General features: G+C 63.2%; 53 protein-coding genes, 2 tRNA genes and 1 pseudogene (1 of these 56 running past the window's edge). 44 read left to right on the top strand and 12 right to left on the bottom strand.

Translation table 11 applies throughout. The annotated features are described in order from the left end of the window. Positions 1–186, bottom strand: a pseudogene (locus ABX74_RS29885) (dihydroxy-acid dehydratase); the annotation flags it as partial. A gap of 72 nt (positions 187–258) precedes the next feature. Next, entirely contained in the window at positions 259–780 is a 522-nt protein-coding gene (locus ABX74_RS10515) for a PH domain-containing protein (RefSeq protein ID WP_021333074.1), read from the bottom strand. 266 nt (positions 781–1,046) lie between these two features. On the opposite strand from ABX74_RS10515, the gene ABX74_RS10520 reads away from it, so the two are divergent. The 10 genes from ABX74_RS10520 (at position 1,047) to ABX74_RS10565 (ending at position 11,826) form a co-directional block, all read left to right on the top strand. After that, positions 1,047–2,987 carry an acetolactate synthase large subunit gene (locus ABX74_RS10520; RefSeq protein WP_019747929.1) on the top strand — a complete coding sequence of 647 codons (1,941 nt, stop codon included), beginning with the start codon at positions 1,047–1,049 and terminating at the stop codon, positions 2,985–2,987. After that, positions 2,984–3,487 carry an acetolactate synthase small subunit gene (gene ilvN, locus ABX74_RS10525; protein WP_003944718.1) on the top strand — a complete coding sequence of 168 codons (504 nt, stop codon included), beginning with the start codon at positions 2,984–2,986 and terminating at the stop codon, positions 3,485–3,487. Before ABX74_RS10520 ends, ilvN begins: the two co-directional genes overlap by 4 nt. A gap of 53 nt (positions 3,488–3,540) precedes the next feature. Next, positions 3,541–4,542: a ketol-acid reductoisomerase gene (gene ilvC / locus ABX74_RS10530; RefSeq protein ID WP_172436500.1), complete on the top strand. Its 1,002-nt coding sequence runs from the start codon at positions 3,541–3,543 to the stop codon at positions 4,540–4,542. Between the two features lie 250 nt (positions 4,543–4,792). Then, positions 4,793–6,385, top strand: a complete 1,593-nt coding sequence (serA, locus tag ABX74_RS10535) for a phosphoglycerate dehydrogenase (RefSeq protein WP_003944758.1) — start codon at positions 4,793–4,795, stop codon at positions 6,383–6,385. Between the two features lie 74 nt (positions 6,386–6,459). After that, positions 6,460–7,473 carry a 3-isopropylmalate dehydrogenase gene (locus tag ABX74_RS10540; RefSeq protein WP_019747931.1) on the top strand — a complete coding sequence of 338 codons (1,014 nt, stop codon included), beginning with the start codon at positions 6,460–6,462 and terminating at the stop codon, positions 7,471–7,473. 84 nt (positions 7,474–7,557) lie between these two features. After that, a complete protein-coding gene (locus tag ABX74_RS10545) occupies positions 7,558–8,331 on the top strand; it encodes a fumarylacetoacetate hydrolase family protein (protein ID WP_020969311.1) in 774 nt (257 codons plus the stop codon). A gap of 389 nt (positions 8,332–8,720) precedes the next feature. Further along, positions 8,721–9,881 carry an alkane 1-monooxygenase gene (locus ABX74_RS10550; RefSeq protein WP_021333072.1) on the top strand — a complete coding sequence of 387 codons (1,161 nt, stop codon included), beginning with the start codon at positions 8,721–8,723 and terminating at the stop codon, positions 9,879–9,881. Between the two features lie 73 nt (positions 9,882–9,954). Then, entirely contained in the window at positions 9,955–11,430 is a 1,476-nt protein-coding gene (gltX, locus tag ABX74_RS10555) for a glutamate--tRNA ligase (protein ID WP_019747934.1), read from the top strand. Positions 11,431–11,586: 156 nt separating this feature from the next. Beyond that, positions 11,587–11,658, top strand: a tRNA-Gln gene (locus tag ABX74_RS10560). A gap of 95 nt (positions 11,659–11,753) precedes the next feature. Then, positions 11,754–11,826 (top strand) — tRNA-Glu (locus ABX74_RS10565). Positions 11,827–11,965: 139 nt separating this feature from the next. Here ABX74_RS10565 and ABX74_RS10570 read toward each other — a convergent pair. The 3 genes from ABX74_RS10570 to ABX74_RS10580 form a co-directional block, all read right to left on the bottom strand. After that, complete coding sequence (locus ABX74_RS10570) at positions 11,966–12,163, bottom strand: DUF5302 domain-containing protein (RefSeq protein ID WP_007729345.1); 198 nt, start codon at positions 12,161–12,163, stop codon at positions 11,966–11,968. A gap of 89 nt (positions 12,164–12,252) precedes the next feature. Beyond that, complete coding sequence (locus ABX74_RS10575) at positions 12,253–12,750, bottom strand: pyridoxamine 5'-phosphate oxidase family protein (RefSeq protein WP_021333071.1); 498 nt, start codon at positions 12,748–12,750, stop codon at positions 12,253–12,255. Between the two features lie 55 nt (positions 12,751–12,805). Further along, positions 12,806–13,507 carry an IclR family transcriptional regulator gene (locus tag ABX74_RS10580; RefSeq protein WP_007729342.1) on the bottom strand — a complete coding sequence of 234 codons (702 nt, stop codon included), beginning with the start codon at positions 13,505–13,507 and terminating at the stop codon, positions 12,806–12,808. Between the two features lie 178 nt (positions 13,508–13,685). Between ABX74_RS10580 and leuC the strand changes: the two genes are divergently transcribed. The 3 genes from leuC to ABX74_RS10595 all read left to right on the top strand — a co-directional run bounded on the left by leuC (position 13,686) and on the right by ABX74_RS10595 (position 16,588). Next, a complete protein-coding gene (leuC, locus tag ABX74_RS10585) occupies positions 13,686–15,107 on the top strand; it encodes a 3-isopropylmalate dehydratase large subunit (RefSeq protein ID WP_019747936.1) in 1,422 nt (473 codons plus the stop codon). A 28-nt stretch (positions 15,108–15,135) separates the two neighbouring features. After that, positions 15,136–15,744, top strand: a complete 609-nt coding sequence (gene leuD, locus ABX74_RS10590; RefSeq protein WP_019747937.1) for a 3-isopropylmalate dehydratase small subunit — start codon at positions 15,136–15,138, stop codon at positions 15,742–15,744. Between the two features lie 157 nt (positions 15,745–15,901). Beyond that, positions 15,902–16,588: an HU family DNA-binding protein gene (locus tag ABX74_RS10595; RefSeq protein ID WP_020907264.1), complete on the top strand. Its 687-nt coding sequence runs from the start codon at positions 15,902–15,904 to the stop codon at positions 16,586–16,588. 165 nt (positions 16,589–16,753) lie between these two features. Here the strand turns inward: ABX74_RS10595 and ABX74_RS10600 are convergent, their stop codons facing one another. From ABX74_RS10600 to cofC, 3 genes are read right to left on the bottom strand one after another with little or no spacing between them, the layout of a single operon-like run. Then, the gene (locus tag ABX74_RS10600; protein ID WP_019747939.1) at positions 16,754–17,680 is read right to left on the bottom strand and encodes a bifunctional NUDIX hydrolase/histidine phosphatase family protein; all 927 of its coding nucleotides are present in this window, start codon (positions 17,678–17,680) and stop codon (positions 16,754–16,756) included. Positions 17,681–17,697: 17 nt separating this feature from the next. Beyond that, positions 17,698–19,941, bottom strand: a complete 2,244-nt coding sequence (locus ABX74_RS10605) for an RNA degradosome polyphosphate kinase (protein WP_047888812.1) — start codon at positions 19,939–19,941, stop codon at positions 17,698–17,700. Positions 19,942–19,992: 51 nt separating this feature from the next. After that, positions 19,993–20,742, bottom strand: a complete 750-nt coding sequence (gene cofC / locus ABX74_RS10610) for a 2-phospho-L-lactate guanylyltransferase (RefSeq protein WP_081051173.1) — start codon at positions 20,740–20,742, stop codon at positions 19,993–19,995. A 126-nt stretch (positions 20,743–20,868) separates the two neighbouring features. On the opposite strand from cofC, the gene ABX74_RS10615 reads away from it, so the two are divergent. The 3 genes from ABX74_RS10615 to ABX74_RS10625 all read left to right on the top strand — a co-directional run bounded on the left by ABX74_RS10615 (position 20,869) and on the right by ABX74_RS10625 (position 24,194). After that, on the top strand, positions 20,869–21,867 hold the full coding sequence (locus ABX74_RS10615; protein ID WP_047888813.1) for an NAD(P)H-dependent glycerol-3-phosphate dehydrogenase: 999 nt from the start codon (positions 20,869–20,871) through the stop codon (positions 21,865–21,867). Then, entirely contained in the window at positions 21,864–23,015 is a 1,152-nt protein-coding gene (locus ABX74_RS10620; RefSeq protein ID WP_047888814.1) for a cystathionine gamma-lyase, read from the top strand. Before ABX74_RS10615 ends, ABX74_RS10620 begins: the two co-directional genes overlap by 4 nt. 72 nt (positions 23,016–23,087) lie before the next feature. After that, positions 23,088–24,194 carry a D-alanine--D-alanine ligase family protein gene (locus tag ABX74_RS10625; RefSeq protein ID WP_024487352.1) on the top strand — a complete coding sequence of 369 codons (1,107 nt, stop codon included), beginning with the start codon at positions 23,088–23,090 and terminating at the stop codon, positions 24,192–24,194. Here the strand turns inward: ABX74_RS10625 and ABX74_RS10630 are convergent, their stop codons facing one another. After that, positions 24,195–24,887 carry a DUF3515 domain-containing protein gene (locus tag ABX74_RS10630; protein ID WP_020907269.1) on the bottom strand — a complete coding sequence of 231 codons (693 nt, stop codon included), beginning with the start codon at positions 24,885–24,887 and terminating at the stop codon, positions 24,195–24,197. It abuts the gene before it with no gap. A gap of 89 nt (positions 24,888–24,976) precedes the next feature. Between ABX74_RS10630 and ABX74_RS10635 the strand changes: the two genes are divergently transcribed. The 3 genes from ABX74_RS10635 to ABX74_RS10645 are packed head-to-tail and all read left to right on the top strand — an operon-like array spanning position 24,977 to position 27,180. Further along, positions 24,977–25,978, top strand: a complete 1,002-nt coding sequence (locus tag ABX74_RS10635) for a thiamine-phosphate kinase (RefSeq protein ID WP_081328976.1) — start codon at positions 24,977–24,979, stop codon at positions 25,976–25,978. A 9-nt stretch (positions 25,979–25,987) separates the two neighbouring features. Beyond that, the gene (locus tag ABX74_RS10640) at positions 25,988–26,509 is read left to right on the top strand and encodes a gamma carbonic anhydrase family protein (protein ID WP_020969320.1); all 522 of its coding nucleotides are present in this window, start codon (positions 25,988–25,990) and stop codon (positions 26,507–26,509) included. After that, on the top strand, positions 26,509–27,180 hold the full coding sequence (locus tag ABX74_RS10645) for a uracil-DNA glycosylase (protein ID WP_020907272.1): 672 nt from the start codon (positions 26,509–26,511) through the stop codon (positions 27,178–27,180). Before ABX74_RS10640 ends, ABX74_RS10645 begins: the two co-directional genes overlap by 1 nt. A gap of 17 nt (positions 27,181–27,197) precedes the next feature. Here the strand turns inward: ABX74_RS10645 and ABX74_RS10650 are convergent, their stop codons facing one another. Together ABX74_RS10650 and rpmB are read right to left on the bottom strand one after the other, a co-directional pair. Then, a complete protein-coding gene (locus tag ABX74_RS10650; protein ID WP_047888815.1) occupies positions 27,198–27,995 on the bottom strand; it encodes an enoyl-CoA hydratase-related protein in 798 nt (265 codons plus the stop codon). Positions 27,996–28,126: 131 nt separating this feature from the next. Continuing rightward, a complete protein-coding gene (rpmB, locus tag ABX74_RS29890; RefSeq protein ID WP_003942669.1) occupies positions 28,127–28,318 on the bottom strand; it encodes a 50S ribosomal protein L28 in 192 nt (63 codons plus the stop codon). 348 nt (positions 28,319–28,666) lie between these two features. Between rpmB and ABX74_RS10655 the strand changes: the two genes are divergently transcribed. The 24 genes from ABX74_RS10655 (at position 28,667) to trmD (ending at position 56,999) form a co-directional block, all read left to right on the top strand. Further along, on the top strand, positions 28,667–30,376 hold the full coding sequence (locus tag ABX74_RS10655) for a DAK2 domain-containing protein (RefSeq protein WP_020907273.1): 1,710 nt from the start codon (positions 28,667–28,669) through the stop codon (positions 30,374–30,376). Positions 30,377–30,449: 73 nt separating this feature from the next. Further along, entirely contained in the window at positions 30,450–32,711 is a 2,262-nt protein-coding gene (gene recG, locus ABX74_RS10660; RefSeq protein WP_047888853.1) for an ATP-dependent DNA helicase RecG, read from the top strand. A 120-nt stretch (positions 32,712–32,831) separates the two neighbouring features. After that, positions 32,832–36,236 (top strand): pyruvate carboxylase, encoded by a 3,405-nt coding sequence (locus ABX74_RS10665; RefSeq protein ID WP_047888816.1) that lies wholly within the window; start codon positions 32,832–32,834, stop codon positions 36,234–36,236. Next, entirely contained in the window at positions 36,233–36,799 is a 567-nt protein-coding gene (gene rsmD, locus ABX74_RS10670) for a 16S rRNA (guanine(966)-N(2))-methyltransferase RsmD (protein WP_003942746.1), read from the top strand. The genes ABX74_RS10665 and rsmD overlap by 4 nt, the downstream gene beginning before the upstream one ends. Continuing rightward, the gene (coaD, locus tag ABX74_RS10675; RefSeq protein ID WP_003942776.1) at positions 36,796–37,290 is read left to right on the top strand and encodes a pantetheine-phosphate adenylyltransferase; all 495 of its coding nucleotides are present in this window, start codon (positions 36,796–36,798) and stop codon (positions 37,288–37,290) included. Before rsmD ends, coaD begins: the two co-directional genes overlap by 4 nt. A 131-nt stretch (positions 37,291–37,421) precedes the next feature. Next, positions 37,422–38,183, top strand: a complete 762-nt coding sequence (locus ABX74_RS10680) for a DivIVA domain-containing protein (RefSeq protein ID WP_003942696.1) — start codon at positions 37,422–37,424, stop codon at positions 38,181–38,183. Between the two features lie 189 nt (positions 38,184–38,372). Further along, positions 38,373–38,933 carry a YceD family protein gene (locus tag ABX74_RS10685; RefSeq protein WP_007729319.1) on the top strand — a complete coding sequence of 187 codons (561 nt, stop codon included), beginning with the start codon at positions 38,373–38,375 and terminating at the stop codon, positions 38,931–38,933. A gap of 2 nt (positions 38,934–38,935) precedes the next feature. Continuing rightward, positions 38,936–39,118, top strand: a complete 183-nt coding sequence (rpmF, locus tag ABX74_RS29895) for a 50S ribosomal protein L32 (protein WP_007729318.1) — start codon at positions 38,936–38,938, stop codon at positions 39,116–39,118. A gap of 19 nt (positions 39,119–39,137) precedes the next feature. Further along, positions 39,138–39,911, top strand: coding sequence for a ribonuclease III (gene rnc / locus ABX74_RS10690; protein WP_019747952.1), 774 nt, complete (start codon positions 39,138–39,140; stop codon positions 39,909–39,911). A gap of 8 nt (positions 39,912–39,919) precedes the next feature. Continuing rightward, the gene (gene mutM / locus ABX74_RS10695; protein ID WP_019747953.1) at positions 39,920–40,789 is read left to right on the top strand and encodes a bifunctional DNA-formamidopyrimidine glycosylase/DNA-(apurinic or apyrimidinic site) lyase; all 870 of its coding nucleotides are present in this window, start codon (positions 39,920–39,922) and stop codon (positions 40,787–40,789) included. A gap of 41 nt (positions 40,790–40,830) precedes the next feature. Next, positions 40,831–41,283, top strand: coding sequence for an OsmC family protein (locus tag ABX74_RS10700; RefSeq protein ID WP_020907278.1), 453 nt, complete (start codon positions 40,831–40,833; stop codon positions 41,281–41,283). Further along, on the top strand, positions 41,283–42,206 hold the full coding sequence (locus tag ABX74_RS10705) for an SMP-30/gluconolactonase/LRE family protein (RefSeq protein WP_047888817.1): 924 nt from the start codon (positions 41,283–41,285) through the stop codon (positions 42,204–42,206). Before ABX74_RS10700 ends, ABX74_RS10705 begins: the two co-directional genes overlap by 1 nt. Before the next feature lie 5 nt (positions 42,207–42,211). Continuing rightward, complete coding sequence (locus tag ABX74_RS10710) at positions 42,212–42,496, top strand: acylphosphatase (RefSeq protein WP_019747956.1); 285 nt, start codon at positions 42,212–42,214, stop codon at positions 42,494–42,496. Positions 42,497–42,522: 26 nt separating this feature from the next. After that, complete coding sequence (smc, locus tag ABX74_RS10715; RefSeq protein WP_047888818.1) at positions 42,523–46,110, top strand: chromosome segregation protein SMC; 3,588 nt, start codon at positions 42,523–42,525, stop codon at positions 46,108–46,110. Between the two features lie 42 nt (positions 46,111–46,152). After that, positions 46,153–47,601, top strand: coding sequence for a signal recognition particle-docking protein FtsY (ftsY, locus tag ABX74_RS10720; protein ID WP_047888819.1), 1,449 nt, complete (start codon positions 46,153–46,155; stop codon positions 47,599–47,601). A gap of 247 nt (positions 47,602–47,848) precedes the next feature. Next, positions 47,849–49,108: an ammonium transporter gene (locus ABX74_RS10725; protein WP_042450902.1), complete on the top strand. Its 1,260-nt coding sequence runs from the start codon at positions 47,849–47,851 to the stop codon at positions 49,106–49,108. A 56-nt stretch (positions 49,109–49,164) separates the two neighbouring features. Beyond that, a complete protein-coding gene (locus ABX74_RS10730; RefSeq protein ID WP_003942772.1) occupies positions 49,165–49,503 on the top strand; it encodes a P-II family nitrogen regulator in 339 nt (112 codons plus the stop codon). After that, complete coding sequence (locus ABX74_RS10735; protein WP_020907284.1) at positions 49,493–52,000, top strand: [protein-PII] uridylyltransferase; 2,508 nt, start codon at positions 49,493–49,495, stop codon at positions 51,998–52,000. Before ABX74_RS10730 ends, ABX74_RS10735 begins: the two co-directional genes overlap by 11 nt. 115 nt (positions 52,001–52,115) lie before the next feature. Then, complete coding sequence (gene ffh, locus ABX74_RS10740; protein WP_003942713.1) at positions 52,116–53,693, top strand: signal recognition particle protein; 1,578 nt, start codon at positions 52,116–52,118, stop codon at positions 53,691–53,693. 3 nt (positions 53,694–53,696) lie between these two features. Next, complete coding sequence (locus ABX74_RS10745) at positions 53,697–54,779, top strand: amidohydrolase family protein (protein WP_047888820.1); 1,083 nt, start codon at positions 53,697–53,699, stop codon at positions 54,777–54,779. A 209-nt stretch (positions 54,780–54,988) separates the two neighbouring features. After that, positions 54,989–55,459, top strand: a complete 471-nt coding sequence (gene rpsP, locus ABX74_RS10750; protein WP_003942818.1) for a 30S ribosomal protein S16 — start codon at positions 54,989–54,991, stop codon at positions 55,457–55,459. Next, entirely contained in the window at positions 55,456–55,698 is a 243-nt protein-coding gene (locus ABX74_RS10755; protein ID WP_003939023.1) for an RNA-binding protein, read from the top strand. The genes rpsP and ABX74_RS10755 overlap by 4 nt, the downstream gene beginning before the upstream one ends. A gap of 14 nt (positions 55,699–55,712) precedes the next feature. Continuing rightward, complete coding sequence (rimM, locus tag ABX74_RS10760) at positions 55,713–56,285, top strand: ribosome maturation factor RimM (protein ID WP_020969330.1); 573 nt, start codon at positions 55,713–55,715, stop codon at positions 56,283–56,285. 9 nt (positions 56,286–56,294) lie between these two features. Continuing rightward, entirely contained in the window at positions 56,295–56,999 is a 705-nt protein-coding gene (trmD, locus tag ABX74_RS10765; RefSeq protein WP_019747962.1) for a tRNA (guanosine(37)-N1)-methyltransferase TrmD, read from the top strand. Here the strand turns inward: trmD and ABX74_RS10770 are convergent. Next, entirely contained in the window at positions 56,996–57,571 is a 576-nt protein-coding gene (locus ABX74_RS10770) for a dihydrofolate reductase family protein (protein ID WP_047888821.1), read from the bottom strand. The two genes, trmD and ABX74_RS10770, sit on opposite strands and share 4 nt — an antisense overlap. A 68-nt stretch (positions 57,572–57,639) precedes the next feature. Here ABX74_RS10770 and ABX74_RS10775 point away from each other — a divergent pair, with 68 nt between their 5' ends. After that, a protein-coding gene (locus tag ABX74_RS10775; protein WP_020969331.1) for a TetR/AcrR family transcriptional regulator crosses the window boundary here: on the top strand, positions 57,640–57,671 show its 5' portion. The gene runs 547 nt beyond the window's last position; the window shows 32 of its 579 coding nt (coding positions 1–32); its start codon is at positions 57,640–57,642; its stop codon lies beyond the right edge, outside the window.

A 57,671-nucleotide genomic window follows, 5' to 3' on the forward strand; every position in this document is an offset into this window, starting at 1 on the left:
CTCGGCAACGATCTCGCCCACGTTCTTGAGATGCACGTGGCCGGGTACGAACTGGGTGTACGAGTTCGCTACGGCGACGATCGGCTTTCCGAAGTCGGAATCCGTCATTCCTGTGGCGCGCCACAGGGATCGGGCTCCGGCAGCATTACGTCCGATGGTGGTGGTGCGTGACCTCAACGGGGGCATGGGCGTGTTCCTTATGTGATCGTTGCTGGTCCACTCAAATAGAAGCGAGGGCCTTCCAACGCTACTCGCGTGTTACGGGCGCTTCTCTTCGGGCTGGTCCTGTGAGTTCTCGGCGACCTCGGATTCTGCTTCTGCTTCTGCAGCTGCTTCTTCCTCTTCGGCTTCCTTGGCGGCGAAGGCTTCTGCCGCCGATGCATAGGGATCAGTGATGCGGCCGCCGCTGGCGATCGCGATCTCGGGAAGCCTGACGAAGCTGACCGCAGGCAGGGTCACCTCGGTTCCGTCGGTGAGTTCCGCGCGCGCCCAGCTGCGCTTCGGGAAGCGGAAACCCTTGACGTCGTCCCAGGCGAGGGTGCGCTTGGAGAACGTCGAGCGGACCTCGAGGCCGTCAGGGCTGACGGTGGTGCGCAGTCGCGCGACGAGATAGACGGCGATGATCGGAAGGATCAGCAACCAGCTGAAGGCGACGGGCCACCCGAAGATCGGGAAGCTGACCGCGAACAGGAGGAACGCGCACGCCATGTAAGCGAGCTGCGAAATGCGGATGACGTGCCGAAGTGGTTTCGGCGTGTGGGATGATTGAGCCGGTGGCACGGGCTGCTGCGAAGTTGACACCTCTACATCTTCGCATTGCAGCCGATGTATCTCAGATTCTGGGACGGTCGACTCACCAAGTTTGCCGTTCGCGACTAGCGCCTCTACTGTCGAGTGCGTGAAACAGAATGAGTTGCTCGTAATCGGCCGGCGCGTCGTCGCCTGAGTCGATTTTTCAACTCACCAGATAACGACGCGCCACCCTCGCTCAGCAGATGCTGACGGGGGTTTTTTGTTGCCCGGAGCCAGAATCAGAGGATTTCCCAGTGAGCGCACCAACAGCACGGCCTCAACCCACGCCGCGCAAGTCAGGGACACCGAGCCCGACAACCGCGGCTGCCGCAACCCAGACGGCCAACCGTCGCCAGCTCCCGCCTGAGCGGGTAACCGGCGCGCAGTCTGTGGTTCGAGCCCTCGAAGAGCTCGAGGTCGACACGGTATTCGGCATTCCCGGCGGTGCCGTGCTCCCGGTTTACGACCCACTCTTCGATTCGGTCAAGGTCCGCCACGTGCTCGTGCGCCACGAGCAGGGTGCAGGCCACGCTGCCACCGGTTACGCCCAGGCGACCGGCAAGGTCGGCGTCTGCATGGCTACCTCGGGTCCCGGTGCGACCAACCTGGTCACGCCACTGGCCGACGCGCAGATGGACTCCGTTCCGATCGTCGCGATCACCGGACAGGTGGCGCGCTCGCTGATCGGTACCGACGGCTTCCAGGAAGCCGACATCTCAGGCATCACGATGCCGGTCACCAAGCACAACTTCCTGATCACCGACGCGATCGACATCCCGCGCATCATGGCCGAAGCCTTCTACCTCGCGGCCAGCGGTCGCCCCGGCGCCGTCCTGGTCGATATCCCCAAGGACATCCTGCAGTCGCAGACCACGTTCTCGTGGCCGCCGGAGATGCGTCTGCCGGGCTACCGCCCGGTCACCAAGCCGCACGGCAAGCAGGTTCGTGAAGCTGCACGTCTGATCGCCGACGCCAAGTCGCCGGTTCTGTACGTCGGTGGCGGCGTCATCAAGTCGGACTCCTCGCCGGAGCTGCTCGAATTGGCAGAGCTGACCGGTATCCCCGTCGTCACCACGCTGATGGCCCGCGGCGCGTTCCCGGACAGCCACGACCTCAACTGCGGTATGCCGGGAATGCACGGCACCGTTGCCGCAGTCGCCGCTCTGCAGCGCAGCGATCTCCTGATCACCCTCGGCGCGCGTTTCGACGACCGCGTCACCGGTCAGCTGAATTCCTTCGCGCCCGATGCCAAGGTCATCCACGCCGACATCGATCCGGCCGAGATCGGCAAGAACCGGTACGCGGACGTCCCGATCGTGGGTGACTGCAAAGAGGTCATCACCGAACTCATCGAGGCTATCCGTGCCGACATGGCCACGGGCACCACGTTCGAACTTTCGGAATGGTGGGCGTACCTGAACGACATCCGTCGTACCTACCCGCTGAGCTACGACCGTCCCACCGACGGTCAGCTGAGCCCGGAGTACGTCATCCAGACCGTCGGCAAGCTCGCCGGACCGGATGCCATCTACTGTGCCGGCGTCGGCCAGCACCAGATGTGGGCCGCGCAGTTCGTCGGTTACGAGAAGCCGCGCACGTGGCTCAACTCGGGCGGGCTCGGCACCATGGGGTACGCGGTTCCCGCAGCCATGGGCGCCAAGATGGGCATGCCCGACACCGAGGTGTGGGCGATCGACGGCGACGGCTGCTTCCAGATGACCAATCAGGAACTCGCAACCTGCGCACTCGAAGGTATCCCGATCAAGGTTGCCCTCATCAACAACGGCAACCTCGGCATGGTGCGTCAGTGGCAGACACTCTTCTACGAAGAGCGCTACTCCAACACCAACCTCGGAACGCACGGTGCCATCCGCATCCCGGACTTCGTCAAGCTCGCAGAAGCATTGGGCTGCCACGGAATTCGTGTCGAGCGCGAAGAAGATGTCGAAGCTGCGATCCGTGAGGCGCAGTCCATCAACGACAAGCCTGTCGTGATCGACTTCATCGTCACCGCCGACGCACAGGTGTGGCCGATGGTCGCTGCCGGAACGAGCAACGACGAAATCATGGCGGCCCGGGGCATCCGGCCGCTGTTCGACGACGACGAGGCAGTTGCCGAGCCCGCCGTCATCCACGAAGCCATGTCACGCGAGCAAGCCGGACCCGCCGCGGGCACAGGGGAGGATCAGAAGTGAGCACCAGTCACACCCTCAGTGTTCTCGTCGAGGACAAGCCAGGCGTGCTGGCCCGCGTCTCCGCACTTTTCTCCCGCCGCGGATTCAACATCGAATCCCTTGCGGTGGGCGGAACCGAGATCCCCGAGATCTCACGTATGACCATCGTCGTCACGGTCGACGAGTTCCCTCTCGAGCAGGTGACGAAGCAGCTCAACAAGCTGATCAACGTCATCAAGATCGTCGAGCAGGACGGTGAAGCATCCGTCGCTCGCGAGCTCGTGCTCATCAAGGTGCGCGCAGATGCAAGCGTGCGCACGCAGGTCATCGAAACGGTGAACCTGTTCCGCGCCAAGGTGATCGACGTCTCCCCGGAGTCCGTCACCATCGAGGCGACCGGTACTCGGTCCAAGCTGGATGCACTGCTGCGGATGCTTGATCCGTACGGTATCCGGGAGATCGTTCAGTCCGGGGTCGTGGCAGTCGGTCGAGGGCCGAAGTCGATCACGGCCACCCGCTAGTACTTTTAGACACGTAAAAATCCAAGGAGAGGTTGAGAACTGTGGCAGTCGAGATGTTCTACGACGACGATGCCGATCTGTCGATCATTCAGGGCCGCAAGGTTGCTGTGATCGGCTACGGAAGCCAGGGCCACGCCCATTCGCTGAGCCTGCGTGACTCGGGCGTCGATGTGCGCATCGGCCTCAAGGAGGGCTCCAAGTCCCGCGAAAAGGCGCAGGAGCAGGGCCTGACAGTCGGTACGCCGGCCGAGGTTTCCGAATGGGCCGACGTCATCATGGTGCTCGCACCTGACACCGCTCAGGCCAGCATTTTCACCAACGACATCGAGCCGAACCTCAAGGACGGCGACGCGCTGTTCTTCGGTCACGGCCTGAACATTCACTTCGACCTGATCAAGGCTCCGGAGTTCGTCACCGTCGGCATGGTTGCCCCCAAGGGACCGGGCCACCTGGTGCGTCGTCAGTTTGTCGACGGCAAGGGCGTTCCCGCGCTCATCGCCATCGACCAGGATCCCAAGGGTGAAGGCCAGGCTCTCGCTCTGTCCTACGCCAAGGGCATCGGCGGAACCCGCGCAGGCGTCATCAAGACCACGTTCAAGGAAGAGACCGAGACGGACCTCTTCGGCGAGCAGGCTGTGCTCTGCGGCGGCACCGAGGAACTGGTCAAGACCGGTTTCGAGGTCATGGTCGAGGCCGGCTACGCACCCGAGATGGCGTACTTCGAGGTTCTGCACGAGCTCAAGCTCATCGTCGACCTCATGTACGAGGGTGGCATCGCCCGCATGAACTACTCGGTGTCCGACACCGCTGAGTTCGGTGGATACCTCTCCGGCCCGCGCGTCATCGACGCCGACACCAAGGAGCGCATGAAGGCGATCCTGGCCGACATCCAGTCCGGCGAGTTCACCCGTCGTCTGGTTGCCAACGTCGAGAACGGCAACACCGAGCTCGAAGGCCTGCGCAAGGCCAACGCCGAGCACCCCATCGAGGTCACCGGCAAGAAGCTGCGCGACCTGATGAGCTGGGTCGATCGTCCGATCACCGAAACCGCGTAATTCGTAGTTTCACGCTCCACGTCTCCACTGGCCTGATGTCGCGCCGGTTCAATTACGTTGAACCAGCGCGGCATTGGGCCGGAGTCGTTTTCCGGGCCGGCTGAGTCCGGATTCATATTCCATCGAGAATTCGCCCGCGAAAGTGTCCACTATGTGGTATCGCCTACCGCGTTGTGGATTCGAAGTGAGCGCGCACTAAACTATCGGTGGTTAAACCACCTTCACACCCACCTAATCAGGGAGTTTGCACGTGAGCCAGCCTGGCCGTCCCGTTGTTCTGATCGCCGACAAGCTCGCGCCGTCCACAGTCGAGGCGCTCGGTGACGGTGTGGAGGTGCGTTGGGTCGACGGACCCGACCGCCCGGCGCTGCTCGCCGCGGTACCCGAGGCCGACGCGATTCTCGTCCGTTCCGCCACCACCGTCGACGCCGAGGTTCTGGCCGCAGGCACCAAGCTGAAGATCATCGGCCGCGCCGGTGTCGGCCTGGACAACGTCGAGATCCCCGCAGCCACCGAGCGCGGCGTGATGGTCGTCAATGCACCGACCTCCAACATCCACTCGGCAGCCGAGCACGCAGTTGCTCTGCTCATGTCGACCGCTCGCCAGATTCCCGCAGCAGACAAGACACTGCGTGAGAACACCTGGAAGCGAAGCAAGTTCAACGGCGTCGAGATCCTCGGCAAGACCGTCGGCGTTGTCGGACTCGGCCGCATCGGCCAGCTGTTCGCGCAGCGTCTCGCCGCGTTCGAAACCACCATCATCGCGTACGACCCCTACTTGCCCGCAGCTCGCGCCGCGCAGCTCGGCATCGAACTGGTCACCATCGACGAGCTCGTCGAGCGCGCCGACTTCATCTCCGTGCACCTGCCCAAGACCAAGGAAACGGCCGGCCTGATCAACGCCGAGCGTCTCGCCAAGGCCAAGGACGGCGTCATCATCGTCAACGCCGCCCGCGGTGGTCTGATCGACGAAGACGCGCTCTACGACGCACTGGTCTCCGGCAAGGTCCGCGGCGCCGGTCTCGACGTGTTCAGCACCGAGCCGTGCACCGATTCCAAGCTCTTCGAGCTCGACAACGTCGTCGTCACCCCGCACCTCGGAGCATCGACGTCCGAGGCTCAGGACCGCGCAGGCATCGACGTGGCGAAGAGTGTTCTCCTCGCTCTGGCGGGCGAATTCGTTCCCGAGGCTGTCAACGTCTCCGGCGGCCCCGTCGGAGAAGAAGTTGCTCCGTGGCTCGAGCTGGTCCGCAAGCTCGGTCTCCTCGCTGCGACGTTGTCGCCCGAAGCTGTGCAGACCGTGCAGGTTGTCGCCACCGGCGAGCTGTCTGCCGAAACCGTCGACATCCTCGGCCTGGCCGCACTGCGCGGCGTGTTCTCCGCCAGCAGCGACGAGGCCGTCACGTTCGTCAACGCTCCGGCACTGGCCGAGCAGCGCGGCGTCACCGTATCGGTCGAGAAGCACTCCGAGGCTCTTGCTCACCGCAGCGCGGTCGAGGTTCGCGCAGTTGCCGCGGACGGCACGGTCACGTCGGTCACGGGCGCACTCACCGGTCTGCAGCAGGTCGAGAAGATCGTCAACATCAACGGACGCAGCTTCGACCTGCGCGCCGAGGGTCACAACATCGTCGTTCACTACAGCGATCGCCCGGGCGTTCTCGGTGTCCTCGGCACCGTTCTCGGTAACGCGGGCGTGGACATCCTCGCCGCAGCACTGAGCCAGGATGCCGAAGGCGAAGGCGCAACGGTCATCTTGCGCGTCGATCGCGTCGTCGGAGACGCCGAGGTCGAGGCAATCGTCTCGCAGCTCGACGCTCGCGTCGCCCAGGTCGACCTTTCCTGATTGTTTTTGCTGTGCGCCTTTATTAACCGCCCGCGGTTAATAAAGGCGCACAGTTCTACTGAGATGAGGACTCCATGAAGCTTGCGGTCATTCCGGGCGACGGAATCGGTGTCGAGGTCACAGCCGAAGCACTCAAGGTGCTCGGCAAGTTGGTTCCGGATCTGGAAACCACCGAATACGATCTCGGTGCCCGTCGCTACAACGCCACCGGCGAGTTGCTCCCGGCGGAAGAGCTGGACCAGATCCGTCAGCACGACGCAATCCTGTTGGGCGCCATCGGTGATCCGCGGATCGTCGCACCCGGCATCCTCGAGCGTGGTCTGCTGCTGAACATGCGTTTCCAGCTCGATCATCACGTGAATCTTCGCCCCGCACAGCTGTACCCGGGTGCGCTGTCGCCGTTGGCGGCCCAGCCGGAGATCGACTTCGTCGTGGTTCGTGAAGGCACCGAAGGCCCGTACACCGGAAACGGTGGCGCCATCCGCGTCGGCACCGATCACGAGATCGCGACCGAGGTGTCGATCAACACCTGGTTCGGCGCCGAGCGTGTCGTTCGTTATGCATTCGCGTTGGCGCAGACACGTTCCAAGCACCTCACACTGATCCACAAGACCAATGTGCTCTCCAATGCGGGAGCAATCTGGACGCGTGCGATCGAGACCGTCGGGGCCGAGTACCCGGACGTCGAGACCGCGTACTGCCACATCGACGCTGCCACCATCTACATGGTGACCGACCCGTCGCGGTTCGACGTCATCGTCACGGACAACCTGTTCGGTGACATCATCACCGACCTGGCCGGTGCGGTGACCGGTGGAATCGGTTTGGCCGCAAGCGGAAACATCGACGCTTCCGGTACCAACCCGTCGATGTTCGAGCCCGTGCACGGCAGTGCTCCGGACATCGCCGGCAAGGGAATCGCAGATCCCACCGCCGCGATCCTCTCGGCCGCACTGCTTCTTCGCCATCTCGGACGCGAGGACGACGCCGCTCGCGTCGAGGCTGTGGTCGCTGCCGACCTGGCAACGCGCGGCGAAGGCCCCATCTCCACGACCGAGATCGGCGACCGGATCACCGCAGCGCTGTAAGGATTTCTTTCACGAGACTGACGCGCGTAAGCCTTACGGCTTGCGCGCGTCAGTCGTTTCCGACACCCCGATAGACTGGCCAGTATGCGTCTTGGTCGAATTGCCAGTCCCGATGGTGTTGCGTTCGTCAGTATCGAAGGTGAAGAGGATGCCCTCGTCGCCAAGGAAATTGCGGAGCACCCGTTCGGGAACCCCACCTTTACCGGCCGTAGTTGGCCGCTTGCCGATGTTCGTCTGCTGGCTCCGATTCTCGCCAGCAAGGTGATCTGTATCGGCAAGAATTATGCAGATCACATCGCGGAGATGGGCGGCGAGGCGCCGGCTGATCCGGTGATCTTCCTCAAGCCCAATACGTCCATCGTCGGCCCGGGCGCCCCGATCGTCTTGCCTCCGACGTCCAACGAGGTGCATTTCGAGGGTGAACTCGCGGTGGTCATCGGTCAGCCTTGCAAAGACGTACCCGCGGCGAAGGCGTTGAGCGTGGTCCTTGGCTACACGATCGCCAACGACGTATCGGCGCGAGATCATCAGCGTCACGACGGGCAATGGACGCGCGCGAAGGGCCACGACACCTTCTGCCCGCTCGGTCCGTGGATCGAAACCAGCCTCGATGCGTCCGACGTCGACATCAAGACCGAGGTGAACGGTCAGGTCAAGCAGGACAGCAGCACCGCCTTCCTGCTTCACGACATTCCGAAGATCATCGAGTGGATCTCGGCGGTGATGACCCTCCTGCCCGGCGACGTCATCCTCACCGGCACCCCCGCCGGAGTCGGCCCGATCGTCGACGGCGATTCCGTGTCGGTCACGGTCTCGGGGATCGGCACGCTCACGAACCCGGTGACCGCCAAGAACTGATCTGACCCGGTTCGTCCGTCATGTGACTACGGAGGCCCCATCCCCACCGGATGGGGCCTCTGTCGTGGTGTGAGTCGAGAGGTGTCTGTCAAAGAAAAGTTGCAAGATGGTAACTAACGCCGGATGCCCGATTGGGATTGCCTTCCGGTTCGAGGTAATCAGGCCCTGGGACTGACCTGCGGGTTTCATGAGCCAGGCGAAGCTTCACTCATGATCCTCCTGGCGTTATGTCTGATTTGGTGAGGTTGGGAGGGTTCGCCCCGCGGTTTGCTGCCGCGGCTCGTAACAGACCAAATTCCCTGAAATGTAACGCTGAGCAGTAGGGTGGCCGATAACTGGATAGAAGCCGATGGGGCAATCGAGTGGATTGCGCAGAAACGTGGTGATACATGACGACCTTCGCGGAAGCATCCCGGACAGCGGCAGCGCACGCGCGGAACGGGCAGCGGCCGGTGTGGCGAGACAAGAAGCGCTACCTGTGGCCACTGGGTTTGCTGGTTCCTCTCAGTCCGTTCGCTGCGTGGTTCCTGGTCGACAAATTCAGTCTCGGGCTCTTCTGGGCCATCGGGGCCTGGCTCATCGTGATCGTCATTCCCCTGATCGATCTACTGGCGGGCGAGGACGGTAACAGCCCGCCGGACGAAGCGATCCCTGAATTGCAAGAGGATCGTTTCTACCGCTGGTGCACGTATCTGTTCCTGCCCCTCCAATACGTCGGTCTCGTGTTCGTCGCCTGGTGCTGGGTTAACGCGCCGATGGCGGCGGGGGAGAAGTTCGCGCTCGCGATGACTGCCGGCGTGGTTGCCGGTGTTGGGATCAACGCGGCGCATGAATTGGGGCACAAGAGCGAAAAGCTCGAGAAGTGGCTCGCGAAAGTAGCGCTGGCACAGTCCTTTTACGGCCATTTCTACGTCGAGCACAACCATGGTCACCACGTCCGTGTCGCGACGCCGGAGGATCCGGCCAGTTCGCGATACAAGGAAAACTTCTGGTTCTTCTTGCCGCGCAGTGTCATCGGCGGCTTGCGCTCGGGATGGCGGATCGAAAGCGCTCGCCTTCAGCGTCAAGGCAGACGGACGTGGAGCTATCGGAACAACATCCTGAACGCGTGGGCGATGAGTGTTGTCCTGTTCGGCAGCCTGATCGCGGTGTTCGGGTGGGAAATCGCACCGTGGCTGGCCGTTCAGGCGATCGCCGGATTCACGTTCCTCGAGACCGCCAACTATCTCGAGCACTACGGCTTGCTACGTGCGAAGCGGCCTGACGGCTCGTACGTTCGCTGCTCGCCCGAGGACAGCTGGAACAGCGACCACGTCGTCAGCAATCTGTTCCTCTATCAACTTCAGCGTCACAGTGACCATCACGCGAATCCGCGTCTGCGGTACCAGAGCCTGCGCAGTGCGGCCGAAGCGCCGCAACTTCCAGCGGGTTACGCGGTCATGATCGTGTGCGCGTGGGTGCCGCCGCTGTGGCGAAAGGTCATGGACAAGCGACTGCTCGCCTACTACGACGGTGACATGACACGTATCAACGTCCTGCCGGGTAAGTGATCGGCGGGATGGAGGAAGCGCTGCGGGACTAACCTGTAGTACGACCATCCATCATCGCCGAGCCAAGTGAGCCATGACCAACAGCGAAGTACGCGTCCGTTTCTGTCCGTCACCCACCGGAACCCCGCACGTAGGTTTGGTGCGCACCGCCTTGTTCAACTGGGCATTCGCACGACACCACGGCGGCACGTTCGTGTTCCGTATCGAAGACACCGATGCGCAGCGCGACAGTGAAGAGTCCTACCAGGCCATCCTCGACGCCCTCCGCTGGTTGGGGCTCAATTGGGACGAGGGCCCGGAGGTCGGTGGGCCGCACGCACCGTATCGCCAGTCCGAGCGTCGCGACCTGCATCTCGACGTCGTTGCCAAGTTGCTGGCCGCGGGCGAGGCCTACGAGTCCTACTCGACCAATGAAGAGGTCGAAGCGCGACACAAGGCGGCCGGACGCGACCCGAAGCTCGGATACGACAACTTCGATCGCGACCTCAGCGACGAGCAGCGCGCTGCCTACGTCGCCGAGGGTCGCAAGCCGGTCGTCCGCCTCCGGATGCCCGACCACGACCTGACGTGGAACGACCTGGTTCGCGGCGAGACCACGTTCAAGGCAGGCACCGTTCCGGACTTCGCGTTGACTCGCGGGAACGGTATTCCGCTGTACACGCTGGTCAACCCCGTCGACGACGCGTTGATGAAGATCACTCACGTACTGCGCGGTGAGGACCTGCTGTCCTCGACCCCGCGTCAGCTCGCGTTGTACGAGGCTTTGATCCGCATCGGTGTCGCCGATTTCACACCGTCGTTCGGGCACCTGCCTTTCGTGATGGGTCAGGGCAACAAGAAGCTTTCCAAGCGCGATCCCGAGTCCAACCTCTTCATTCACCGCGATCGGGGCTTCATTCCCGAGGGACTGCTGAACTACTTGGCGCTGCTCGGGTGGAGCATCGCCGACGATCACGACGTCTTCTCTCTCGACGAGATGGTTGCGGCCTTCGACGTCTCCAAGGTCAACTCCAACCCCGCGCGCTTCGACCAGAAAAAGGCCGACGCGATCAATGCCGAGCACATTCGCTTGCTCCAGCCGGCCGACTTCGCGGCCCGCCTGAAGTCGTTCCTGGTGGAGCACGGCCACATCAGCGCCGACGTCGATGAAGCCACGTTCACTGTTGCGGCGGACCTCGTGCAGACGCGCATCGTCGTCCTGTCCGACGCGTGGGATCTGCTGAAGTTCCTGTTCGTCGACGAGGCGTCGTTTGCTCTCGATCCGGCCGCGGCGGCAAAGAACCTGAAGGAAGACGCTGGTCCGGTCCTGGACGCGTCTCTTGCGGCGCTCGAGGCAACCTCGGAGTGGACTGCGGCCAGTATCGAGGAAGCACTCAAGAAGGCCCTCATCGAGGATCTGGAGCTCAAACCGCGTAAGGCCTTCGCTCCGGTTCGGGTCGCGATCACCGGCTCTCACATCAGCCCTCCGCTGTACGAGTCGATGGAATTGCTCGGTCGTGAGGTCTCGATTGCTCGGTTGCGCGCCGGTAGGGCAGCGGTAACTGCCTAGATCGGACTGTCTTCCGGCCGAAAATGAAGCAAAAACCTTCCGTGACCATACGATTTGGTATTTGGGGCAGGGGTACTGGTAATCTTCTTTTCGGCCGGAGACGAGCCGCCGAGCACAACAGCGAAGCGGATCGGGCAAGGCTGGTGAGCAAGACCTTGGGGTATGGTGTAATTGGCAACACAGCGGTTTCTGGTACCGCCATTCTAGGTTCGAGTCCTGGTACCCCAGCGGAAATCCGGTCGATTTTGTGGCCGGACTCAGACAAGCTAAGCTTGCTGAGCATCCAAGAGCAAGAATGAATACCACGTTTAAAAGCGTGTCCTGGCCCCGTCGTCTAGCGGCCTAGGACGCCGCCCTCTCAAGGCGGTAGCGCGGGTTCGAATCCCGTCGGGGCTACAAAGGAAAGACCCTCCGATCATTGATCGGAGGGTCTTTTCGTATGTATGGGAAATGTTTCCGGCGATGCGAAAAACGATCACCCCCAGTCGAATTCGACTGGGGGTGATCGTCATCTCACTCTGTTGTCCGCGATCGGCTATCCGCTCTTACGGCGGAACTCTCGCTTGTGATCGGCCGGGCCATGCGTGTTGTGGACCTTGGACTGTCCGTCGCGATGGTCGGTCGATTTGGCGTTCTGATGATTCTTCCGTTCGAGGGCTTCACGGAACTTTCGTTTGGTTTCCTCCGATTGGGATTCGGGTTCCGACGGGGTGTTGCTGTCGAGATCGCTCATATGCTCACTCCTTGTTGTTGGGCCTGTTGGTGAAACTACGCCGGCCCGAATTCGAAAGCTCGTGAATTTCGCTTCACGAATCTCGGGGTCTACGGCGATGGTGCAGTAGAACCGGAAAGAGGCATCGCCGGCATCCCGAGCTTGCGGTGATCCCACGAACGAGTTCGATCGGGAACGAACCGTACCGCGACGCGCTTGTGGAGCATCGCGTCGACGGCCGGGCGGAGATCCTCTGTGTACGGGCCCGTGTATCGCTCCCAGACACTGATTCCCACGGCAAAGAGAGCTTCCGGATCTTCGACGATCACTCCGGTGCCCTCCATCGAGACTCCTCGCAGCGTGTCGTACGTCAGACCGTCTTCGATCAGGACGGACATACGGGTGTCCCGGCGAAGATTGACCGCCTTCTGCGACTTGGCTTTGGTTTCGAACCAGATTTCGCCGTCGACTATCGCAAACCACATCGCGATCAGGTGAGGCATTCCGTCGGCGCTCAACGTCGCCATCGTTGCCGTACGGCTCTTTTCGACGAAGCTCGAAATTTCGGCCTCGGTCATCGTGATCTGACTACGCTGCTTTCCTGCCATGGTCGCGTCGTACTCCTACGTGCTCGAGGATCTGAAGGCCTTACTGTGTCACGAATTACAGACGCTTGTGGAGCGCTTCGGCAGCTGCGAGAAGGTCCGCCGCCCAGCGGGCTCCCGGTCGTCTACCCATCCGATCGATGGGGCCGGAGACCGAAATCGCGGCAATGACAGCGCCTGCCGAGTCTCGGACGGGAGCCGCGACGCTGGCGACACCCGGCTCACGTTCGGCTGCACTCTGTGCCCAGCCGCGCCGGCGAACCTCGAGTAGCACTCGTTCGCCGAACGACGCATCGGCGAGAACGGTCCGTTGGGTTTGTGGATCTGCCCATGCGAGAAGGACCTTGGCGCCGGAACCGGCATTCATCGGCAGCCTGGCCCCGACGAGAACTGTGTCGCGAAGGCCCGTGGGCGGTTCCATCGACGCGACGCAGATGCGTTGGGTGCCTTCCCGGCGGTACAGCTGGACGCTTTCGCCGGTGATTTCGCGAAGGCGGGGGAGGATGAGTCCGGCCGCCGCAATGAGTGGATCATTAGCGGTGGCAGCGAGTTCGGCGAGTCCGGGTCCTGGGCACCACTGACCGTCCGAGTCGCGTGTGAGGAGTCGATGGACTTCGAGACCGACGGCGAGTCTATGGGCGGTCGCGCGCGGCAAACCGGTTCGTGCACAGAGTTCGGTGAGGCTGCACGGTTCCTCAGCTACTGCATGAAGAACGCCCATTGCTTTGTCCAGGACGCCGATGCCGCTATGCTGTCTCATAGGTCGATACCAGTTTCTCGCATAGTGGGATGATAGCGCATTTCCTGGTGGACTAGCGCATTTGCTGAAGGGCTAGTGCATTTCCTAGGGGCAGTCTGCATCTGCTGCGAGGGCTGGGGACCTACTTCACGCGCGGCGGGCCAGCCCGTAGTCCGCCGACGCGAGGCTACGTACAGAGGTGGAAGACATGGCACAGAAAGCACGCACTCTCGCCGAGAAGGTGTGGGACGACCACGTTGTCGTGAAAGGGGAGGGGCAGGATCCCGACCTCATCTACATCGATCTCCACCTCGTTCACGAAGTGACGAGCCCGCAGGCATTCGACGGACTTCGCTTGGCCGGACGCCCGTTGCGCCGTCCCGACCTGACGATCGCCACCGAGGACCACAACGTTCCGACGATCGACATCGACAAGCCGATCGCCGATCCCGTGTCCAAGACTCAGGTCGACACCTTGCGCCGAAATTGCGAGGAGTTCGGAGTTCGCTTGCACCGCATGGGCGATCTCGATCAGGGCATCGTGCATGTGGTCGGACCGCAGCTCGGCCTGACTCAGCCGGGAACCACCGTGGTGTGCGGCGACAGTCATACGTCGACGCACGGCGCATTCGGTGCGCTCGCAATGGGAATCGGCACCAGCGAGGTCGAGCACGTGATGGCGACGCAGACATTGTCGTTGCGCCCCTTCAAGACCATGGCGATCACGGTCGACGGCGAGCTGCCTCCTGGCGTCACGAGCAAGGACTTGATCCTGGCAGTCATCGCCAAGATCGGCACCGGCGGCGGCCAGGGCTACGTCCTGGAGTACCGCGGCGAGGCCATTCGCAAACTGTCGATGGAAGCTCGTATGACCATCTGCAACATGTCGATCGAGGCCGGAGCCCGTGCTGGCATGATCGCACCGGACGAGACCACTTACGAGTTCATCAAGGGCCGTCCGCATGCACCGTCGGGCGCAGAGTGGGACGAAGCCGTCGCCGCGTGGGAGTTGCTCAAGACCGACGAGGGCGCCGAATTCGACAACGAGGTCCACATCGACGCAAGCGCATTGACGCCTTTTGTCACGTGGGGAACCAATCCGGGACAGGGTGCACCGCTCGGTGACCGTGTGCCCGATCCGGAACTGATCGTCGACGAGAGCGAGCGTCAGGCTGCCGAGAAGGCGCTCACCTACATGGGTCTCGACGCCGGCATGGCGCTTCGGGATGTTGCTGTCGACACCGTCTTCGTCGGTTCGTGCACCAACGGACGCATCGAAGATCTGCGCGCGGTGGCCGAGGTGCTCGAGGGTCGCCATGTGGCAGAGGGCGTTCGGATGCTCATCGTTCCCGGCTCGATGCGGGTGCGTGCTCAAGCCGAAAGTGAAGGTCTCGGTGAAATCTTCACGGCGGCAGGGGCCGAATGGCGCCAGGCCGGTTGCTCGATGTGTTTGGGAATGAACCCTGACCAGCTTGCTCCCGGCGAGCGTTCGGCATCGACGTCCAACCGGAATTTCGAAGGCCGACAGGGTAAAGGCGGTCGGACCCATCTGGTTTCCCCGCTCGTCGCGGCTGCCACGGCGGTCCGCGGAACGCTCTCGGCACCGGCCGATCTGGTCTGACCCACTTACCATCTCGAGGAGAATTTCGATGGAATCCTTTACCACGCACAAGGGTATCGGCGTCCCGCTGCGACGCTCGAATGTCGATACCGATCAGATCATCCCTGCCGTGTACCTGAAACGGGTGACGCGCACGGGATTCGAGGACGGGCTGTTTGCAGGCTGGCGCACCGACCCCAACTTCATTCTCAATCTGGCTCCGTACGACAAGGGAAGTGTCCTCGTAGCCGGTCCCGATTTCGGCACGGGCTCTTCGCGTGAGCATGCCGTGTGGGCTCTCTCCGACTTCGGATTTCGGGTCGTCATCGCTTCCCGGTTCGCCGACATCTTCCGCGGGAACGCCGGAAAAGCCGGTCTCGTAGCGGCACAGGTCGAGCAGAGTGACGTCGAATTGCTCTGGAAGTTGCTCGAAGAGCAGCCCGGACTGGAATTGACAGTAGATCTCGAGAATCGGACCGTGAGCGCCGGAACTACGGTGGTGCCGTTCAATATTGACGACTACACACGGTGGCGTCTGCTGGAGGGTCTCGACGACATCGGACTGACATTGCGGCAGGTAGAAGCGATTTCCGAGTTCGAAAAGTCAAGGCCTTCATGGAAACCGACTACCCTTCCAGCCCGAATTTCGCAGGGCTGAACCGAAATCCGCAACTCCGCGCGGGAAGAGAAATAGGTCACCATTTCGCAGTCACGTTGAATGAGAATTGGCGTGGCACATAGACTCTTGCCGTTATCAGGTTTACCGTGGTTCTCAGTCGGTCCGACGGTGGACCACAATTAGCGGAGGAATTTCAATGAACAAGGCAGAGCTCATCGATGTTCTGACTGAAAAGCTGGGTTCGGACAGGCGCACAGCGACCGACGCAGTGGAGCACGTCGTGGACACCATCGTCCGCGCCGTCCACCGTGGCGAGAGCGTGACCATCACCGGCTTCGGAGTCTTCGAGCAGCGTCGTCGTGCAGCACGTGTTGCACGCAACCCGCGTACGGGCGAGACCGTCAAGGTCAAGCCGACGTCGGTTCCGGCTTTCCGTCCGGGTGCGCAGTTCAAGGCTGTTATCGCTGGTGGACAGAAGCTTCCGGCCACCGGCCCGGCAGTCAAGCGTGGCGTAGCAGCACCGGCCACCAAGGCTGCAGCCAAGAAGGCTGCTGCCAAGAAGACCGCAGCCAAGAAGGCTCCGGCAAAGAAGGCTCCGGCCAAGACCGCAGCCAAGAAGACGGTTGCCGCGAAGGCTCCCGCCAAGAAGGCTCCGGCCAAGACCGCAGCCAAGAAGACGGTTGCCACCAAGGCTCCCGCCAAGAAGGCTCCGGCCAAGACCGCAGCCAAGAAGACGGTTGCCACCAAGGCTCCCGCCAAGAAGGCTCCGGCCAAGACCGCAGCCAAGGCTCCGGCCAAGAAGGCTCCGGCCAAGAAGGCTCCGGCAAAGACCGCAGCCAAGAAGGCTCCGGCCAAGAAGGCTCCGGCCAAGCGCGGAAAGTAGTCGCGTTCGGGTGAAAAACCCGATGCCGTAAGACAAAGAGGTGCAGCCGCGGATCTGATCCGCGGCTGCACCTCTTTTTGCTGTCTGGGAGAAGTGTGAATTCTCCTGTGTTTCAGTGCTTTGCAAAACTACCGAATCGAACTGGGGCCGGTTGGTCCAAATCCCTCAGGAGTTGGCGACTTTGGGGAGCGGGCTGTCGAGGTGATCGGCGGCGACGAGGCGGCCGTCGAGGAACGAGAGCACCCAAGTGCTCGCCTTACGGTTGCGTGCAGAGGGCAGTGTTACACCGGCCGTATCAGCCCACCAGCGCATCAAATCGGGGATGACGCCTCCTTGGCTGCAGATCACGGGAGTGCCCTCCAGTGCGGCGATCTGCAGCGCACGTGCCCGAGCGGCGTCGGGATCGGCCTCGTAACCTTCTTCGGTCAGAAGAGGTTCCGTTGAAATCTCGACACCCAATGCCTCCGCCAACGGCATTACGGTGTCGATGCAGCGCGTACGGTCAGCCGCGAAAACCGAATCGGCTCCGAAGATTTTCAGCTGTTCGACCAAGGCGGCGGATTGCTCTTTGCCCTTGGCGTCGAGTGGACGCAAATTGTCGTCGCCCTTGTACCGCTTACGACTTCCAGCCTTTGCGTGGCGGACGAGTAATACCGTTTTCGTATCAGGCCGAATGGAAACGAAGCGGCGAAGAATCATTCGATCCATCGGGTAGGAAAGATGATCGGCGACCTCGGCGACCGGAAGCCAATAGAGAACATCTACTTCGTTATTCGGCCCGAAATCTCCGTCGACTGCTTCGGCCGACCAGTATTCGACTCGTTTGAGTTTGCGATGTCCCGGGATCGGGTACGTCACGCCACCGAGGTGCCTTCCGAAACGTCCGGTGATCGAGGTCTCTTCGCGGACCTCGCGAACTGCTGCGGTCAAGAAGGTCTCGCCTGGATCGAGCTTTCCTTTGGGGAATGACCAGTCGTCGTACTTCGGTCGATGTACGACGGCGATCTCGATGGCGGAAGGATCCTGGGGAGCCTTCCGCCACAGAACCGCGCCTGCGGCAAAGATGTTGGCTTTGACCGGCTTGTCGCTCATGGTGTGATCCGAGCCCGTCAAGACCCGCTGGCGGTGCGGCTGCGCATCAACGACTGTTGATGCTCACGTACGTCCTCACCGCGTTCGGGAGCAGCGACCCAACTGCCGCCCGGATGCAGTACCCAGCAGCGAGTTCGCGGATCGAGAGCGGAATCGAAGATGTCACCGAGTTGCTTCGACAGTTTCGGATCCTTGACCTGCACCATGACCTCGACGCGGCGATCGAGGTTGCGGTGCATCATGTCTGCGCTGCCGATCCAGAATTCGTCGGCCGAGCGGAAATGGAACATTCGCGAGTGTTCGAGGAACCGCCCGAGAATGGAACGTACTTCGATGTTTTCGCTGAGGCCCGGAACACCCGGCTTGAGCGCGCAGATTCCGCGGACCACGATCTCGACGGGGATACCGGCCTTGGACGCGCGGTACAACGCGTCGATGACCTGCTCGTCGACCAATGCGTTGGCTTTCAAGCGGATACCGGCATCGCGGCCTGCGAGCTTGTGAGCGATCTCGTTGTCGATCCGCTCGATGATCCCGCGGCGAACCCCGTACGGCGCAACGAGAAGGTTGCGGTAGCTCGTCTTTCGGGAGTATCCGGTCAGCGAGTTGAAGAGGTCGGTGAGGTCAGCACCGATCTCCGGTGCTGCGGTGAGCAATCCGACGTCCTCGTACATGCGCGCGGTCTTCGGGTTGTAGTTGCCGGTGCCGATGTGGCAGTAGCGACGAATTGTCGAACCTTCGCGCCTGACGACGAGGCAGGTCTTGCAGTGAGTCTTGAGACCGACGAGACCGTAGACGACGTGAACGCCGGCCTGCTCGAGTTTGCGTGCCCACTTGATGTTGGCTTGCTCGTCGAAGCGCGCCTTGATCTCCACGAGGGCAACAACTTGCTTGCCGGCCTCGGCGGCGTCGATCAGTGCGTTGACGATGGGGGAGTCGCCCGAAGTTCGGTACAGGGTCTGCTTGATCGCGAGCACCTGCGGGTCGGCCGCGGCCTGTTCGATGAAGCGTTGAACGCTGGTGGAAAACGAGTCGTAAGGGTGGTGGACGAGCACGTCGCCCTCGCGCAGGGTCGAGAACACACTCTTCGGTGTCTCACGCTCGCCGAACGCCGGATGCGTCGCCGGGACGAACGGCGCGTCCTTGAGTGCTGGGCGGTCGACGGCGTAAACCTGCCAGAGGCAGGACAAGTCGAGGAGCCCGGAAACCTCGATCACGTCGGCCGGATCGACGTCGAGTTCACGCAGAAGCAGTTCGAGCATGTGCTCGGTCATGTCGTCGGCAACTTCGAGGCGAACGGGCGAACCGAAACGACGACGCGCCAATTCACGTTCGAGTGCCTGCAGCAGATCCTCGTCCCGATCCTCTTCGACCTCGAAATCAGCGTTGCGTGTGATTCGGAAGGCGTGATGTTCGACGATTTCCATTCCGGGGAACAGCACGTCCAGATGAGCCGAAATCAGTTCTTCCATCGGGAGGAACGAATCGATGGTGGACGAAGACGTCGTGCTCTTGACTCGCACGAACCGGCCGACGTTGTCGGGAACCTTGACGCGAGCGAAGTGTTCGCCGCGGGTGACGGAGTCCTTCACTGTCACGGCGAGGTTGAGGCTCAGTCCGCTGATGTAGGGGAACGGGTGGGCGTGATCGACTGCCAACGGCGTCAGTACCGGGAAGACCTGCTCGTGGAAATGCGCCGATAGCCGGCCGTGATCGTCGGCGCTGAGGTCGGCCCATCGAACAATTGAAATGCCTTCTGCCGCCAGGGCAGGGCGGACCGAGTCGAGAAACACGTGTGCGTGCTTGTCGGCGAGTTCCTGGGTGCGACGCGCAATGAGCGCCAATTGTTCGCGTGGGGAGAGGCCGTCGGCGGACCTGACCGACAGTCCCGTCTCGTCGCGGCGCTTGAGTCCGGCGACCCGGACCATGAAAAATTCGTCGAGATTGGAAGCGAAGATGGCGAGGAACTTTGCGCGTTCGAGCAACGGCAGTGACTCGTCGGCAGCCAATGCGAGAACACGAGCATTGAAATCGAGCCAGCTGAGTTCGCGGTTTAGGTAACGATCCTCGGGAAGTCCGACGAGCAATTCGGGTAGCTCTGCCTTGGTAGCTGCAGGGGGAGCGCCCGGGATGTTGGTGGCGACCGCGACGGCCTGAGATCGCGGCGAGGTGGCCGCGCCGTTCTCGTGCCGGCCGGAGCTGTGGTCTCCGTCCGACTGGTCTTCGGAAATACGGTTTTCGAGTGCTTCGCCATTGCTCACTCGTCGATCATCCCCCACAATCGCGCGGTCCGACAATCGATGAAAGAAAATTCATCGACTGTTCGACGGCGTGGCCTTGAGTCTGGTCAACGAAGCCAATGTCGCGGGGCCTACTCCCAGTGCGCGCACGGTGTCGAGGTCGGCGTGAGTGTCGACGTCGGTGCGCAGTCCCGGCCATTGGCCGTTGAGTGGACGAGCACCTGAATTAGCATGTCCCCGTGCGGATTCCGGACCGAATCGGGGGTCGAGCGCACTCTCGCCACACGCAAACAATGCGGAAGTGCCGGTGCCGTGGTGATCGACGACGACTGAACGTCCACCGCTTCGGGCGGCGGCCACGGCCTCCGTCAGTTCGCTCGGTCGCATCGCGGGCAAGTCGGCTTGCAGCACAACGAGGTCGACCACTCCGCGTTTGGCTCGGATATCGGCGGCCGCTGCACTCAACGCTGCGTTGAGGGTTTCCTCCGCGCGCGGTGAGGCGCCGTTGGTCAGCGAGATGTCGGGAGCTGGATCGGCGTAGACCGTCACGCCGACGGAATACGCAAGAGCGGCAACGGTCGGGTCTGGGGTGACCACCGTGACGGTGTCGATGGCAGAGACGGCGGCAACGGTCGCGAGGGTGTCGTGAAGCATGGCCAACACGAGGTCTGCACGCGCGTCCGCGTCGAGTTCGCCCGCGAGCCGGGACTTGGCCGATCTCAAGGACTTGACGGCCACTATCGCATGCATGGGGCGTTCGATCTCCGTGCGCGCATGCGGTGTCTCCACGACGTGTGGGTACGGGGGTTCCGCGCTGTCCATCCCTCGATCTTGCCAGTCATCACGCTCGGTGTCCGCGGCTGCCCACCGCAGTGCACCACAGGCGATACTCTGTGCAGACGATTTTTCTGGCGGCGACCCGCTTCGCCGGGTAGACGGGGTGAGCGTGTGAGTAAGGCAGCTGTATTGGGCGCAGGTTCGTGGGGAACAGCGTTGGCCAAGGTGATGGCCGAGGCCGGAACCGACGTGACGATGTGGGCCAGGCGTGAAGAGGTCGCGAAGCGCATCGACACCACACACGAGAACAGCGACTATCTGCCAGGCATTGCTTTGCCTTCGTCGATTCGCGCGACCCACCACCACGAGGAGGCAATGGCAGGTGCTGACTTCATCGTGCTGGCGGTTCCCTCGCAGTCGCTACGGGGAAACCTGGAGCAGTGGAAAGGCTCGATCGGACCCGATGCGACTCTGCTGAGTCTGGCCAAGGGAATCGAGACCGGGACGCTCATGCGCATGAGCCAGGTCATCGTGTCGGTGACCGGCGTGGAACCGGGGCGCGTCGCGGTGCTCTCGGGCCCGAATCTTGCACACGAGATCGCCAGCGGGCAGCCAGCGGCCACGGTGATCGCCTGCTCGGATTCCTCGCGTGCCCTCGCTCTCCAGGATGCTTGCGCTACCGGCTATTTCAGGCCGTACACCAACTCCGACGTCGTCGGTTGCGAGATCGGTGGCGCGTGCAAGAACGTGATCGCGCTGGCCTGCGGCATGGCCGCCGGTAGTGGATTCGGCGACAACACGGTTGCCAGCATCATCACCCGTGGTCTCGCCGAGACGATTCGGCTCGGTGTCGCGCTCGGCGCCAAGGCGTCGACGCTTGCAGGCTTGGCGGGCGTCGGTGACCTGGTCGCGACCTGCACGTCCGAGTTGTCGCGAAACCGGACGTTCGGAGAGCGACTCGGACGGGGCGGGTCGATGGAATCGGCACAGAAGGCAACCAACGGTCAGGTCGCCGAGGGTGTGAAGTCGTGCACGTCGGTACGCGCACTCGCTGCCGGCTACGACGTGGAGATGCCGTTGACCGACGCGGTCCATCGGGTGTGCCACGAAGGCATGGCCGTCAGCGATGCGATCGGTCAGTTGCTCGGACGCCGGACGAAGCCGGAATGAGTGAAATTAATGTGAGTGATTTCGAGGGTTACGGGGATTCGACGCGCAGTGTGAGCGCCGTTGCGCGCGAACACGCTGCGGGTCAGCCCATGCAGCTGGGTCCGATATTTGCTGCGCCGTACCAACTTTCGGTGGACGAAGGCTCCGAGTCCGATACCTATGCTCGAGCGTCGAACCCGGGTTGGCGTGGACTCGAATCGGCGCTCGCGGCGCTCGAAGGAGCGGACCACGCACTCGTCATGGGGTCGGGGATGTCTGCGATCACAGCGACCTTGCGCAGCGTGCTCGTCGCCGGGGATACCGTCGTCGTGCCCTCGGACGGGTACTACCAGGTGCGGTTGTACGCGAACGAACGTCTGGCTCCGTTGGGAATCACCGTTCGCGAAGTCTCGACCCTGCAGATGGGCGACGCGAGCTTCGCGGATCTGCTCGACGCGTCACCGGGTCGCGTGGTCGTCGTCGCCGAGACGCCGTCCAACCCGGTGCTGGACGTGGTCGACCTTCGCGTGCTCGCCGACGTGTGTCACCGATCGGGCGCGCTGCTGATCGTCGACAACACGACTGCGACACCGCTGGGGCAGCGCCCGCTCGAATTGGGTGCCGACGTCGTGGTGGCCAGCGGTACCAAGGCACTCAGCGGGCACAGTGACCTCCTGATGGGTTACGTCGCTACTTGCGATGCGGCGGTGAGTCAGCTGATCGAGCGTGAGCGACTTCTTTCGGGAACAGTGCTCGGCCCCTTCGAGACGTGGCTTGCGCACCGGAGTCTCGGCACGGCAGGCCTGCGATTCGGGCGTCAGTGCGACAACGCGCTGGCCCTGGCAGAGATGTTGGCTGGACACAAAGCGGTCCGGTCCGTTCGTTATCCCGGCCTTCGCGGTGACCCGTCCTACACAACGGCATCCGGTCAGATGAAACGATTCGGCGGATTGGTGAGCGTCGAGTTGGGTTCGGCTCAAGCATTCCACTCGTTCGTCGAAGCGAGCAATCTCGTCACGGCCGCCACCAGCTTCGGTGGGATCCACACGACGGCGGATCGTCGTGCGCGCTGGGGCGATCCGGTCAGTGCGGGTTTTGTCCGAATCGCTTGTGGCATCGAGGACACCGCCGATCTTCTGGCCGACATCGAGCGCGCGCTCGACGCGTGAGCGGACCACGTCGATGATTTCCGGCCCGGCCCGATCGCGTGCCGAAGTCGATTCGGCGGTACGGTTTGACGCGTGAACAGCAGCCGTACCCGCGTGGCCGTGATCTTCGGTGGCCGGAGCAATGAGCATTCAGTGTCCTGTGTTTCCGCCGGAAGCGTCCTGAGCAACCTCGACCCTGATCGGTACGACGTCGTACCGATCGGCATCACAGTCGACGGTTCCTGGGTCCTCGGGTCGAGCGACCCCAGCTCCCTCGCGATCAGCGGGCGCGCGTTGCCGTCGGTCGACAAAGACGGAACGTCGGTGGTCCTCAGCGCGGACCCCACCCGCGAGGGCGAGGTCATCTCCTTCGACGGCTCCGACGCCGGTGCTGTGCTCGCGTCGGTCGACGTCGTTTTCCCCGTTCTGCATGGGGCTTACGGCGAAGACGGCACCATTCAGGGATTGCTCGAACTTGCCGGGGTTCCGTATGTCGGACCCGGAGTCCTGGCCAGCGCCGCCGGCATGGACAAAGAGTTCACGAAGAAGCTTCTTGCCGCTGAAGGACTTCCCGTCGGAGTGCAGGTCGTGCTTCGACCGGGAATCGCAACGCTGACCGAAGAGCAGAAGGCGGAGTTGGGCCTTCCCGTGTTCGTGAAGCCCGCTCGTGGTGGTTCGTCCATCGGCATCACCCGGGTGAGCAATTGGGACGGTCTGGACGGGGCGATCGCTCATGCGCGCCTGCACGATCCCAAGGTGATCGTCGAAGGCGCGATCATCGGCCGTGAGGTGGAATGCGGCGTCCTCGAATTCCCGAACGGCGACGTCAAGGCGAGTGTGGTCGCTGAGATCCGGATGCCGGATTCCGACACCGATTCGGACGCGTTCTACGACTTCGACACCAAGTACCTCGACGACGTCTGCGAATTCGACATCCCCGCAAAACTCGACGAGTCGGTGAGCGACCAGATCAGGGAGCTTGCAGTCCGCGCGTTCAAGGCACTCGATTGCCAGGGACTCTCGCGGGTCGATTTCTTCGTCACGGCTGACGGCCCGGTGATCAACGAGATCAACACGATGCCCGGGTTCACTTCCATCTCGATGTATCCGAAGATGTGGAACGCCACCGGAATCGATTACCGCACTTTGATTTCGACACTGGTCGACACCGCCATCGCTCGCGGTACCGGACTTCGCTGATCAGGGAACCGCGACCGGCGCCGGGTCGAGGGGCTTCTGTTCGAGAGTCGCCGTGATGGTGTCGGAGATCTCCTGAATCGGCGTCGGGCCGGTCCCGTCGGGGATCGTGATACCGATGTACTCACCGCGGTCTACGGCAAACCAAGTGCTCGCAGCCAGACCGACGTCGGTTCCCGAGACCTGGAACCATTGGACACCGTTCACAACCTGTAGTGCTGCAGCCTGGTCGAACTCGGTCGGACGGTCGAGCCCGCAGCGCAACACGATCGGCTCACCTTCGCTGCGCTGCCAAGCTGCCGCTCCAGCCGGAGCAGGGTCAACCAACTCGGCTTTCGTGAAGTCGTCGATCTTGTCGGGGAGCGCACCGAGGAGGGAAACGCAGGCCTCCGACTCCGCTGCCGGTGCCGGTACGGGTCCCAGCGCTACCGGCGAGAGTTCAGGGTTGTTTCCCGCGACGACGGCCGCGATCACCACTCCGACGATCAGGGCTACCGGGAGCGCGATGGCGGTGGCGATCAGCGCCGGACTGCGGCGCTCGGTCGGATCGTCGTCGCTATCGGGGTCGATGTCGGCGTTGTCTGCGGTGGAGGTGTTTTCTGCCATGCTCAGTTCTTCGCTCGGGTCCTGGTCCAGTCGATCAGCGGTCTCGTCACTTCGCAGGGCACGTCGGTGAATCGGTAGGATTGCCGACACACGCGTGAGCTTGCAGAAGCATTCACGACCACAGCTAGAAGGTACCGCAGGCCGCTTACGAGCGAATTGCGTCGGCATTGGAGACACTCATCGCATCATCGGGGTTCGGGTCAGAGCACACTGTCGAGCAGGTGGGGGAGTTCGACGTGATCGCGCGATCTCTGGTCGGCCGAATCCAACCGGTCACCACCGAATTGGGGCCGGGCGACGACGCCGCGATCGTGACGTCCGGAGACGGCCGTGTGGTTGTCTCGTCCGACATGCTGGTCGAAGGTCGGCATTTCCGAATGGATTGGTCTTCGCCACGCGACATCGGCCGAAAGGCAGTGGCACAGAACGCTGCGGACGTCGTCTCGATGGGAGCGCGGCCGACGGCATTCACCGTGTCTCTGGGGTGCCCGCCTTCGACTCCGGTCGACGTGATCGACGCAATCTCCGCGGGAATCTGGGACGCGGCAACTGATCTGGGGGCCGGCGTGGTCGGCGGTGACCTGGTCCAGTCGCCGGTAGTCGTGGTGTCGGTGACCGTGCTCGGCGATCTCGGTGGCCGTCCGGCAGTTCTGCGTTCGGGAGCAAAGATCGGTGACAAGATCGCGGTCGCCGGGTTGTTCGGTTGCTCGGCAGCAGGGTTGGCACTACTGCTCGACGAAGCCGTATTGCTCGACGAATCCGAAAGCTTTCCAGATCTGCTTGCCGCTCATCGTGTTCCGAATCCGCCGTATCAATCGGCATGGGACGCCGCAGAATCAGCACATTCCATGACGGACGTATCCGACGGATTGATCGCGGACCTTCGACATCTCGCAGAGGCCTCGCACGTGCGGTTCGACATCGTCTCGGCCGCGGTTCCCACCTCACTCGATGTCGCATCGGCGGCCGAGGCGCTCGACGTCGATCCGCTGGACTGGATCCTCTCCGGTGGTGAAGATCACGGATTTGCAGCAACTTTCGGGCCTGAGGTCGAAATTCCGTCGGGTTGGACTGTGATCGGTTCGGTTGCGGCCGGTTCCGGCGTGAGCGTCGACGGTGCACTTCGCGAGAGCGGCGGGGGATGGCACAGCTTTTCGACCACCGGCACCACCGCGGTATAGGTTGCTTTCATGGCTGTATATGCACTTGGAGACAGAGTTCCGGACATTCATCCGGACGCATACGTTCACCCGGACGCGGTGGTGATCGGCGCCGTGACTCTCGCGGCGGGCACCTCGATCTGGCCGCAGGCGGTATTGCGTGGTGACTACGGAACCATTTCGGTGGGAACCGGATCCAACATCCAGGACGGAACTGTCATCCATTGCACCGCCATCGATGCGACTGTCATCGGTTCCGGTTGCGTGGTGGGCCACAACGCGCACATCGAGGGGTCGACCATCGAGGACCACTGCCTGATCGCATCGGGCTCCGTGGTTCTCAACGGAACGGTGATCGGGACGGGGTCGATCGTCGCCGCGGGTGCGGTGGTGGCCAACAAGATGCAGGTTCCCCCGCGCAGCATGGCACTCGGTGTGCCCGCCAAGGTCCGTGCGGGATACGAAGTTCCGCTCGGCCACCTCGACGGAAACGTCAAGATGTACGCAGCCAATGCGGCGTACTACCGCGACGCGTTGCGCAGGCTCGACTGATGGCGCCGCTTGCAGAGATCGTCGATCCAGGGTGGGCGCGGGCACTCGAACCGGTCTCGGAGCAGATCTCCGCGATGGGTAAGTTCTTGCGCGAAGAGATCGCTGCGGGACGGGAGTATCTGCCTGCGGGAGAGAACGTCTTGCGTGCATTCACGAATCCGTTCGACGACGTTCGGGTGCTCATCGTCGGTCAAGACCCCTATCCGACGCCTGGTCATGCTGTCGGGTTGAGCTTTTCGGTTGCCCCGGACGTGCGGCCGGTTCCACGAAGTCTCGGTAATATCTACAAGGAGTATCACCAGGATCTCGGGTTGCCGATACCGCCGAACGGCGATCTGACGCCGTGGTCGAAACAAGGTGTGCTGCTTCTCAATCGCGTACTCACCGTGCAGCCGGGTCAAGCCGCTTCTCATCGTAAGAAGGGCTGGGAGCCGGTGACCGAGCAGGCTATCCGCGCTTTGGTGGCGCGGTCGTCACCGATGGTGGCGATCTTGTGGGGTCGTGACGCGGCCACTCTCGCGCCGATGCTGGGCGACACACCGATCATCGAATCAGCGCACCCGTCACCGCTTTCGGCTTCGCGCGGCTTCTTCGGTTCGCGCCCGTTCAGTCGTGCGAACGAACTCTTGACCGGACTCGGGGCCGACCCGGTCGACTGGAATCTGGGCTGATCGAACTGCGCCTGCACTCACCTGGCATGCTTTGCGGAAGTGAAATCGGGGCGACGCTTGTCGACGAATGCGTCGACACCCTCGCGCCCGATCGGGCTGTTCGCCGCGAGGGCGATGGACGCAGCCTCGGCGTCGAGTTGCTCGGCGAGCGAGTTCGTCCGCGACGAACGCAGCAGTGCTTTGATTCCCGAGTACGACGTACTCGGTCCGTTGGCCAAAGCGCGGGCGAGGCGAGCTGCCTCTTCCTGGACCTCGTCGTCGCCGACGAGTCGGGTGAGGATCCCCAGCCGGACGGCTTCGTCGCCACCGATCACCGAATCGTTGAGAAGAATCTCGCGAGCGCGTGCCACGCCGACGATGCGGGGGAGTGTCCACGACATTCCGCCGTCCGGGGTGAAACCGATGGAGGGGTACGCGGGGCGGAGCTTGGTGCCGGTGCCGCCGATTGCGACGTCGGCGAGGCAGACCAGGCTCATTCCGGCGCCGGCAGCCCATCCGTGGACCCCGGCCACCACTGGAGCGGTCGCGGCGTCGAGCGCGCGAACGAACACGTGGAAGACACGGGCAACCTCGGCGACGTACTCGCCGCGGTCAGGGGCTGCGGCGAACGCACGGACGTTGCCGCCGGCACAGAAGTTTGCGCCTTCGCCGACCAGAAGGATGCTCCCGATGTCGTTTCCGACTGTCTCGAGCGCCTGCGCGCCCTGAACCAGTCCTTCGTCGTCGAGGGAGGTGCCGTTGGCGGCGGTGGAAATGGTGATGCGGAGTACGCCCTCGTCGAGGGTCACTTTGCTCAGGTCATCGATGGAAGTCACTCAACGCACATTACGGGTGTCGGACAGCCATACGAAACACGGGGACACATAGATACAGCCACATAGAAACAGCTCTGCCCCCGTCACCGAAGTGACGGGGGCAGAGCCTGCAATAGTTTGTGCTCGGGCAATCAGCCCCGAGCGACCTTGCCTGCCTTCAGGCAGGAGGTGCACACGTTGACCTTACGGGTGTTACCCGGGGCAACCTCGGTACGAACAGACTGAATGTTCGGGTTCCAGCGACGATTGGTACGCCGGTGCGAGTGCGAGACCGACTTACCGAAGCCGGGCCCCTTGGCGCATACGTCGCAGACGGCAGCCATAGTCGCGAACTCCTTGTTAGAAATGAATATTGAAGTGGTTACCCTACACGGTAGGGCAGCCAGAATTACAATCCGAATATACTCGACTTCGAACCGATCCTTGACCGCTCACTGTGCAGCCGAACGTGAAAACAGTCAATCAGCAACAAACAAAGTGCAGCATTATTTCGTGTAGCCCGTTCGAGGCAACCGTGTAAGAGTAACCGCTTCCGGCCCGAATGGCCAAACCGCCCGGTAATGACGGTTGCGCAGAAGCGTCGGACTACCCTCGACTGCACCGATCACCGATCTCTTTTTCATCGTCAGTCTTTCCATCGTCTGTCTGTCCATCGTGGAGGGGAACCGTCAGTGGGGGAAGTGCAACGCGTCGCCGAAGAAGCGGAATCCGTCGCGGACGGACATCTGCTGCGGCGCTGGGCCCGCCGGGCGGTCGACAGCCTCCAGAAACGTCGCGGTGAGATCAACAGCCTCAACGTCTTTCCCATCCCTGATTCGGATACCGGCACCAACCTGTTGTTCACGATGCGGGCCGCGCTCGATTCCGCCGAGACGATCGAGGACGACGTCCGCAGTGCCGGCCGCGTCGCCAACGCGCTGGCTCGGGGCGCGGTGTCCGGTGCACGGGGTAATTCCGGAGTGATCCTCTCCCAGGTGATCCGGGGTATCGCGGAGAGCGTTCAAGGCGAGCACATCGACGGCCGTAGCTTTGCGAACTCACTGACCACGGCGACGGGGCTGGCTTCTCGGGCTGTCTCCGATCTGGTGGAAGGCACCATCGTCACGGTTCTGCGCGCGTCGGGTGAGGCAGCGCAGGAGTGCGTCGACACCAAGACGCCGAGCGGCGAGGATCTTGCTTCCGTGGTTGCCGCCGCTGCCGATGCGGCTGCGATCGCGCTGAACAAGACCCCGGAGCAACTGGACGTTCTGGCGTCGGCCGGGGTGGTCGATGCCGGGGGATTCGGTCTGGTTCTGATCCTCGACGCTTTTGTCGAGGTGGTGACCGGGAAGTCGCAGGTTCGCGAGGATCTGGGGACGCCGGACCCGAGGTCGAGCGCAGTTGTCGACGTCAGCGCATTCGATCACGATTGGGCTCACAAGAGCCCGATCGAATGTGGTGATCACTCGGAACAGGATTTCGAGGTCATGTACCTCGTCGACGACTCGGACGACGATCGCATGACGGCGCTGCGCACGCGACTGTCCGTCCTCGGAGATTCGACGGTCATCGTCAGCGATGGCTTCGGTGGCTGGTCGGTGCACGTGCATTGCTGCGATGCCGGTGCAGCCGTGGAAGCCGGCCTCGAAGCCGGGAAGGTCCACGGTATTCGCATCAGCAGTTTTCTCGTCGACGAACGCGACCAGTTGGTGGCACGGGCGGAGAGGCGATTCCCGGGTGCCGGTGCCCGCGGCGTTCTGGCCGTCGTCGCCGGTGAGAGTGCGGCGGCGTTGTTCGAGAGTGAGGGTGCGACGGTTCTTCGGTGCGACGACGCGCCGGTGACACGTGCGCAACTGCTCGGCCGCATTCGTCAGATGGAGCGAAGTGAAGTTCTGGTGCTGCCGAACGGAGCCTTGACGGCTCAGGAACTGGTCGCAGTCAGTGCCGCTGCACGCGATCCGCTTCACCAGGTTCTGCTGCTGTCGACATCGTCGATGGTTCAGGGCTTGGCCGCACTTGCCGTTCACGACGCTCAACGCAACGTCGCCGACGACGGCTTCACGATGTCCGAGGCGGCGGCTGCGACGCGCTGGGGATCATTGCGAATTGCGGTCGAGCGTTCGCTGACGTACGTCGGGACGTGTGATCCGGGTGACGCGATCGGTCTGATGGGGCACGAGGTGGTGCTCATCGGTCCCGACGTCGCGGAGTCGAGTGCGCGACTGGTCGACCTCGCGCTCGGATCCGGTGGCGAACTCGTGACCCTACTCATGGGCGCCGACGCGCCGGACGACCTGGCCGGGCAGCTCGAGGCGCACGTCATCGCGCACCATCCGGGCGTCGACGTGCTCGTCTATCAGGGTGATCAGCCGGGTGACCTGTTCCAGTTGGGTGTGGAGTGATCGAATCGGGTCTGTCGGTGACTACTGATATACGAACACATGTGCTTACCGCGACACTGTGCTGGAGGAACTGATGGCGACGCTCGCCGACCCACTCGATCGGCTGCTGGGAAAGAAGACCGCGGACGCGCTCGACGAGGCATTCGAGATTCGGACGGTCGAGGACCTGCTGCGTCACTACCCACACCGGTACGCGTCGGCAGGCAAGGAACTTGCCGAGAAGGAGCCGCCCGAAGGTGAGCACATCACCATCATCGCGCGGGTGGCGTCGGCGGCGGTCGTGAAGATGAAGAACCGTCCGGGGCAGATGTTGCGAGTATCGCTCGCGACTGATTCGCAGACCGTCGACGTCACGTTCTTCAATCCGCAGAAGGTGCGGCACGTCATCAAGCCCGGCGTGCGCGCGATGTTCTCCGGGACGGTGAAGTACTTCCGCGGCAAGTGGTCTCTCACCCACCCGAGCTACCTGATCCTCCCGGAACCTCGTGTCGGCGAGGAGGATTCGGTAGTTCCGCTTGCATCCATCAAAGGGGCCGGTGACCTTGCCGGTCTGGCTCGCGCAAACCAGGACCCCGGCGCCGAACTCGACCTGTCCGTCTTCGACCGCGCATTGATCCCGCTGTACCCGGCAACCCGCGAGGTCGAGAGCTGGACCATCATGCGGTGCGTGCGGCAAGTGCTCGACCAACTCGATCCGATCGAGGAGCCGTTGCCTGACGAGACCAGGGCCGAGCACGGATTCATCGGTTTGGACGAGGCACTGCGCACCGTTCACCTCCCGGATACCAAGGAGGACATCGAACGATCTCAAGATCGTCTCCGTTTCGACGAGGCGCTGTCTCTGCAGTTGGTTCTCGCGATGCGTCGTCACGACAATTCCGAGCGGGTGGCGCCGGCCTGCGCTCCGGTTGCCGGCGGGATCGCGGACCAGTTCGAGGAGATGCTCCCGTTCACTCTGACGGAGGGACAGCAAGCAGTCGCGGAGGAGATCTCCAGTGATCTCGCTCGCCCACACCCGATGAGCCGGCTTCTTCAGGGCGAGGTCGGGTCAGGCAAGACCATCGTGGCTCTGCGCGCGATGCTGCAGGTCGTCGACGCCGGTTATCAGTGCGCGTTGCTCGCACCGACCGAGGTCCTGGCAAATCAGCACGCGCGATCACTGCGCAAGATGATGGGCCCGCTGGCCGCAGGCGGTGAACTCGGTTCGGCCGAACATTCCACCCGTATCGCCCTTCTGACCGGCTCGCTGCCTGTCGCTGCGAAGCGCGCAGCGCTGCTCGAAGCCGTGACCGGCGATGCCGGGATCGTCATCGGTACCCATGCACTCATCCAGGACAACGTGGAGTTCTTCAACCTCGGCATGGTTGTCGTCGACGAGCAGCACCGGTTCGGCGTCGAGCAACGTGATCAGTTGCGATCACGAGCGCGTGAAGGTCTGAGTCCGCATCTGCTGGTGATGACGGCAACGCCGATTCCGCGAACCATCGCCATGACGGTGCTCGGCGACCTCGAGGTCTCGACTCTGCGGGAACTACCGCGTGGGCGAACCCCGATCAAGAGCAGCGTCGTGCCCGCGAAGCAGAAGCCGCAGTGGGTGGATCGCGCATGGGAACGAATCCGTGAGGACGTTGCCGCTGGTCGTCAGGCGTATGTCGTGTGCTCACGCATCGGCGACGGTGAGCAGGGTGCCGGTGAGGACCAGTTCACCGAGGAGAAGCAGCCCGAGACCAAGTCGGCAGTCGACGTCTTCGAAGAGCTGTCGAGTGGCCCGCTGGCTGATCTGCGAGTCGGGTTGCTGCACGGTCGACTGCCTTCCGACGAAAAAGACGTCGTGATGAGCGCGTTCAACGTCGGTGACGTCGACGTCCTCGTCTGTACGACTGTCGTCGAAGTCGGTGTGGACGTTCCGAATGCGACGGTGATGGTGATCGTCGACGCCGAGCGGTTCGGCGTCAGTCAGCTCCACCAACTACGTGGACGAGTCGGTCGAGGCAAGCACCAGGGACTGTGCATCCTCGTCACCGGAAGCAATCCCGGCGGACCGGCGTACGAGCGGCTCTCGGCGGTGGCAGCGACCAACGACGGGTTCGAACTGGCGCAACTCGACCTCGCGACCAGACGTGAAGGAGACATTCTCGGTGCGGCGCAGTCGGGCACAACCTCGAATCTGAGACTGCTTTCCCTCATGGCCCACGGAGACATCCTCGAGTCCGCCAGGGAGTTCGCTCAGGGAATCGTCGACTCCGATCCGTCGCTAGAGGATCATCCCGCCCTCGCTTCCATGGTGACCGCTGCCCTGGACTCCGACCGGATCGAGTACCTCGAGAAGTCGTGACGGGTATGACGACAAGCTGAAATCGAATAGCACGAGGACCACCGGGTTGGTTTCTCGATTCAGTCCGAAATATGAGACTCCGCATGTAGACGCAAGATGAAATCGGGGTAGTTTTCTCGAATGTTCTCCAAAGTGCTCGTCGCGAACCGCGGCGAAATTGCGATCCGTGCCTTCCGCGCCGCCTACGAACTAGGTGCCGGAACCGTCGCGGTGTTCCCCTACGAGGATCGGAACTCGATCCACCGTCTCAAGGCAGACGAGAGCTACCAGATCGGGGAGAAGGGTCACCCCGTTCGGGCGTATCTCTCAGTCGAGGAAATCGTCGCCGCCGCCAAGAGTGCCGGAGCCGACGCCATCTACCCCGGTTACGGCTTCCTTTCCGAGAACCCGGACTTGTCGGCGGCGTGCGCCGAGGCAGGCATCAAGTTCGTCGGCCCGTCCGCCGAGATCCTCGAGTTGACCGGTAACAAGGCTCGGGCCATCGCAGCGGCAAAGGCCGCCGGTCTCCCCGTGCTCGCGTCCTCGGAGCCGTCAGCGGACATCGACGAGTTGCTCGCGGCCGCCGAGGACATGACCTTCCCGATCTTCGTCAAGGCCGTTGCAGGCGGCGGTGGACGCGGAATGCGCCGCGTTGCGGAGCGCTCACAGCTCAAGGAATCGATCGAAGCCGCAGCGCGCGAAGCGGAATCGGCCTTCGGCGATTCGACGGTCTTCCTCGAGCAGGCCGTCATCGACCCCCGGCACATCGAAGTGCAGATCCTCGCCGACGAGCAGGGCAACGTCATCCACCTCTTCGAGCGTGACTGCTCGCTGCAGCGTCGCCACCAGAAGGTGATCGAGCTTGCTCCGGCGCCCAATCTCTCGGAAGAGTTGCGCGCCAAGATCTGTGCCGACGCCGTCGCGTTCGCGAAGGAGATCGGGTACACGTGCGCAGGCACCGTCGAGTTCCTCCTCGACAAGCGCGGCAATCACGTCTTCATCGAGATGAACCCGCGAATTCAGGTGGAGCACACCGTCACCGAAGAAGTGACGGACGTGGATCTGGTCCAGTCGCAGCTCAAGATCGCGTCCGGTTCGACGCTTGCAGAGCTTGGTTTGTCACAGGACACGATCAAGCTTCGCGGCGCGGCGCTGCAGTGCCGCATCACCACGGAGGATCCGGCCAACGGATTCCGCCCGGACACGGGCCGCATCACCGCGTACCGCACCCCGGGCGGAGCCGGTATCCGCCTGGACGGCGGCGCCACGCTCGGGGCCGAGGTTGGCGCCTACTTCGACTCGATGCTGGTCAAGCTCACCTGCCGTGGTCGTGACCTCGAAGCCGCTGTCGCGAGGGCTCGCCGCGCGGTCACCGAGTTCCGCATTCGTGGCGTCTCGACCAACATCCCGTTCCTGCAGGCGGTTCTCGACGACCCGGACTTCCGGGCCGGACGTGTGACGACCTCCTTCATCGAGGAACGTCCTCAGCTGCTGACTCTGCGTTCTTCGGCAGACCGCGGCACGAAGATCCTGACCTACCTCGCGGATGTGACGGTCAACAAGCCTCACGGTGAGCGGCCCTCGGCGGTGTACCCGCAGGACAAGCTGCCCAAGATCGATCTTTCGACGCCTCCTCCTGCCGGTAGCCGTCAGCGACTGCTCGAACTCGGACCCGAAGGTTTCGCGAAGGCACTGCGTGAGCAGAAGGCCGTCGGCGTCACCGACACCACCTTCCGTGACGCGCACCAGTCGTTGTTGGCCACGCGAGTTCGAACCAGCGGACTGCTCGGAGTTGCCGGGCACGTTGCGCGGTTGACGCCGGAACTGCTCTCGATCGAAGCCTGGGGCGGCGCGACCTATGATGTGGGACTTCGCTTCCTGCACGAGGATCCGTGGTACCGGCTCGCCGCACTCCGTGAAGCGATTCCGAACATCTGCCTTCAGATGCTTCTTCGCGGCCGAAACACCGTGGGCTACACGCCGTATCCCGAAAAGGTCACGCGCGCATTCGTTCAGGAAGCCACCGACACCGGTATCGACATCTTCCGAATCTTCGACGCTCTCAACAACGTCGACCAGATGCGGCCTGCCATCGACGCGGTGCGTGAGACCGGAACGGCCCTCGCCGAGGTGGCGCTGAGCTACACCGGTGATCTGTCGGATCCGAACGAAACTCTGTACACGCTCGACTACTACCTGAAGTTGGCCGAAGAGATCGTCGATGCCGGCGCTCACGTGCTCGCGATCAAGGACATGGCAGGCCTGCTGCGCGCTCCGGCAGCTACCAAGCTGGTGACGGCGCTACGCAGCAACTTCGATCTGCCGGTTCACGTTCACACGCACGACACTCCCGGTGGACAGCTGGCCACGTACTTCGCAGCGTGGCAGGCGGGCGCCGACGCAGTCGACGGTGCTTCCGCGGCACTGGCCGGAACCACCAGCCAGCCTGCGCTTTCGGCCATCGTCGCCGCTGCCGCGCACTCCGAGTTCGACACCGGACTGAACCTGCAGAACGTGTGCGACCTCGAGCCGTACTGGGAGGCGCTGCGAAAGGTGTACGCGCCGTTCGAATCCGGATTGCCGGCGCCGACGGGTCGCGTGTACACGCACGAGATTCCGGGAGGCCAGCTCTCCAACCTCCGGACGCAGGCCGTTGCTCTCGGTCTCGGCGACCGGTTCGAAGAGGTCGAAGCCAAGTACGCCGACGCAGACCGCATGCTCGGGCATCTCGTGAAGGTGACGCCGTCGTCGAAGGTCGTCGGCGACCTCGCGCTCCATCTTGTCGGTGCCGGTGTGCCTTCGGAGGAGTTCGCCGCAGATCCCGCGAAGTTCGATATTCCCGACTCCGTGGTGGGCTTCCTGCGCGGTGAACTCGGTACGCCTCCCGGTGGTTGGCCGGAACCGTTCCGCAGCAAGGCACTCGAAGGACGTGGCCAGGCCAAGCCGGAAGAGACGTTGTCCGCTGAGGACGAGGTGCTGCTAGAGGGCTCGTCGAAGGACCGTCAGGCGACGCTGAACCGTCTGCTGTTCCCCGGCCCGACAAAGGAATTCCTCGAACACCGCGAGAAGTACGGTGACACGTCGCGGCTTTCGGCAAACCAGTTCTTCTACGGTTTGCGGCGCGGCGACGAGCACCGGGTCGAGTTGGCTCCCGGCGTGGAACTGATCATCGGTCTCGAAGCGATCTCCGAGCCCGACGAGCGCGGCTACCGCACTGTCATGTGCATCCTGAACGGCCAGCTGCGCCCGGTCTCGATCCGCGATCGCTCCATTGCCAGTGACGTACCGGTGGCGGAGAAGGCCGACAAGAACAACCCGGGCCACGTGGCTGCGCCGTTCGCGGGCGTCGTGACGCTCGCGGTCAAGGAAGGCCAGAAGATCGAGGCCGGCGACACCGTGGCCACGATCGAAGCGATGAAGATGGAAGCGGCGATCACCTCGCCGCGCGCCGGCGTCGTCTCGCGGATCGCGATCAGCGCCGTCCAACAGGTCGAGGGCGGAGACCTGCTGGTAGTCGTCTCGACGGGGGAGAGCGCCGCAGAGTGACACGCATCATCTCGGGACTCGCGGGCGGTCGACGCCTGCGAGTCCCGCCGAGCGGCACCCGTCCGACGTCGGATCGGGTTCGTGAGGCGCTGTTCAGTGCTCTCGAAGCGCGCATCGATCTCGAAGGGTGCGCGGTTCTCGACCTCTTTGCGGGTTCGGGTGCTCTCGGCCTCGAGGCGCTCTCGCGGGGAGCCGAGCACGTTGTTCTCGTGGAATCCGATGCCAAGGCTGCTGCCGTCATCAAGGCGAACATCGGCACTGTCGCGTTGCCGGGGGCGACGGTTCGCGCCGCTCCGGTTGCGGCCGTGGTCTCGGGTCCGAGCGCGCGTGAATACGACATCGTGATCGCGGACCCGCCGTATGCGGTAACCGACGAGGCCGTCGTGTCCATGCTCGCTGATCTGCAGGCCAACAAATGGGTGGGGGAGGGCACGATCGTCGTACTCGAACGTTCGTCGCGCTCGCCGGAGACCGTGTGGCCTCAGGGCTACGAGCCGATCAAGGCCAAGAACTACGGTGAAGCCCGCATCGAGCTGGCCACCTGCTACGGTCTGGACTCATGACTGGCGCCGTCTGCCCCGGATCCTTCGACCCTGTGACCAACGGTCACCTCGACGTAATCGGAAGAGTTGCTGCGCAATTCGACGAGGTCGTGGTCACCGTGCTGATCAACAAGAGCAAGCGTGGCATGTTCACGATCGACGAGCGGATCGAGATGCTCGAAGACGCGACGAGCCACCTGCCCAACGTTCGCGTCACGTCGTGGCACGGATTGTTGGTCGACTACGCGAAACAAGAAGGCCTCAGCGCGATCGTCAAGGGTCTGCGCGGCGCGAACGACTTCGATTACGAGCTGCAGATGGCTCAGATGAATCAGAAGCTCACGGGCGTCGACACGCTCTTCGTTGCCACGAACCCGACCTACAGCTACCTGTCGAGTTCTCTGGTGAAGGAAGTTGCGACCTTCGGCGGCGACGTCTCCGACATGCTCCCGGCCAAGGTGCATTCTCGGCTACTCGCGCGTATCGCCGAACGAGCAGCCGAAAACAGCTGATCCCCGACACACCGACCACGACGACACCCCGTTGGCCGTTCTTCCGGCAAACTTGGACAGGAACGGGCACAGGTCCGAGTGGACCGGTGACGATGTGGGCCGATTTCGGCCGGTAGAGATTGGGGTTGCTTGTGTACCGCGTATTCGAGGCACTGGACGAACTGGTCGCAATTGTCGAAGAGGCGCGCGGTGTTCCCATGACCGCAGGGTGTGTTGTGCCTCGCGGTGACGTACTCGAGCTACTCGACGACGTCCGGGACGCAATTCCGAGCGAGCTGGACGACGCTCAGGACGTCCTCGATCATCGCGACAAATTGGTCGGTGACGCGCGAGCAAACGCCGAGAAGACGGTCAGCAGCGCCAATGCCGAGGCAACCTCGACTGTCGAGAACGCACGCGACGACGCCGACCGGATTCTGTCCGATGCCAAGGCTCAGGCCGATCGCATGGTTGCCGAAGCGCGTGCGCACGCCGATCAGTTGGTCGAGGACGCCGAAGCAGAAGCGGAACGGACCGTCACCGACGGCCGTCGTGAGTACGAGGCCGTCACCGGACGGGCGCGTGCCGAGGCCGATCGGATGATCGAGTCCGGCCAGGCCTCGTACGAACATTCGGTGGCGGAGGGAACGGCGGAGCAGGCTCGTCTGGTGTCGCAGACCGAGGTTGTCCAGTCAGCTCACGCGGAATCCGCGCGAGTGATCGACGCCGCTCATGCCGAGTCCGACAGGATGCGTTCGGAGTGTGACCTGTACGTGGACACCAAGTTGGCCGAGTTCGAAGAGTTCCTCACCGGAACGGTTCGATCGGTCGGGCGTGGTCGTCAACAGCTTCGAACAGGTTCGGGAGTCCCCGACTACCAGGACGACGATCGTCGTTCGGAGCGTCGTCGCTAGAGCGAACGAGACAGTCGAGGGTGGGTCGTCCGATATGGGGCGGCCCACTTTTTCGTGGACGGAATTGGGATTTGCGTTGTAGCTGCCGTATTGTGGAGTGGTTGCCCATACCAGTTTCAACAGTTAGGTGAGTTCTCTTTGTCAACGCATCGTCGTAGTTCGTCGCATCAGTCAAGTGATGCGGGATTTTTGCTGGACACGGTCAAGCTCGGTCGTCGTCCAGGGTCGATGCGTACCGTCGAGAGAACAATTCAGTCCCCGAACCGTATCGGTCTCGATCTGATCGCGATCGAAGCGGGCGCGGACATAGATCTCGATCTTCGTCTCGAAGCAGTGTCCGAAGGCGTTCTCGTCACCGGAAACGTGCACGCACCCACCAAGGGTGAATGCTCGCGGTGCCTTGAACCTTTCACCGACACCGTGGACATCTATCTCACGGAGTTGTTCGCTTACCCGGACAGCACCACCGAGGAGACGACGGAAGAGGGAGAGGTCTACGCGGTCGAAGACGACGAAATCGACCTCGAACCGGTCATCGTCGATGCAGTCGGTCTGGCGCTTCCGCTCCAGCCTCTGTGCAGTGACGATTGCCTGGGATTGTGCTCAGAATGTGGCATTCGCCTGGCGATTGCGGAATCTGGGCATGGGCATGACATACTTGATCCTCGCTGGGCTGGTCTCGCGGCCAAATTTGGCGTGGAATCAAACACCAGCGAAAATCTTGTGATCACCGAAGCCGAGGAGAAGTAGAAGTGGCTGTCCCCAAGCGCAAAATGTCGCGATCCAACACGCGGTCGCGTCGTAGCCAGTGGAAGACCACTGTGCCCACCCTCGTTACCTGCCCCAACCGTGGCTGTGGCGAGCAGACCCTTCCCCACATCGCATGCCCGTCATGCGGTACTTACAAGGGCCGCCAGGTAACCGCTGCTGTCTAGTTCTCCCCGGAGAAAGACTATGACGAGCGAAAATACAGTTTCAGCCGCCGGCGGCGAGGGCAATCACGACAAGCTCCTCGCCGCTGTCGGCGTAGATATAGAGCCCGGTCTTCTGACCCTGGCTCTCACGCACCGCTCGTACGCGTACGAGAACGGCGGTCTGCCCACGAACGAGCGCCTCGAATTTCTCGGGGATTCCGTTCTCGGCGTCACGGTGACCGAGAATCTTTATCTGTCCCACCCGGACAAATCCGAAGGTGATCTGGCGAAGATTCGTGCCAGCGTGGTCAACATGCATGCACTCGCCGAGGTTGCCAGGACTCTGGGTGAAGGTGGACTCGGAGCTCACCTGCTGCTGGGTAAGGGCGAGGAAATGACGGGCGGCCGTGACAAGCCGTCCATCCTCGCCGACGGTATGGAGTCGATTCTCGGCGCCATACACCTGCAGCACGGCATCGATACTGCGAGACGTGTTGTTCTCGATCTGTTCGACGATCTACTCACTCGCGCACCGCTTCTCGGCGCGGGTCTGGATTGGAAGACGAGTCTGCAGGAACTGACCGCAGAACACGGTGCCGGAGTTCCCGTCTACGAGATCACCGCTACCGGACCCGATCACGACAAGGAATTCACGGCGACAGTTCTCATCAGCGGCAAGCCCTTGGGCGTCGGTGTCGGTCGTTCCAAGAAGGAAGCCGAGCAGAAGGCAGCAAGTTCGGCATGGAAGACGATGTCGGAGAATGCCGCTGCTAGCGCAGTCGCTGCTGACAACCCGTCTGATCTCGCCGGCTGAGTTCACTCTTGCCTGAGCTTCCCGAAGTCGAAGTCGTTCGCCGCGGCCTACAGTCTCATGCTGTAGGTGCGGCGATCGAGGCCGTCGAGGTCCTCCATCCCCGCGCGATCAGGCGCCACATTCTCGGTTCCGAGGACTTGATCGGCCAACTCACCGGGCAGACCATCGCTTCGGCAGAGCGTCGCGGCAAGTATCTGTGGCTGGTTCTCGAGCCTGCCGGTGTCGGACTGGTGGTTCATCTCGGGATGAGCGGACAGATGTTGGTCCAACCCCCGACAGTCGACTGGGAAAAGCACCTACGCATTCGGTTGGCCCTCGATTCCGGGGCTGATCTTCGATTCGTCGACCAGCGGACCTTCGGTGGCTGGTCGATTTCACCCCTCGTCGAGGTCGACGGAACGATGCTGCCCGAGTCGGTGGCGCACATCGCTCGCGATCCCATGGATGCTGCGTTCGATCTCGAATCCGTCGTGAAAGTCCTGCGGGGCAAGCACACCGAGATCAAGCGGGCGATTCTCGACCAGACAGTGGTCTCCGGAATCGGAAACATCTACGCCGACGAATCATTGTGGCGTGCAAAGATTCACGGCAACCGAATCGCCGAATCGCTCACCAGGCCCAAACTTCGAGAACTGTTGACCGCGGCGCACTCGGTGATGGGCGAGGCGCTCGATCAGGGCGGTACGTCCTTCGACGCGCTGTACGTGAACGTCAACGGGGAATCGGGCTACTTCGACCGGTCGCTGTCGGCGTACGGGCAGGAGAATCTTCCGTGCCCGCGATGCGGCGCGCCGATCAAGCGTGAGAAGTTCATGAATCGATCGTCGTTCAGTTGCCCGCGGTGTCAACCGACCCCGAGGGCACGGCGAATCGCCTAGGTCTCCGCCCCTTCGGTTCGGCGGAGTGGCAAGATTGCGTCATGGCTGAACAGACTCCAGACAACACTGCAACCGCCCCAGCTCACACGGAGCTTTGGGTGGAACGCACAGGAACCCGCCTCTACACCGGCAAGAGTTCGCGCGGCGCAGAGGTTCTCATCGGCTCCGAATCGGTGCCAGGAGTCTTCACGCCCGGCGAACTCCTCAAAATTGCACTGGCTGCATGCACCGGGATGAGCTCAGACTTCCCGATCTCTCGCCGCCTCGGTGACAACTACGACGCGACGGTCCGAGTGTCCGGTGCCGCCGATCGTGAAAACGAGGTCTACCCGCAGCTCGACGAGGTTCTCGAACTCGACCTCAGTGAGTTGGATGCCGAAGCGCAGCAGCGCCTCATCACTCTCGTCGAGCGTTCCGTCGACAAGGTGTGCACGGTCGGGCGCACTCTCAAGGCCGGAACCAAGGTCACGCTGTCGTTCGACACGGAAGCCTGATGTCCCGCGCCGGCAGTGTTGTCGCTGCGATCGCACTGGGTTCCGTTGTGGCGGTGAGTGCTCCGGCACAGGCCTCGGTCCCGGCCGACGGCTCGGACGGTGGTTGCGGCAAATGGACGTCGAGCGTCGTGACGACTGGTGCCGGAATGCTCGAGAATCTCGAATTCGACGGCAGCGGATCGATGGTGTTGTCGCAGTCGGCTCTGATCGGGCCGGGTGCACTGCTGAAAGTGGCGCCGGACGGAACACGGACAACTTTGGTCGGTGACGTCACCGGACCTGGCGGGCTGGTCGCGCGTGACGGTTCCGTGTACTTCACCACGGGCAACTCGACTGTCTCGGGTCTGTTCGGAATCGCCGACGGCAGCCTTCGTAAGGTCGACGTCGCAGACGGATCGGTGACAACGATTGCCGACGGTCTGGTGATGCCGAACGGGCTTGTGCCGCTGGACGGTAACCGTTTCCTCACAGCTCGCACCCTGACGCGGCCGGGGCTCACGGTCATCGACAGTGACGGAACCAGTTCGATCGTTCGTGAGGATCTCGGCACCGTCGACGGCCTCGCACGCTCCGGTTCGACGATCTACGTGACGACGACCTTCGACATGGTGACCGCCGTCCACGTCCTCGACGCACACGATCTGGGCGGGCCGGTGCGAACGATCACGCTCCCCGGGTTCGGTCCGGCAAACATGGCGGACGATCTGACCGTCGGACCGGACGGCGCGTTGTACGTCGCATTCAATGCCGGCGGCAAAGTTGTTCGCGTCGATCCGGATTCGGGATCTTCGTGTGAGATCGCCTCGGGTCTGCCGTTCACATCCGCGGTGAAGTTCGGTGCCGGCCCGGGCTGGGACCCCAACTCGCTCTACACCACCGGTTTCCTCGGCGACGTCCACCGTCTCGAACGTGTGGCGGGCTGAACGTCATGACTGAGACACCGCCTGTGCGGTTGACGGCGTGGGTTCACGGATATGTTCAGGGCGTCGGGTTCCGGTGGTGGACCAGGGCCCGCGCCCTCGAACTCGGGTTGATCGGATATGCGTCGAATCAGCGTGACGGTCGAGTGCTCGTCGTGGCGGAAGGCGAACGCACGCAGCTCGAGAGATTGTTGGAGTTGCTTCGCTCGGGAACAACACCGGGCACGGTGGATCTCGTGGTCGACAGCTGGGACCCCGCCAGGGGCGACCTGACAGGGTTCGTCGAACGCTGACCGGTTTGGCGGTAAAGTTTCCCCCCATGCACCTCAAGAGTCTGACACTCAAGGGATTCAAATCCTTTGCGTCGGCAACGACTCTTCGGTTCGAGCCGGGGATCACCTGTGTCGTCGGGCCGAACGGCTCGGGTAAATCCAACGTCGTCGATGCGTTGACCTGGGTGATGGGCGAGCAGGGCGCCAAGGCTCTGCGCGGCGGCAAGATGGAAGACGTCATCTTTGCCGGCACCTCCGGCCGCGCGCCGCTGGGCCGCGCCGAGGTGACCTTGACCATCGACAACGCCGACGGCGCGCTCCCGATCGAGTACTCCGAGGTGTCGATCACGCGCCGGATGTTCCGCGACGGCGCGGGGGAGTACGAGATCAACGGCTCGTCCTGCCGTCTGATGGACGTCCAGGAACTGCTCAGCGACTCCGGTATCGGCCGCGAAATGCATGTCATCGTCGGGCAGGGACGGCTCGCCGCGATCCTCGAATCCCGCCCCGAGGATCGACGCGCCTTCATCGAAGAAGCCGCGGGAGTCCTCAAACATCGCCGCCGCAAGGAAAAAGCGGTACGCAAGCTCGATTCCATGCAGGCCAATCTCGCTCGACTCAGTGACCTCACCGCGGAACTGCGTCGGCAACTCAAACCGCTGGGACGCCAGGCCGAGGTTGCTCGGCGAGCACAGACGGTGCAGGCTGACCTGCGTGATGCCAAGATGCGGCTGGCCGCTGACGACCTGGTGACCCGTCGAACCCAACTGAACGACCAGGCGCAGGACGAGAAAGCGGCCCGCGAACAGCACAACGAGGTGGCGTCCGCGCTCGACGAGGCCAACCTCGAACTCGGGCGCCAGGAGCAAGCTCTCGCTCGTCTGACTCCGGGATCGGAAGCGGCAGCGCAGAGTTGGTTCCAGCTCTCCGCGCTTGCCGAACGAGTCAACGCCACCGTGCGCATCGCCCGCGAGCGTGCACGACATCTCGACTCCGAACCCGTCGGCAACCGCGGCCAGGACCCGGACGAGATGGAAGCGCGCGCCGAACGTCTTGCGGCCGAGGAGGCCGAACTCCTCGAAGGCGTCGAAATCGCGCGAGCGGCGTCGGAAGCTGCTCGGGACCAGCTGGCAGCCACCGAAGATGCTGCAGCAGAAGCGGAACGGGCGCACATGGCGGAAGTTCGTGCCGTCGCCGACCGCCGTGAAGGACTTGCTCGACTCTCCGGTCAGGTAGACACTCTGCGTACCCGCGTCGAATCCGTCGACGCGGAGGTTTCGCGACTGACCGAGGCCATCGACGAGGCTCGTCTGCGTGGGGATGCCGCACAAGCCGAGTTCGACACGGTGCAGGAAAGCATCGGGGACCTCGACGCCGGTGAAGTAGGCCTCGACACCAATCATGAACGCGCCGTCGAAGCTCTCGAGATGATCGACGCACGTGTCGAAGAACTTCGTGAGGAAGAAAAGACGAGCGGGCAACGCATAGCTTCGCTCCGTGCGCGCGTCGAGGCACTGTCGATGGGCTTGCAGCGCAAGGACGGTGGCGGCTGGCTGCTCGAACATCGGCGCGACGACGGCATCACCTCGCTGGTCGGATTGATTCACGTCGAACCCGGCTACGAAGCTGCCATCGCTGCCGCGATGGGGCCGGCGGCGGACGCCGTCGTGGCGCAGTCGCTGGACTCGGCTCGCTCCGCTGTTGCAGCGCTGGCAGATCAGGACGGTGGGCGTGCGTCGCTGATCGTGAGCGGTGAACCGGTGATCAAACGCGAGGCCGAGATCGCACCGGGCAGTCGTCCTGCCGTCGACGTCATCGACTGCCCTGACGAGTTGCGTGCGGGGTTGACCGCAATACTCGATGGCGTTGTCCTGGTCGAGACCCTCGAGGACGCGATTCGAGTTGTTGCTGACCACAAGGGAATTCGTGCAGTGGCGCGTTCCGGCGATCTGCACGGTTCGGGGTGGATGATCGGTGGCTCGGATCGGCAACCCAGCACGCTGGAGGTACAGGCGGCGATCGACGCGTCAGCAGCGGAACTGGCGGCAACGGAGAGCCGATCCGAGGAACTCGACGCGGCGCTGTCCGGCGCTCTGGCCGAACAGGCCGTTCGACGCGAGACCGCGGAGCAGACTTTGGCGGCGCTCAACGAGTCGGACGCCGCCATGTCCGCCATTTACGAGCAGTTGGGCAGATTGGGGCAGGCAGCACGAGTCGCCCACGCGGAATCCGAGCGGTTGACCGCCCAGCGAGTGCGTGCCGAGGAGGGCCGCGGTGAGTCGCTGACAAAGCTGGCGGACCTGGAAGAACGTCTGCGTGTGGCCGAAACCGACGGCAGTGCACCGGGACACGGTGCGGAATCGACCGCTGCCGATCGCGAAATGGCCGCAGCAGCGCTGGCCGAAGTGCGCATAGTCGAAATGGATGCTCGCCTTGCCGTGCGCACCGCCGAAGAACGTGCGGAATCCGTACGCGGAAAGGCTGATTCGCTTCGCCGCGCCGCTGCTGCCGAACGAGAGGCACGAATTCGCGCCGAGCGGGCTCTGCGCGCCAGAGCGCACGCTGCGGAGGTTGCAGCTGCCGTCGCCGAGTCGGGGCAGCGCGTGGCGGCCGAACTCGAGGCCGTCGTCGCTGGAGCTCTTGCTCATCGCGACGAGTTGGCTCGGGCCCGCTCCGAGTGCACGGCCAAGCTGGATCAGGTCCGCGAGATCGTCCGGGCACTGACCGGACAGCTCGCTTCACTCACCGACGCCGTCCATCGCGACGAGGTTGCGAAGGCTCAGGCAGCGCTGCGCATCGAACAACTCGAGGAGTCGATCCTCGATCAGTACGGTATCGGCCTCGATGATCTGATCGCCGAGTACGGACCCGACGTCGAACTGCCGCCGACCGCTCTCGAAATCGAGGAGTACGAGCAGGCCAAGGAGCGTGGGGAGCAGGTAACCGCCCCCGCTCCGCTTCCGTACGATCGTGCGACTCAGGAACGGCGCGCGAAGCGTGCGGAGAAAGACCTCGCCACCCTCGGCAAGGTCAATCCGCTGGCGCTCGAGGAATTCGCAGCTCTCGAGGAGCGGTACACCTTCCTCTCCACTCAGCTCGAAGACGTCAAGACCGCACGCAAGGACCTTCTTGCTGTGGTCGCAGACGTGGACGCGCGAATTCTGCAGGTGTTCACCGAGGCCTATGCCGACGTCGAGCGTGAGTTCGTGGGCGTGTTCGAGAAATTGTTCCCCGGGGGAGAAGGACGACTGGTTCTCACCGATCCGTCGGACATGCTGACCACAGGCATCGAAGTCGAGGCGCGTCCGCCCGGTAAGAAGGTCAAGCGGTTGTCGTTGCTGTCGGGCGGCGAGAAGTCCTTGACCGCGGTGGCCATGCTGGTCGCGATCTTCCGGGCACGCCCGTCCCCGTTCTACGTGATGGACGAGGTCGAGGCGGCGTTGGACGACACCAACCTGCGGCGGCTGATCGGACTCTTCGAACAATTGCGGGAGAAGTCGCAGTTGATCGTGATCACTCACCAGAAACCGACGATGGAAATCGCCGACGCGTTGTACGGAGTCAGCATGCGCGGCGACGGCATCACCACCGTGATTTCGCAGCGACTTCGCGGTCAAGACATGGCCTCGACGTAAGCCCTGCTCACTTTCCGGGTCGGAGCCTGAAACAATGGGCCGGTGACTACCCAGGCTTGGATCATCATCGCGGCTGTAGCGGCCGTACTACTCGTCGTTCTCGTTGCCGGATTCCTGCGCTACCGCAAGGGGCAGGTCTCGCTGAAGGCGCCCGAGACGAAGCCGGAGCTCGGCACCCCCGAGAAGGACAAGTCAGGCGGCTACAAGGCCGGTGGCGGGTTCAACTTCAGTCAAGGCTCGACGGCAACGGCGCCACCTCCGGTGGTTCCGACGCCGCCGGTCGCGGAGAAGCCGCCAGTTGTCGAAGAACCTGTCGTCGAAGAACCTGTTGCAGAGAAGCCGGCCGTCGTCGAGGAGCCGGTTGTCGAAGAACCCGCTGTTGTCGAGGAACCGGTTGTCGAAGAGCCGGTAATCGAAAAGCCGGTCGTAGAAGAACCACCAGTAGCAGAACCTGTTGTCGATGAACCTGTCGTTCCCGAACCTGTTGTCGTTCCCGAACCTGCAGTCGTACCCGAGCCCGTCGTAGTTCCCGAGTCCGTCGAGCCTGCACCGCGCGTGTTGGACGAGATCGACCCGACCGAGGGTCGGCTGGACCGACTGCGCGGGCGCCTCTCCCGCTCGCAGTCAGCAGTCGGCAAGAGCTTGCTCGGCCTACTCGGTGGCGGCGATCTCGACGAGGACTCGTGGGAAGAAGTCGAGGACACCCTTCTCATCGCAGACCTCGGCTCCGCGACCACGGAAAAGGTCGTCACGAAGCTTCGTGAGCAGATGGCCGCCCGCAGCGTCCGGACCGAGGCTGCCGCCCGCGCCCTTCTGCGTGAGGTGTTGATCGCCGAGCTGCGTCCCGAACTGGACCGCTCCATCCGCGCATTGCCGCACGATGATCACCCGGCTGTTCTGCTCGTCGTCGGCGTCAACGGAACCGGCAAGACCACCACCACCGGCAAGCTGGCTCGCGTGCTCGTCGCCGACGGTCGTCGCGTCGTGCTCGGTGCCGCGGACACGTTCCGCGCGGCCGCTGCTGATCAGCTCCAGACGTGGGCCGAGCGTGTCGGCGCTGAAGTTGTTCGTGGCAAGGAGGGTGGCGATCCCGCTGCGATTGCCTTCGACGCGGTCTCACGGGGCATCGCGGACGGCGTCGACGTGGTCCTCATCGACACCGCCGGCCGTTTGCACACCAAGACCGGTCTGATGGACGAGCTCGGCAAGGTCAAGCGGGTCATCGAGAAGAAGGCGTCGGTCGACGACGTTCTGCTGGTTCTCGATGCGACGGTCGGCCAGAACGGACTGGCGCAGGCTCGAGTGTTCGCGGAGGTCGTGGACATCACCGGCGTCGTACTGACCAAGCTGGACGGAACCGCCAAGGGCGGAATTGTCTTCCAGGTTCAGCATGAACTGGGTGTGCCGGTGAAGTTGGTCGGTCTCGGTGAAGGTGCCGACGACCTGGCGCCCTTCGAGCCGGGTGCGTTCGTCGACGCCCTGCTGGGCTGACGCCCCCGTGCGCCTTTTTGGTAGCGCGAACTACCGAAAAGGCGCACAGGGTCGGTAGAACCCCCTGGCGAAACCTGTTTGCAACAAAGTTGGGCAATTGGTTCACGTCTGCGAAACGCGACAGCGCCATGGACGAAACACCAGCCCAGCACTCTTCTCCTTAACGACGTGCTGCCCGGCACGTGCGACTAGGAGGTAGTAAGTGAGTACCGACGATTTGTTGGCGAACTCCGGTAACGCCGCATGGATGCTGATGGCTGCATCTCTGGTCTTGCTGATGACACCCGGCCTCGCTTTCTTCTACGGCGGGATGTCTCGGTCCAAGTCCGTCCTGAACATGATGATGATGTCCTTCGGGGCCATGGCCGTCATCGGCGTCATCTACGTTCTGTGGGGATGGTCGATGTCCTACGGCACCGAGAACATCGGGGGCATTTTTGCCAACCCGTTCGAGTTCTTCGGCCTCAAGAACAGCATCACCGATGCTGACGGCAACTTCATCGCCGGCGCGTGGGGCTACCCCAACGTCATCGACATCGCGTTCCAGGTGACATTCGCGATCATCACCACCGCCCTTATCAGTGGTGCCCTGGCCGAGCGGGTCAAGTTCGGCACCTGGCTCCTGTTCTCGGGTATCTGGGTCACCGTCGTCTACTTCCCCCTCGCACACATGGTCTGGGGCGGCGGACTCCTCTCGGGCTCCGAGGACGGCATCGCGGCAAAGCTCTTCGGCACCACGGTCAACGACGACGGAGTCACCGTCGCCAACGTCGCTCCGATCGACTTCGCCGGTGGCACAGTCGTTCACATCAACGCGGGTATGGCCGGTCTGGTCCTCGCCCTCATCGTCGGCAAGCGTCTCGGCTTCGGCAAGACCGCCTTCCGTCCGCACAACCTGCCCTTCGTGATGCTCGGCGCAGCACTTCTCTGGTTCGGTTGGTTCGGCTTCAACGCCGGTTCGGCATTCGCCGCCGACGGTAACGCCGGTCTCGCCTGGGTCAACACGACCACCGCGACGTGTGCCGCAGTCCTGGCCTGGCTCGCCACCGAGCGTATTCGTGACGGTCACGCCACCAGCCTCGGCGCAGCTTCCGGTGCGGTCGCCGGTCTGGTCGCCATCACCCCTGCTGCCGGTGCGCTCAACCCCGTCGGTTCCATCTTCCTCGGCGCCGTAGCCGGCATCCTGTCCGCTCTCGCAGTCGGCCTGAAGTTCCGCTTCGGCTTCGACGACTCGCTCGACGTCGTCGGTGTTCACCTTGTCTCCGGCCTGTGGGGCACGATCGGTATCGGATTCTTCGGCACCGCAACCGGCCTCTTCTACGGCGGCGACTACAAGCAACTGGTGGTTCAGATCGTGATCGCACTCGCAGCACTCGTCTTCACCGGCGTTCTGACGACGATCATCGGCTTCGCACTCAAGCCCCTGGGCTGGCGAATCTCGGCCGAGGACGAGGCACGCGGCATCGATGAGACCGAACACGCAGAGACCGCATACGACCTCGCGTGATCAGCACGTGATTAAAGTGAATTCAGGCACTTCAGAGTTTGGAAAGGGATGAGCACATGAAGCTGATCACAGCAATCGTCAAGCCGTTCACGCTCGAGGACGTCAAGACCGGACTCGAGCAGGCCGGAGTGCTGGGTATGACAGTCAGCGAAGTTCAGGGCTACGGCCGACAGAAGGGTCACACCGAGGTGTACCGAGGCGCGGAGTACTCCGTGGACTTCGTACCCAAGGTCCGGGTCGAGGTCGTCGTCGACGACGCGGCCGTGGACAAGGTGGTCGAGGTGATCGTCGAGGCCGCTCGCACCGGCAAGATCGGTGACGGCAAGGTGTGGGTCTCGCCAGTCGAGTCGGTCATCCGGGTTCGCACCGGGGAACGCGGTGGCGATGCACTCTGACCCGAAAGGGTCCGAGAACCTCGGCCCTGGTTCCGTCGCGAAAGCGACGGGGCCAGGGCCGGTCTCGTCAGGGGGATCCGACGAAGCTGCGGACCTGGCCCGCGCACGCAAGGCCCTACTCACCGGAGGCGTCAAGAACAGGAGGCTCGACGCCCCTTCTCTGCGACATGCACTGGTCGATCTGCACGAGTTCTGGTTGACCACCAAGGGGACCGAACTGGGCATCAAACCGGATTGTGGGTTTGCCATCGTCGCCGTGGGTGGTCTTGGCCGACGCGAACTGTTGCCGTATTCCGATCTCGATCTGATTCTGCTGCACGACGACATGGACCCAGCAGTCGTGGCCCAGGTTGCGGACAGCCTGTGGTACCCGCTGTGGGACGCGCACATCAAACTCGACCACAGCGTGCGGACGCTTCCGCAGGCGCTTCAGGTTGCGGCCACCGACATGACGGCGGCACTCGGAATGCTCGAAGCACGCCACATTGCCGGCGACGTGGAGCTGAGCAACCTGTTGATCAGTGGTGTCCGTCGACAGTGGCGCATGGACATCCGCAGCCGATTCGACGAATTGATCACCCAGACCCGTACGAGGTGGGAGCGCAGCGGCGAGATCGCCCATCGCGCCGAACCGGATCTCAAGAGCGGCCGTGGCGGGCTGCGCGACGTGCAACTGCTCAACGCCTTGTCCATCGCGCAATTGACCGACGGGATGCCAGGGCTGGGACCCAACTCGCCCGGCGGCGGTCTGGCACTCGCGCACAGGCGGTTGCTCGACGTGCGCACCGAACTTCACCGCGTTGCCGGTCGCGCCCGCGATCAACTGCGAGCGCAGGACGCCGACGAAATCGGTGCGGCGCTGCGGATCGGTGATCGATTCGATCTGGCCCGCCTTCTCAGCGAATCGGCGCGCACCATCAGCTATTCGGTGGACGTCGGTATCCGTACCGCCGGAAACTCCTTGCCCCGGCGTGGTTTGTCGCGGCTGCGTCGCGCGCCGGTGCGGCGACCACTGGACGAGGGCGTCGTCGAGCATGCCGGCGAAGTTGTCCTGGCGCGCGATGCGAGGCCGAAGAAGGATCCCGGTCTGGTGATGCGGGTCGCGGCAGCGGCGGCCACCAACGGCATGCCGATCTCCGCGTCGACGCTCAATCGCCTGGCCGACAACGCCCCGGAACTGCGTGAGCCGTGGCCGAAAAATGCGGTCAACGATCTCTTGGTCGTGCTCGGTTCGGGATCGCGTGCCGTTCCGGTGATCGAGGCGATGGACCGGACCGGGCTCTGGGGTCGCCTCCTGCCGGAGTGGGGGACCATTCGCGATCTTCCGCCGCGCGACGCCGTCCATACGTGGACGGTGGATCGCCACCTGGTCGAAACCGCCGCGTATGCAAGCGGATTCACCACTCGCGTCGCTCGGCCGGATCTGCTCATGCTCGGTGCGTTGATCCACGACATCGGGAAGGGGCGAGGGGGAGACCACAGCGTCGTCGGTGCCGAATTGGCCACCGCGATCGGAAATCGCTTGGGGCTCTGGCCTTCCGACGTCGCGACGTTGACGGCGATGGTGCGCTATCACTTGCTGCTGCCGGAAACGGCGACCCGTCGCGACCTCGACGATCCGGCAACGGTTCAGCGAGTGGTCGACGCACTCGAAGGGGACGGGACGCTTCTCGATCTCCTGCATTCGTTGGCGGAGGCGGATTCGCTGGCCACCGGGCCTGGCGTCTGGGGCGACTGGAAGTCGTCTCTGATCGGTGAGCTCGTGCGTCGTTGCCGTTTGTTGATGGCGGGGGAGGAACTCCCACAACCCGACCCACTCGCTCCCGAGCAGTTGGCCATTGCCGAGGATGGCGGGGTTCACGTCTCGCTCGTACCGGCCGAGAATCCGCACACCTACGTCGTGACCGTCATCGCGCCCGACGCGCCCGGGTTGCTGTCTCGGGCTGCCGGCGTTCTGGCGCTGCAGTCGTTGCGGGTGCATTCCGCTTCGCTGGGGTCGCATGCGGGTTCGGCGGTCAATTCGTTTGTCGTCACACCGAGGTTCGGCACACCGCCGCAGGCGGTGCTGCTCAGGCAGGAATTGATCCGCGCTTCGGCCGGTGAACTGAATCTGCTCGAACTTCTCGACGCCAAGGACGAGGAGGCACGGGCAGAGCAGTGGGACGACCCGATCCAGACAAACAAGGATTCGGCGGTTCCGGTGCTCTATTCGCAGGCACCGCCGCGGGTCATCTGGTTCGACGCGCCCGGTGACGGTCACGCGATCCTCGAATTGCGTACCGAAGACCGCGTCGGCCTGCTTTGCCGACTGGCCGCAGCACTCGAACACAGTGGTGCCGACATCCGGTGGGCGAAGGTCGCCACGTTGGGTTCCTCGGTGGTCGACGCGTTCTGCCTCGACTTCGGTGAGGCCGATACCCGCGCGGCGCGAGAGCGCGTCGAGGAGGCGGTGCTGGCGGTGGTTCCGGTGCCACAACCGAAGAAGAAAGAGGATTGACGGACCGGTTTCGGCAGTTACGCCCGCATCGGCTGGGATCGGTGCGGGCGTAGCGGCTAGGCTGGTGCCCGAGAATATCCACGGCTAACTCGCACGACCTTCAGGAGCGCACTCGGTGTTCGAATCCCTTTCCGACAGATTGACCGGATCTCTCAAGGATCTGCGTGGCAAGGGTCGTCTGTCCGGCGCCGACATCGACGCTACGGCCCGCGAGATCCGCCTTGCCCTGCTCGAGGCCGACGTCGCGCTTCCCGTAGTGCGCAGCTTCATCGCCAAGATCAAGGAACGCGCCAAGGGCGCCGAGGTCTCGGGTGCACTGAACCCCGCTCAGCAGGTCGTCAAGATCGTCAACGAAGAGCTGGTCGAGGTTCTCGGCGGCGAAACTCGTCGACTCCAGTTCGCCAAGACTCCGCCGACGGTCATCATGTTGGCCGGTCTGCAGGGTTCCGGTAAGACCACGCTGGCCGGAAAGTTGGCCAAGTGGCTCAAGGACCAGGGGCACACGCCCCTCCTCGTTGCCTGCGACCTTCAGCGTCCCGGCGCCGTCACTCAGCTTCAGATCGTCGGTGAGCGTGCGGGCGCTGCAGTCTTCGCGCCGCACCCCGGTACCTCCATCGGCGGCGGCGAAAACGCACTGGGCGTGTCCGCAGCCGACCCCGTCGAGGTCGCCCGCGCCGGCGTCGAAGAAGCACGCAACAAGCATTACGACGTCGTGATCGTCGACACCGCCGGTCGCCTCGGTATCGACTCGGAGCTGATGGCGCAGGCCGCCGGTATCCGTGACGCCGTCAACCCGGACGAGACCATCTTCGTTCTCGACGCCATGATCGGTCAGGACGCGGTCAGTACCGCCGACGCGTTCCGTGAGGGAGTCGGCATCACCGGTGTCGTCCTCACCAAGCTCGACGGCGACGCCCGCGGTGGCGCCGCACTGAGCGTCCGCGAGGTCACCGGCCAGCCGATCCTCTTCGCGTCCACCGGCGAGAAGCTCGAAGACTTCGACGTCTTCCACCCCGATCGCATGGCCAGCCGGATCCTCGGTATGGGCGACGTCCTGAGCCTCATCGAGCAGGCCGAGCAGGTTTTCGACGCCGATCAGGCCGAAGCGACCGCAGCGAAGATCGGTTCCGGTCAGCTCACCCTCGAAGACTTCCTCGATCAGATGATGGCCGTCCGCAAGATGGGCCCGATCGGCAACCTCCTCGGCATGCTGCCGGGTGCCGGCGGCATGAAGGACGCGCTGGCCAACGTCGACGAGAAGCAACTCGATCGCATTCAGGCCATCATCCGCGGTATGACGCCGGCCGAGCGCGACGATCCGAAGATCATCAACGCCTCACGCCGACTGCGCATCGCGAACGGTTCGGGCGTCAAGGTTTCCGACGTCAACCAGTTGGTGGATCGCTTCTTCGAAGCCCGCAAGATGATGGCTGCCATGGCCGGCCGTATGGGCATGCCCGGCGCGCGTAAGCAGGTTCGCAGCAAGAAGGGCAAGAAGGGCAAGAAGGGCGGCAAGGGCCCGACGCAGCCCAAGATGCGCGGAGGATTCCCCGGCATGGGCGGATTCCCGGGTATGCCCGGCGGAATGCCGGCCGGTATGCCCGACCTGTCGAACATGCCCAAGGGTCTCGATCAGTTGCCGCCCGGACTGGAAGGCATCGATCTTTCCCAGCTCAAGCTGCCCAAGAAGTAGTCGGTGGCTGCGCTTCATCTGCGGGGTATCGGTCTGCCCGATGCCGAGCCGATCGAATTGTGGATCGTCGACGGGCTGATTTCCTTCGAGGCGGTGTCCGGTGCGGAGACGATCGTCGAATCGGGTTGGATCACACCGGGTCTCGTGGATGCGCATTGTCACGTCGGTATCCGCTACGGCGGTGGCGGGGGCGAAACCGTCGACGGCTTGCTGGAGCAGGCGAAGACCGAACGTGACGCGGGCGTGCTGTTGCTCCGCGACGCCGGATCACCGGTCGACACCAGATTCATCGACGAGCGCCTCGATTTGCCGCGAATCATTCGCGCAGGTCAGCACATCGCGGCACCCAAGCGGTACATCCCGGGCTTGCCGGTCGACCTGGACGACGAATCTCAGTTGCCGGCCGAAGTAGTGCGTCAGGCACGCGCTGGTGACGGCTGGGTCAAGCTCGTCGGCGACTGGATCGATCGTTCCGTCGGCGATTTGGCTCCCTTGTGGAGCGACGAGATCCTGGTCGAGGCCATCGCTGCCGCCCACGCCGAAGGCGCAAAGGTCACCGCTCACGTTTTTGCCGAAGACGCTTTGCCCGGCCTGATCAACGCCGGTATCGACTGCATCGAGCACGGCACCGGATTGACGGACGCGACCATCGAGTCGATGGTCGCGCACGGCACGGCCCTGGTTCCGACGCTGATCAACATCGCTACTTTCCCCGAGATCGCGGACTCCGCCACGCGATATCCGATCTACGCGGCGCATATGCGCGATTTGCACGCTCGTCGGCACCAGACAATCGGTGCCGCTCACGAGGCCGGGATTCCGATCTATGCCGGAACGGATGCCGGCGGTTCGATCAGGCACGGGCGGATCGCCGACGAGATCGCCGAACTCGAAGTTGCCGGATTGACAGCTCACCAGGCGTTGGGCGCAGCCGGCTGGGATGCGCGGAGTTGGTTGGGTGCCCAGGGCATCGAAGAGGGAGCGCCCGCCGACCTGGTGGTTTATTCCGAAGATCCGCGCGGAAACCCCGATGTGCTCGCGAAGCCGATGCGTGTGATCCTCCGCGGCACTCCCGTGAGTGGTTAGGGAGTCCCTGCACTCTCGAAGCGCGCACAGGGTGGTTTCCGAACGAGCCCACCCATCTGGCACAATGGACCATTGTTCGTCGCAACCGGTTACGTACCGCTGCGACGGTCACAGGATAGAGGCAAAACCGGGCTCACAAATCGTGTGGGTCGCTGAATTGCACGTGACATGCGCAGCACTGTTGTGCGCGCTGAAGGAGAACTGCAGCTGTGGCTGTCAAAATCAAGCTCACCCGCCTCGGCAAGATCCGCAACGCTCAGTACCGCGTTGTCATCGCCGACTCGCGCACCCGTCGTGACGGCCGTGCGATCGAGACCATCGGCAAGTACCACCCCAAGGAAGAGCCCTCGCTGATCGACATCGATTCCGAGCGCGCTCAGTACTGGCTGTCCGTGGGCGCACAGCCCACCGAGCCCGTCGAGGCACTCCTCAAGATCACCGGTGACTGGCAGAAGTTCAAGGGCCTGCCGGGCACCGAAGGCACCCTGCGCGTCAAGGAAGCCAAGCCCACCAAGCTCGAGCTCTTCCAGGCTGCACTCGCGCAGGCCGAGAACGAGCCGGTTGCAGAAGCAATCACCCCCAAGAAGAAGAAGGCTGCAAAGGCTGACGAGGCCAAGGCAGAAGACACCGCGGCTGACGCCGAGGCTCCCGCTGCAGACGCCGAGGCTGCTGACAAGTGAGTGCCGTCGTCGCTGATGCGGTAGAGCATCTCGTGCGTGGCATCGTCGCCAATCCCGACGATGTGCGTGTCGAGCTGATCACCGGACGTCGGGGACGGACCGTCGAGGTGCACGTGCACCCCGACGATCTCGGCAAGGTCATCGGTCGGGGTGGTCGCACGGCGACCGCTCTGCGGACCTTGGTCTCCGGCATCGGTGGCCGCGGTATCCGTGTTGATGTCGTCGACACCGATCAGTAGACGGCAGTAAACAGGTGGAACTCGTAGTCGGTCGTGTCGCGAAGTCGCATGGCATCAAAGGTGAATTGGTAGTCGAGGTTCGTACAGACGAGCCCGAAGATCGTTTTGCCGTAGGTTCTGTGCTGCGTGGGCGCAAGCCGCGCGAGTCCACACTGAAGTCGTACACAGTGGAAGCCGCCCGGGATCATTCCGGGCGGCTTCTGCTGCGCCTCGAAGGCGTCAGTGACCGTGGCGACGCAGATGCGTTGCGCGGCACACTGTTTGTCATCGACAGTTCCGAACTCGAGCCTTCGGATGATCCGGACGAGTTCTACGATCACGAACTCGAAGGACTGAAGGTCGTCCTCACGGACGGTACCGAGGTCGGTTCGGTCATCGAGGTATTACATTCCGCCGCAGGCGAATTGCTTTCGATTCGTCGTACCGGCGAGACGTCCGGTGAATTGCTGATCCCGTTTGTCGCCGCCATCGTCACCTCGGTGTCGATCGCCGACGGCGTCGTGATGATCGAGCCTCCCGAGGGACTGCTCGACCCGGACTTCGGTGACAAGTCGAACAGCGATAATTCGAACCCAGACAACGACTGATCGTTTGTCATGCGTCTCGACGTCGTCACCATCTTTCCCGAGTATCTCGAACCGCTTCGTGCTGCCTTGCTGGGCAAGGCAATCGAACGTGGCTTGATCTCGGTCGACGTCCACGATCTTCGGTCGTGGACCCATGACGTACACAAAGCCGTCGACGATTCCCCGTACGGCGGCGGACCCGGCATGGTCATGAAACCCACCGTCTGGGGTCCGGCACTGGACGACGTGATCGGTCGCTCCGATTCTTCCGGCCCGGATGATGCCGAGACGATCCTGGTGGTGCCGACTCCCGCCGGCGTCCCGTTCACTCAGGCGACCGCACATCGCTGGGCCACCGCCAAGCACCTTGTCTTCGCCTGCGGCCGATACGAAGGTATCGACCAACGCGTCTTCGACGACGCCGCCAAGCGAGTTCGCGTCGAAGAAGTCAGTATCGGCGATTACGTTCTGATCGGCGGTGAAGCAGCCGTGCTGGTGATGGTCGAGGCTGTTGTGCGACTGATGCCCGGCGTTCTCGGCAATCAGCTCTCACACCAAGAGGATTCGTTCTCCGACGGGCTCCTCGAAGGGCCCAGTTACACTCGCCCCGCCGTGTGGCGTGATCTCGAGGTTCCGCCTGTTCTGCTTTCCGGAGATCACGCGAAGATCAAGGCGTGGCGCCATGAGCAGTCGCTGCAGCGCACGGCCGAGCGTCGACCGGATCTACTTCCTTAGGTATTTCTCTTCAACCAGGTGATGCTTGCGCCGTCGTCGAGCGATTCGGTTGCAGTCGGTGTGAACAGTGTCGGCTCGAAGTTACCTCTGATCATCGGTATGCCCGCGCCGGCGACAACCGGATACCTTTTGACGATCAACTCGTCGATCTCCGGTAGTAGTGCGCCGGCGATAGTTCCGCCGCCGCACAGCCAGATATCTTGTCCTTCTTCCTCTTTGAGGGATCTGACGACCGCACGTGGATCGGTGCGAACGATGGTGACCGCGGGATCCTCGGCGTCAGGGAGGGTGCTGGAGACGACGAACTGGCGCAGGTGCGCAAAAGGGCTGGTCACGCCGAGGCTCAGCCCGGGCTCGTAAGAGCCGCGGCCCATGACGACCGTGTCGAAGGTTCTGTTGGGTGCGTCCTCGATTCCGAGAGCGGGCCGCACATGCGTTGGCACGGTCTCGGGATATCGATCGCATATCCAGGCCGTGATCTGTTCGGAAACCGGGAAGAAATCGAATTCGCCGTCTGGTCCCGCGATGTAGCCGTCGAGGGAAGCTCCCACGTAGTACACAAGCTTTCGCATCAAACGCTCCGTTCGTAGTACTATGTTCGTAGTGGTTTAACTTAGGGTCGTGTCAGGAGTGATGTCAAGTGCGAAAGAACCCGGAACGACGGCTTGCCCT

This window comes from Rhodococcus sp. ARP2 (assembly GCF_001029585.1).
Lineage (GTDB): Bacteria > Actinomycetota > Actinomycetes > Mycobacteriales > Mycobacteriaceae > Rhodococcus_F > Rhodococcus_F erythropolis.

Coding starts and splice junctions, on each gene's coding strand:
- rpmB (WP_003942669.1), bottom strand. CDS start 28,318: ATGGCTGCCGTCTGCGACGTATGCGCCAAGGGGCCCGGCTTCGGTAAG.
- ABX74_RS10550 (WP_021333072.1), top strand. CDS start 8,721: ATGACGACCTTCGCGGAAGCATCCCGGACAGCGGCAGCGCACGCGCGG.
- rnc (WP_019747952.1), top strand. CDS start 39,138: ATGACGAGCGAAAATACAGTTTCAGCCGCCGGCGGCGAGGGCAATCAC.
- leuD (WP_019747937.1), top strand. CDS start 15,136: ATGGAATCCTTTACCACGCACAAGGGTATCGGCGTCCCGCTGCGACGC.
- recG (WP_047888853.1), top strand. CDS start 30,450: ATGGCGACGCTCGCCGACCCACTCGATCGGCTGCTGGGAAAGAAGACC.
- ABX74_RS10570 (WP_007729345.1), bottom strand. CDS start 12,163: ATGAGCGATCTCGACAGCAACACCCCGTCGGAACCCGAATCCCAATCG.
- cofC (WP_081051173.1), bottom strand. CDS start 20,742: ATGGACAGCGCGGAACCCCCGTACCCACACGTCGTGGAGACACCGCAT.
- ABX74_RS10540 (WP_019747931.1), top strand. CDS start 6,460: ATGAAGCTTGCGGTCATTCCGGGCGACGGAATCGGTGTCGAGGTCACA.
- ABX74_RS10725 (WP_042450902.1), top strand. CDS start 47,849: ATGCTGATGGCTGCATCTCTGGTCTTGCTGATGACACCCGGCCTCGCT.
- ABX74_RS10645 (WP_020907272.1), top strand. CDS start 26,509: ATGGCGCCGCTTGCAGAGATCGTCGATCCAGGGTGGGCGCGGGCACTC.
- trmD (WP_019747962.1), top strand. CDS start 56,295: ATGCGTCTCGACGTCGTCACCATCTTTCCCGAGTATCTCGAACCGCTT.
- ABX74_RS10710 (WP_019747956.1), top strand. CDS start 42,212: ATGACTGAGACACCGCCTGTGCGGTTGACGGCGTGGGTTCACGGATAT.
- ABX74_RS10600 (WP_019747939.1), bottom strand. CDS start 17,680: ATGAGCGACAAGCCGGTCAAAGCCAACATCTTTGCCGCAGGCGCGGTT.
- ABX74_RS10705 (WP_047888817.1), top strand. CDS start 41,283: ATGTCCCGCGCCGGCAGTGTTGTCGCTGCGATCGCACTGGGTTCCGTT.
- ABX74_RS10665 (WP_047888816.1), top strand. CDS start 32,832: ATGTTCTCCAAAGTGCTCGTCGCGAACCGCGGCGAAATTGCGATCCGT.
- ABX74_RS10770 (WP_047888821.1), bottom strand. CDS start 57,571: ATGCGAAAGCTTGTGTACTACGTGGGAGCTTCCCTCGACGGCTACATC.
- ABX74_RS10735 (WP_020907284.1), top strand. CDS start 49,493: ATGCACTCTGACCCGAAAGGGTCCGAGAACCTCGGCCCTGGTTCCGTC.
- ABX74_RS10575 (WP_021333071.1), bottom strand. CDS start 12,750: ATGGCAGGAAAGCAGCGTAGTCAGATCACGATGACCGAGGCCGAAATT.
- ABX74_RS10545 (WP_020969311.1), top strand. CDS start 7,558: ATGCGTCTTGGTCGAATTGCCAGTCCCGATGGTGTTGCGTTCGTCAGT.
- ABX74_RS10640 (WP_020969320.1), top strand. CDS start 25,988: ATGGCTGTATATGCACTTGGAGACAGAGTTCCGGACATTCATCCGGAC.
- coaD (WP_003942776.1), top strand. CDS start 36,796: ATGACTGGCGCCGTCTGCCCCGGATCCTTCGACCCTGTGACCAACGGT.
- ABX74_RS10730 (WP_003942772.1), top strand. CDS start 49,165: ATGAAGCTGATCACAGCAATCGTCAAGCCGTTCACGCTCGAGGACGTC.
- smc (WP_047888818.1), top strand. CDS start 42,523: ATGCACCTCAAGAGTCTGACACTCAAGGGATTCAAATCCTTTGCGTCG.
- gltX (WP_019747934.1), top strand. CDS start 9,955: ATGACCAACAGCGAAGTACGCGTCCGTTTCTGTCCGTCACCCACCGGA.
- ABX74_RS10700 (WP_020907278.1), top strand. CDS start 40,831: ATGGCTGAACAGACTCCAGACAACACTGCAACCGCCCCAGCTCACACG.
- ABX74_RS10580 (WP_007729342.1), bottom strand. CDS start 13,507: ATGAGACAGCATAGCGGCATCGGCGTCCTGGACAAAGCAATGGGCGTT.
- ilvC (WP_172436500.1), top strand. CDS start 3,541: ATGTTCTACGACGACGATGCCGATCTGTCGATCATTCAGGGCCGCAAG.
- ABX74_RS10595 (WP_020907264.1), top strand. CDS start 15,902: ATGAACAAGGCAGAGCTCATCGATGTTCTGACTGAAAAGCTGGGTTCG.
- ABX74_RS10620 (WP_047888814.1), top strand. CDS start 21,864: ATGAGTGAAATTAATGTGAGTGATTTCGAGGGTTACGGGGATTCGACG.